The sequence below is a fragment of the Fictibacillus marinisediminis genome (genome assembly GCF_023149135.1).
Taxonomy (GTDB): domain Bacteria; phylum Bacillota; class Bacilli; order Bacillales; family Fictibacillaceae; genus Fictibacillus_C; species Fictibacillus_C marinisediminis.
In genome coordinates, this window is the sequence record NZ_JAIWJX010000002.1 from 3,446,758 (window position 1) to 3,503,250 (window position 56,493).

Here is a 56,493-nt window from a genome sequence, read left to right on the forward strand (position 1 = left end):
AACGATAATCACTTCAGACAGGTTTAAGTTTTCCCTTAACTTCATTTCTAAAACGCGAAGTCCAGCGAGTTCATTCATCAAAACTTCCAGCCGTTCAAGGACATCTAATCCATCGGGAGTAAGCGACATACCGCCAGGCAGGATGGAAAGCAGCCCCTGGTCTTTCAAAAAGCTGACCTCTGCACGGAGAACCCTTTCCGTCATATTGAGGTTAATGGCAAGGCTTCGTCTGCCGATGGGTTCATGAAAGCGAACAATTTTAAGTATGCTGTATCGTTTTCTCATTACCTCCAGAAGATCAGGCAAAAGCTTCTTCTGTATTTCTATCAAATCGTTCATCATGCATTCCCCTTGTCTTTTTGTACGGCAGAACATAAGAGGAGTCCAATACTTCTAGGGACATTCACCGTCCCTGTTAGCCATTTTACGTCCCAATGATGCTATAAAAAAATGACTATGTTTAAGTCTCCTTCATTCTAACAAAACATGTGACAACATTTCAACAAAAATTACTTATTAATTGTAAGTAAACGCTTTCTTAATGATTCCTTATGAATCTGCCCGTACTGAATCTCTTCATCCGCTACCGTAATCACTGGGATCATCAGCCCATATTTTTCGATAAGTTCATCTGACCGGTAAATATCAACTTTTTGGATCTTCATCGGAATTTCCTCTTGAAGCTCCTCTAATATAGTATGCGCTTTGTCGCAGAGAGGACAATGGTGTTTTGTATAAAATGTGATCGAAAGTGGACTCATACTCAACATTCCCTTTTCATCTTTTTTTATTCGTACTCTTGTTATCATTATATATTAAAAACAAAGCACCTGGCTTAGTAAGAAAAGCGCAGGTGCCCGATTAGGTCCGACAAGCGCTGGAACTATTGCCCCGAAACACTTTTTTTGTGTTGAAGGGTAAGAGTGGAGCATCGCTTCTGCGGTCGTATGTCAGGAATATCTTTTCCGCTTGGAAGAGGAAGCGATGTTCAGCTCCTCTCTGTACTTGGCGACCGTACGCCTTGAGATGCTCAAGCCTTTTTCGCTGGCAAGCATTTCGGCAATCGCCTGATCAGACAGCGGCTTTGCTTTATCCTCTGCTTCAATTACTTTTCTTATGGCAAGCTTGGCGGTTTGGGCAGAAGCGTTCTCTCCATTTACCGTTTCAATTTTTGCTGTAAAAAAATATTTCAGTTCAAATGCGCCTTTCGGTGTTTGAATGACCTTGTTTTTAACGGCCCGGCTGACTGTTGATTCGTGCATGCCGATCCGTTCAGCTACTTCCCTTAAGGTAATCGGAACGAGATGTTCAGGGCCCCTTTTTAAAAAGTTCTGCTGAACTGAGACGATCTCTTTGGCGATCATGATGAGCGTGTTCTTTCTTTGTTCAAGGCTCTTCTGCAGCCATTGAAGCTTTTGATAATGTTCCTGCAAGTACTGTGCAGCACCGCTGGCCTTTGATTTTAATAAATGAGCATAGCTTTCATTCAGCTGCACTTTGGGCGTGAAATGATCGTTGATGGCGAGTTTGTACGTTCCATTATCTTCAATGACGGAAAGGTCTGGATACAGGTATCCCAGTTCACTGTGGCTGGACAATTTTTGCCCCGGCTTCGGATCAAGAGTCAGAATAAAGTCGGCAGCCTGTTCGACAGCCTGTACATTCGTTCCAAGGGCAGCAGCAATCTGCTTAATTTTTCGGTCTGCGAGCTGATCAAGGTGAGTATCAGCGATAAGGTAGGACAGATCATCCTCCATGCCAAGCGATTTCAATTGCAGTAGAAGACATTCCCTAAGGTTACGGGCTCCAATGCCTGCCGGCTCCAGCTGATGAAGCCAATCTATGGCTTCTTCATATCTTTCAGTGCTGATTCCGAAACGCTGTTTAATTTCATCTTCCGTTATATCCAGATATCCGGCCTGGTCTATATTTAAGATGAGATAGCGGACAACAGCTGCAATCTCATCTGATGCAGGTATGGCTAACGCTTGATGAAGCAGGCGGTCGTGCATGGTTTCTTCAGCAGGCTGCATCATCCCGATCACATCCGCATCTTGCATTGTTTTACTTTTTTGAAGCGCTTTCTTTTTATCGTTATTAAAAAAGGCTGGCGAATCCGCCAACTCAATGAGAGGATTTTCTACCGCTTGTTCTTGTAAAAATTGAGAAAGTTCATAGCAAGGATATTGCAGGATGGCAATGGCCTGGCGAAGCTCTGCAGTCATGACAAGACTTAAATTTTGTTGTTGAAATAATCCCAGCTCCATTATAAATCCCTCCTGTTACTATGATACTATAGAATGTCAGCAGGCAACACTGAAAAAGATTTGAAGTTCCTTCCATCAGGTTAACACTGCTGGAGTTTGCGATTTTTGGGCACAAAAAAAAAGGACCATTACTGGCCCTTTTATCACGCTATTAAAGTTTAGTAACGTTAGCAGCTTGAGGTCCGCGAGCACCATCAACGATTTCAAAAGATACTTCTTGACCTTCGTCTAAAGATTTGAAACCTTCAGATTGGATAGCAGAAAAGTGTACGAATACATCGTCTCCACCTTCAACTTCGATGAAACCGAATCCTTTTTCTGCGTTGAACCATTTTACTTTCCCGTTTTGCATGGGTATATCCTCCTGTCGGCGCGTTAAAGCGCTTTAAAAATTGGAACCATGTGACAATGCTACAAAAACTAAAAGAAAACACATATTGTTTACATCCAGTCATAATAACACGTATATGGTCAGCACAACTATATCATGGTAATTTCCAATTGTCAAAACAAGGCGCTTAATTTATTTGGTGCCAATCACCAAGAATAATTTTCTGTTTTGGTGCCTGGCACCGGAATCTGATACTATATAAACAGTTGAAACGAAGGAGTGCTGCAACCATGGCTGAACAATTTTCAGTGGCTTTTTTTGAAGAAAATTTCAAACAATACATCGAACGGAACAAGGATGTGTTTACGAAATCGCACGCAATGAATGCCTATTACCGATCCATTGTCGGAACCCTCATCAATGACCATCTCAACAAAAACGCAGAAATCGTCCGCCGGATCCGAAATCTCGAAACAGCTTATACAAATGTAAAGAATAGCTAATCCTCTTTAACTATAAAACTTTTGACGTGCCCTACGTTTAAAACCTGGTGACGCGGGAATGATGATGATAGTCTAAACATATTGTTAAATAAAGGATTGTGAAGCCTCTACATAGAATTATCAACAAAGAAGCTTTTCGTTTGACCTTTTTTGACCTTTTTTGTATGATGTCAGTAACACACGAAAAACACACCATAAAAGGAGGATTATTCATGAATTTAATTCCTACAGTTATTGAACAAACGAACCGTGGTGAACGTGCATATGATATTTACTCTCGTCTGTTAAAAGACCGTATTATCATGCTTGGAAGCGGAATTGATGACAATGTATCCAACTCTATCGTAGCTCAGCTGCTCTTTCTTGCTGCCGAGGACCCTGAAAAGGATATCTCCCTATACATAAACAGTCCTGGCGGATCCATCACAGCAGGTATGGCGATTTATGATACGATGAACTTCATCAAGCCTAACGTTTCCACGATCTGCATCGGTATGGCGGCTTCCATGGGAGCATTCTTGCTTGCAGCCGGTGAAAAAGGAAAACGCTATGTACTTCCAAACTCTGAGGTTATGATTCACCAGCCTCTAGGCGGAACACGCGGACAGGCAACAGACATTGAAATTCATGCTCGCCGTATCATTCAAATGCGCGAACAGCTTAACAAAATTCTTTCTGAAAAAACAGGCCAGCCTCTTGAAGTGATCGAGCGCGATACAGACCGTGACAACTTCATGCTAGCTGAGGATGCTGTAAAATACGGACTTGTTGACCGTGTCATCTCTTCCGTAGAAGATCCTAAAAACATTTAATGAAATGAAAACAAGAAAGCCGCTCATCTTTTTACGAGCGGCTTTTATTTTGGGGAGATGATCATGAACCTATATAATATCCTCGTTTCCATCGGAGTCATCGTCATCGTAATTTTAATATTGGCGATGTTCGCCCGGACAAAACGGTAAAGCTTCTTCGGTCCGGGCTTTCAAGCAGAGGGATATAGTTTAAAAAATATGAGTTTGGCTAGTATTTCTTATATTTCGGCCAGTAAATCCGAGTTTTGGATTGTAAATATCATTTCCAGCCAGTATTTCTCCGTTTTGGCCAGTAACCGGCAATCTGCGAACCCGACATGCGGTAAAACACCCCATAACAAAAAAAACAGGGCAAAAGCTCTTCGATGATGATAGTATCATATCGAACCCGCTTTTGCCCTTTTACTTCTTCTATTTTCTTCAAGAAACCTAGTTCTGCTCCGTAATGAAGGCTTCAAGCCCCTTGATCGCTTCTTCTTCATCATGTCCGCTTACAGAAATGGTAATATCGACGCCAGATCCGATGGCTAGGCTCATGATTCCCATAATACTTTTTGCGTTGACTCTTTTTCCGTCTTTTTCTACAAATACTTCAGAGTTGTAACGGTTCGCTTCCTGCACAAATAAGGCAGCCGGACGAGCTTGCAATCCGGTTTTCAACTGAACAGTTACCTTCTTCTCGATCATTGCTGTTCCTCCTTTTAAAGATTAGTGTGTAATTATGTTTTATTTCGAAATGGGTTGTCCTAACCGAATTTTGTTAGCGATTTCATCAATTTTCCGAAGCCTGTGGTTGACGCCCGATTTGCTTACTGCGCCTGAAGAAACCATCTCACCTAGCTCTTTAAGCGTAATTTCCTGATGGGCAACGCGGAGTTCAGCGATCTCGCGGAGTTTGTCAGGAAGAACTTCGAGACCAACCTGGTTTTCAATAAATTTGATATTCTCGACCTGCCTCATTGCTGCACCCACTGTTTTGTTCAAATTGGCGGTTTCGCAGTTTACGAGGCGGTTGACGGAGTTTCTCATATCCTTCAAGATCCTGACGTCCTCAAAATAGAGCATAGCGTTGTGCGCTCCAATTAAAGTAAGGAACTCAGATATCTTTTCCCCGTCTTTCAAATAAATAATGTATCCTTTTTTGCGTTCGAGCATTTTTGCCTTTAGATCAAAGGTGTTCATCAGCTCGCACAGGGCTGCTGTATGTTCCTCATACATTGAAAAAATCTCAAGATGGTAACTCGTTTCCGGATGATTGATAGATCCTCCGGCAAGAAAAGCACCTCGCATGTATGATCGGCGGCAGCAGGAATTCTTTTGAATGTTTTCTGCGATCCCCCGGTTGAACGTGAAGGTTTCATCTATGATATTTAAATCCTCCAGAAGAGCTCTTGCTTCCTGAGTGAGCCTGACGATGTACACGTTGTTTTTCTTCAGCCTCATTTTTTTCCGGACCAGGAGTTCCACATGAAAGGAATACACTCTCTTGATCAATGTATAGATAAGCCGGGCAATGGCGGCATTCTCAGTTGGAATATCCAGCACGATCTGGCGGTTCGAAAAAGAGATGGAACCATTCATTCGGATCAGCGCTGCCAATTCCGCCTTTGCACAGCAATCTTTCATCTCCAGTTGGGTCAGTTCTTTTTTTGTTTCTGCCGCAAAAGACATCTTTTTCACCCCTCTTCTATCCACTACGGTAACGTGAGGGTTGGATAGCTGTTATTCAGCCTTCAATTTCTGAAAAAACTACTCCTTTATCACAGTAATGAAAGAAGCAGTTCAGATACACGTTTCGCATCATGGCGCACTAAAGTGCCATATTGAATTATATTATCACTAATGATCTTAAAACCAAAAGATTTTAAACGATCCATATCCCAGGTAACCTGTTCGGCTCCCTCTTCGCGATAGAGTTCCAAAAATTCTTCAGGAATAATTTCATTGTTAACGATCACGACATCAACGATTTTATCGCCCACGTGATCAATCAGTGCCTGAACATGGTCACTTGCTGAAAAGTGGTTCGTTTCCCCTTTTTGAGTCATGGCGTTACAAACATAAACTCTAGGCACCGTTGACTTGAGAACAGCGTCCCGAATACCGCCAACCAATAAATTGGGCAGGATGCTCGTATAGAGACTTCCGGGTCCCACAACAATCAGGTCAGCCTCATTGATCGCGTTTACGCTGGCCTCTAATGGTTCGATATGGTCAGGCGTAAGAAACACACGCTTAATTCGTTTATTGCGGAGAGGAATTTTGGACTCCCCGGTAATAAATGAACCATCTTCATATTCTGCGTTTAAGATGACGCTTTTATTAGCCGCAGGCAGCACTTGCCCTCGGACATTCAGCACCTTGCTCAATTCCCTGATCCCCATGACAAAATCCCCGGTGATGTCATGCATGGCAGCCAGCAGCAAATTCCCCAGGGAATGGCCGGTAATCCCGTCACCTGTCGTAAAACGGTGCTGAAAAAGCCGTTCCACCAGAGGTTCAACCTCAGAGAGTGCAGCAAGGACGTTGCGCACGTCTCCCGGTGGTGGCATATCGTAATCTTTTCGGAGGCGGCCAGAGCTGCCTCCATCATCAGCAACGGTAACGATCGCCGTAATGTCTACGGGAAAGCTCTTTAAGCCTCTGAGAAGAACGGAAAGCCCGGTGCCTCCTCCCAGAACGACTATTTTAGATATAGGTTTCATTTAAGACTTATCCTTTCCCATGTCACGATGGCTGCTCAATGTAACAAACTCTTTGGACAAAGCATTCTTAATGTACTCTGCTAGAGCAACCGAGCGGTGTTTTCCGCCTGTGCAGCCAATTCCGATAATCAGCTGGCTTTTCCCTTCCCGCTTATATTGTGGAATCATAAAATTTAATAGATCGATAAGCTTTTCAAGAAAAGTCTTTGTTTCAGGCCACCGCAATACATATTCTGAAATATCCGGTTCTAGTCCAGTCCTTGGCCGCATGTGGTCAATGTAATGCGGGTTCGGCAAAAATCGCACATCAAATACGAGATCGGCATCGATCGGCATCCCGTATTTAAAACCAAATGACATGACATTTACGGTAAATGGATGGGACTTTTCCGATGAAAATCGCTCAATAATCTTTTCACGGAGCTGAATCGGTTTAAGGTCCGTTGTATCGATTACTTGCTGAGCACGGCCTTTTAGCTCTTCCAGCATTTCACGTTCCTGCATGATTCCCTGAAGAGGGTTTCCGCTTTTCGCCAGGGGATGTGACCGTCTTGTTTCTTTGTATCTGCGGACGAGCGCTGCATCCTTGCTTTCAAGGTAAATAATCTGCGGCTGAATGTGAGAGTGGACAGGCAGCTGATCAAGCGTTGAAAAAAGCTGGTCAAAAAACTCTCGTCCCCTTAAGTCCATGACAAGTGCCACTTTATTCAGCTTTCCATGTGACTCCTCCATAAGCTCAACAAACTTTGGCAATAATGCGGGAGGAAGATTATCAACACAAAAGAAGCCCAGGTCTTCAAAACTCTGCATCGCTACTGTTTTTCCTGCCCCAGACATCCCAGTTATAATTACCATTTGAACGTCCTGCTGTTCCATAACCGTTCCCCCCCTCTTATTCTAAAAATCGTTAAAATATCGTTGATGTATTGTATGTGTTTGATCCTGTCGCCGTGTAAACTGCCTATCAAGCGGGATCGAGGCGATAGGACAGCAGTTCAAAATCCGGTGTATACGTGAACGTTCCAAAAATCATTCCCGTCCCGGTGAGAACATAATCCAAAATATGATGATCTCCAGGCGCCATCGGCAATGAACGTATTTCAGATGCTGGCTTCCAGGCCAGAATTCCTTCATCAGACTCTTCAAGCGCCTCTCCTTCAGCTTCGGTTGCCAAGAAGGTGAACATCATCCATTCAGAAATAATCTTGTCTTTTTCTTTGATAATAAAATTAAATACACCCTTCAGCTGAGGGTTTTTAATATAAACCCCTGTTTCTTCACGATATTCCCGAATGACAGAATCCCTGATGGATTCCTCTGACTCCATCTTGCCGCCAGGGGCTACCCACCAGCCTCTTCTTGGTTTCTGCAAGAGAAGCACTTCGTTTTCTTTGACTAAAACACAGTTTGTTACTCTTTGCACAATGTTCACCTCAATCACCTGTTACATTAACTTTAGTATACTAAAAAATGCCACTCCTCACAATGAACACGTATCTCTATTATTAAGGGATAGAACTAGTATTCCACAAAAAAAGGGCGCGGAATGCTTCCGCGCCAAAAGTCTTGCAATTTATAAAAAGGGGGTCAATTTCTTATTATTTATAGTACCCCATTTTTATTTCACCACTGTTACAGTCTGATTAAAACAGAATTACGAATTTTACGCTTTTATTCTTTCCTTTAATTCCTCAACAAAATGCTGTGCCGATTGGGCTGCAATGCTTCCGTCTCCTGTTGCCGTAACGATTTGGCGAAGCGTTTTTTCCCTTACATCGCCTGCAGCAAAAATGCCGGGAATCCGTGTTTCCATAAGCTGATTCGTTTCAACATAACCCGCTTCGTTTGTAATCCCCAAATTGACGAAAGCGCCATTCAAGGGAAGCATACCAACGTAGATGAATACACCGTCTGCAGAAAACTCACGCTCTTCACCAGTCTCGGTGCTGACAAGCGTTAATTTGCTGACCTTATTGTTCTCACCATGGATTTCTTTGACGGTATGGTTATATAAGAAATCGACTTTCTCATTATCGAAAGCACGCTGCTGAAGAATCTGCTGGGCACGCAATTTATCACGGCGATGCACGATAGTTACTTTGCTCGCAAAACGTGTAAGGTAGACACCTTCTTCAACCGCAGAGTCTCCCCCGCCGACAACAACGAGCTCTTTATTTTTAAAGAACGCTCCGTCACATACCGCACAATAGGAAACGCCGCGTCCGCCAAGTTCTTTTTCACCTGGCACTCCAAGCTTTTTATATTCTGCGCCCGTTCCTATAATGATCGATCTTGCTTTAAATTCTTTCCTTCCGGATACGACCGTTTTGTATTCCTCGCCGTCGATGATCTCTTTCACATCACCGTAAGCATACTCCGCACCGAATTTTTTCGCATGTTCAAACATTTTATTGGACAGTTCTGGCCCCAAGATCGTTTCAAACCCTGGATAGTTCTCTACATCTTCTGTATTGGCCATCTGTCCGCCCGGGATCCCGCGCTCAAGCATCAATGTGCTGAGGTTTGCCCTGGACGTATAGACAGCCGCAGTCATGCCCGCAGGACCTGCGCCGATGATTATAACGTCATAAATTTTTTCTTCACTCATCATGATCCACTCCTTTGATCCTTCCCCAGAACATCTGTCTGCAAATCTTTATATTGTAGTTACATGGTATCGGCCAAAGGCTTTTTCGTCCATAGATTTGCTCAATCTACCCGTTCAAGGCCTCTTTTGATAAATTGAATGCGCGAGGAGAGCATGGAAACCGTTATTCCATACAGCTCGGCGATCTGGCGCTGGGTTGCGCCGTCTTTTCGTTTTCTTGACACATAATCAATAGCCGCAGCTATCGCCTTATCATTTCTGAGCAGCGAGCTGTCAGAACGAGCCAGAATCATCGTTTCCAGCCATAAGAACGTCACATCGTCATCAATGGAAGCTCCATTTTCCTTCAGGATAGAAAGGATGCTCAGCCCACTTGCAATGGTCGCAGAAACATTCTCTATGATCTGCTCTCCATCTTCTCCTTGTATGGAAACCTTTGTACCCGGACTCATCTCTACTAAAAGACTGGCCGCTACTTCTTTAAGGACGGTATGTTCATCATCCCTTGTGCAAAATTCCTGTAGGGTTTCAATGTTTTCTTCGCTATTATTCCCACGCAGTAAGGTTAAATGCACCAATTTACTTTTTTGCAGACCGCGTGCCACGTTATTAAAGCGCTGCATGAAATCCCTTTTTTGGGCATTCTCCTGTTTCACAAACGAAGGCACTCGGTATTGATAATCAGCACCTGTGACCGTCAGCTCGCCATTTTGCGCTTTCTCAAGATAATAAGAAGCGACCTGGCTTTTCGGATCAAGTTCCTGTGCCTTTGACCAGCAGTTTATTGCCCGCTCGGTCCGGCCAAGCGCATGGAATGAAACAGCCAGTAAATGAAGATAGGAAGGATCACTGTAGTAGTAATGTTTGTTGATGGATGCCAGCCAGCGGTTAGCCCAGTCATGCTCATTAAAGATGCCGAACGTGCTGCCAAGTTTATAGCGATGGTCAGGATGAATTGGATAGACCTTTTTCATCCCCTCAACCATTTCAGCAGCCTCTTCTTTTTTCCCCAATTGCTCGTAAAAAATAGCAAGATTACAGAGGGCATTCAAATTGCCCGGATTTTTATCCAGGATGGACGTGAGCACGTTCAATGCTTCCTCAAATTCATTTAAATAAAAATGAGTAAGAGCAAGATTGTTATACGCAGCCCAAAACGTAGGATGCTTGCTGATGAGTTCGGCCAGCTGTTTTTTCGCTTCCTTCAAGTCGCCTTTTTCAATACTGTGCCGGGCCTCTTCATGGCCGATGATCAATTCCTCTTCCTCTGTTAAAGCTTCACTTCCGGTCTCAAAATTGATCAAATCGATCAGTTCAAGTGCATCATCAAAAAATTCACCGTCAGGATCTTTTTTCATATAAAGCGAGGCATAGGTTTCGGCTTCTGAAAACATTCCCAAATGCGCATAGTTGTTCGCCATAAAAAAGTAACACTCACTAATATCCTGTCCCATTGTTTCAAGCACCTGCACTAAATACAGGTTAGATTTATCATATTCACCCAGCTCGGCCAATGTGGATGCGAGCTGGCAATAAAATGCAGGTTCTTCGGGCTGCAGATACACAGCTCGTTCAAATAATTTTCTTGCTTTATCTAAATCCTTCTTCTGGTAAGCTTTAATACCCCGGTGGAAATAATATTCTCCATCCTGCATGAAAGGAAGTATGCGCATGTCACTTTCCGCGTGATTTTCCTTTTTCATTCTTTCCTCCAATTTCTATGTAAAAAGCATATTACATAGCCTTTATTTCTAGCCGTTCGTTTTCAACCCAAAAAAGTATACCATACACCAAAAGCGTCTTACATACCCTTTTTAAACTTTGTCAATGAAACTTTCGACAAAGGTTTTATTAAGATTTCATTTTAATCTATGGATCTTTAAAAAACAGCAAGCAAATTGAAAAAATATTGCTGTTTTTGTCCTGAAGCTTCTTAAGACAGAAAACCACCGTTTCCTGAAGTGGAAAACGGTGGCCTCAATTTATACAGTTAATTTAACAAACTTTCTTTTTCCTACTTGAACGATTGTATCATCTTTTATCTCAATCTCAAGTTTTACGTCTGACACCTTTTCTCCATTAAGCTTCACCCCGCCGTTCTGAATCATTTTACGGGCTTCACTCTTGGAACTTAACAACTGCAGTTCAACAAGAAGTTCAACGACAGCAACATTTTGATCGCCATTCCACTTCACTTTCGGGATGTCCTCAGGCAATGCTCCTTTTTGGAAAACACGCAGAAAATGATGTTCTGCTTTTTCTGCTGCTTCCTTTCCGTGAAACATCCGGACAAAAGTCTTGCCTAGCTGGATTTTCGCGTCACGAGGGTGGAGGATTCCTTCTTTTAGATCCTCTTTCAGCTTGTTCTTTTCTTCCACCGTGTAGTCTGTGGCCAAATCAATGTACTTCGGCATCAGTTTATCAGGAATGGACATCGTCTTTCCGAACATCTCATTCGGCTCTTCATTGATTCCGATGTAGTTGCCTTTTGATTTTGACATCTTTTCAACACCGTCAAGACCTTCAAGTAAAGGCAGCAGCATCACGGCCTGTTTCTCTTTTTTATAGTGTTCCTGCAGGTGCCTCCCCATCAGCACGTTAAAATGCTGATCAGTTCCCCCGAGTTCAAGATCACTTTCCAGAACAACAGAATCGTAGCCTTGCATAAGCGGGTAAAAGAATTCATGAAGAGAGATCGCCTTGCCCGTAGAGATCCGCTCTGTAAAATCATTTCGTTCCAGCAAACGAGCAACGGTTATTTTGCCTGCCAACTGGATGACATCCTCAAAGTTCAATTTGGAAAGCCAGTCGGCATTATAATGAAGCTCCACCTTTTCCATATCCAGCACTTTGCCGAACTGCTCAAAATAGGTTTGCGCATTGTGTTTCACTTCTTCATCTGTCAGCTGCTTCCGTACAGCGGATTTTCCAGTAGGATCCCCGATCTTGCCCGTAAAATCTCCAATGATGAGCTGGATAATGTGCCCGTTTTGCTGAAACTGCTTCAGCTTCTGCAGAACGACCGTGTGTCCGATATGAACGTCCGGAGCAGAGGGATCCAAACCAAGTTTTACTTTTAGAGGCTTATTCTCAAGCAAGGACTTTGCAATCTTCTGTTTAAACTCTTCAGCAGGAATGATCTCCTGTACACCATTGGCATACAGCGCATATTGACGCTCCAGCTCGCTCGTTTGGTCAGCTGACAATCGTTGAATAAAATCTTTCATCCTAATCATTCCTCCTTAAAAATATAAAAAACCACATCCCTAAAAAAGGGACGTGGTTTTTGCACGCGGTACCACCCTTGTTGAAGCTTAAAGCTTCCACTCAAGCGAATTAACGGTTCAGGCCGTTCTCTGCTACTGATCTGAAATGAACAACCGGTTCACAAAGAAAGTTCGAGGAGGTAATTCATACTTATCTGTGTACCGGTTCACACCACCCACCGGTTCTCTGAAACAGGGAGATAACTACTACTGATTCCTCTCATTACTTTTTTCTCAATTGGTTTCTCACTAGTTTAGTGTATTCAGTGGGGGAATTCAAGTTTATTCCAGGGATTTGGTTTGGAGGCGTTTGTTGTGGTGGTGAAGAAGTCTGATTAGTTAGATTGGATCAATTAAGTGCTTGTTTGGCTCAATTAATTTGAGTTAGACTCCAATTATTCTCCAGTTGGCTCAATTATCCCTGATTTACGCTCAATTCATCATTTCATCGCACAAAAAGGCCGCCGAACATCCCGGCGGCCCCACAATTGCTTTTTATTTTCGATCCTTGGAAGTATGTCGCTCTTCTAATACGCCCAAAACTTCAGCAAACGGAAGCTTTTGTTCCTGCAAAAGGACAAGAAGGTGATAAATCAAGTCGGCTGCTTCCCATTTCAGTTCTTCTTTGTCGCGATTCTTTGCGGCAATGATCACCTCTGAAGCTTCTTCTCCGACCTTTTTCAATATCTTGTCCACACCTTTATCAAAAAGATAGGTAGTGTATGCTCCCTCAGGCATCTGCCGCTCTCGCTCGGCAATCAGCCCCTGCAGCACATTAAGTATTTCAGGAGATTTACTTCCTCCTGCTTTGCCCGGAACAACATCCCCGTACGATGTTTTCCCTTCAGTGGCTGATCCATCGGTGACTGACACGTCGGTGGCTGGCACGTCGGTGACTGGCACCGAACTTATGGTGCCTGTAACCGAACCTCGTAGAAGCTCTTGATCAACCGAACCTCGCAGTGATGCTTCCCCAGAAAAACAACTCTCAGCCCCGGTATGGCACGCAGGGCCCTTCGGATCGACAAACACGACGAGCGCATCCTGGTCGCAGTCCATGCGGATGTCCACAACTTTTTGCGTGTTGCCGGACGTTTCACCCTTGTGCCAGAGCTCCTGGCGGGAACGGCTGTAGAATACCGTTTCACCAATCTCGAGTGTTTTTTTCAGTGATTCTTCATTCATATAGGCAAGGGTAAGCACCGTTTTCGTTCGGGCGTCCTGAACGATGGCCGGCACCAGCCCTTTTTCATCAAACTTTACGGAAGACACATTCATCGGATCACCACTCCTTTTTCTTTTAGCTCTTTCTTTACTTCTCTAACCGACGTTTCCTTATAATGAAAGATGCTGGCAGCAAGACCTGCATCTGCTTTTCCTTCTGTAAAAGCTTCATGGAAGTGCTGTGCATTCCCCGCTCCGCCGGATGCGATGACCGGAACCGTAACTGCTTCACTTACTGCTTTCGTCAGTGCCAGATTAAAACCGCTCTTTTCTCCGTCCTGATCCATGCTCGTCAGCAAAATTTCGCCTGCACCCCGCTTGACCGCCTCTTTCGCCCATGCCGTTACTTCCCACTCGGTCGGTTTTCTGCCCCCATGAGTATAGACACGCCAAGAACCAAGAGATTCATCATACTTGGCATCGATCGCTGTGACAATACATTGGGAACCGAAGTAATCAGCTCCTTCTGTAATGAGCTCAGGGCGCAAAAGTGCAGCTGTATTAACAGAAACTTTATCGGCGCCTGCTCGCAGCACACGTTTCATGTCTTCCAGTGAATTGATGCCTCCACCTACGGTAAACGGGATGGCAAGCTGACTCGCCACCCGGTCCACGACATCGATCATCGTCTGCCGGCCTTCATGAGAAGCGGAAATATCAAGAAAGACAAGCTCATCCGCACCTTCCCGGTCATAAAAAGCTGCAAGCTCGACCGGATCACCAGCGTCAATGAGGTTGACGAACTGTATGCCTTTTACAACTCTGCCTTCTTTGACATCAAGACAGGGAATGATTCGTTTTGTCAGCATTTATTTCACCTTCTCCAGCGCTTCCTCTAGTGTAAATCTGCCTGTGTACAGTGCTTTCCCGATAATCGCACCGCCAATGCCGCGGTGGTCTTTTTTCAGCGTTTCAAGATCAGCCAGAGAGCTGATGCCTCCTGATGCGATCACGTTTTTACCCGTTAGACCGGCTAGCTGGCCGATCGCTTCGGTGTTCGGCCCTTGCAGGGTACCGTCCTTCGAGATATCTGTAAAAATAAACGTCTCTGCTCCTTCATTCGACAGCCGCTCAGCAAGATCAGCCGCTTTGATCTCCGACGTGTTCAGCCATCCTTCAGTCGCCACATAGCCGTCTCGAGCATCAATTCCAATTGCAATCCGTGCTCCGTAAGTACGAAGCATTTTTAGTACAAACTCCGGATTGGAAATCGCCGCGCTTCCCAGGATCACACGGTTCACTCCCTCTTCCAGATAGAAGGCCACATCCTCTTCCGTGCGTATTCCGCCTCCTATCTGTACAGAAACCTGAAGTTCTTTGGCGACTCGGACAGCATGCTGGTGATTGACCCTCTCCCCCGACTTTGCACCATCAAGATCAACCATATGAATCCATTTTGCACCCGCTTCCGCGAATTGCTTGGCCATGTCAAAAGGGGAATCTCCATAAACGGTTTCCTGATTATAATCTCCCTGCAGCAGCCTTACGCATTTCCCGCCGCGCATATCAATGGCTGGATACAATAAAAATTCACTCATGCCTTCGCCTCCTCTGCCAGATTGCAAAAATTGCTTAAAATCGTCATGCCGACTTCTGAACTTTTTTCCGGATGAAATTGTGTACCGAAAATATTGTTCTGTCCGACTACCGCGGGCACGCTTTGGCCACCGTATTGCGCCTGGGCAATCAAACAATCGCTGTCACCCGTTTGGACCGCATAGGAATGAACAAAATAAACATAGCCTTCATCCAGGTTTTCAATCAACGGAGAAGTTCGGTTGTACTCAAGCTTATTCCATCCCATATGCGGTACTTTGTACGTCTCACCGCTGCTCGTTTTTCCTGAGAAACGTTCGACTGTTCCGGGAAGCAGACCTAACCCTTTGGTGATGCCATTTTCCTCGCTTTCTTCAAAAAGAATCTGCATGCCGAGGCAGATACCGAGCAGCGGCTTTCCTGCAGTTGCTTCTTCTTTAATAAAATCTGCCAGTCCTGTTCCGTTTAAAATGGCCATGGCGTCCTTAAACGACCCTACACCCGGCAGGAGAAGCTTATCTGCTTTTGCCAGCTCTTCTATTTGATCAGAAAGAAAGTAAGGCTGATCAAGGCGTTCGAGGGCGGAACTTACGGAGTGCAGGTTCCCCATCCCGTAATCGATAATGCCGATCATTTATAACATCCCCTTTGTTGAAGGAACACCCTTCACACGGGGATCGATAAGGGTCGCTTCATCTAACGCTTTCGCGAAGGCCTTAAATACGGCTTCAATCATATGATGGGTGTTTGTTCCGTAATGCACAATTACATGAAGATTCATTCGTGCTTCCAGTGCAAGCTTCCAGAAAAACTCGTGCACAAGCTCTGTATCAAATGTCCCTACCTTTTGAGAAGGGAATTCTGCGCGAAACTCAAGATGAGGACGGTTGCTTAAGTCGATGGCCACTTGGGCAAGGGTTTCATCCATCGGCACAAAAGCGTTCCCATAGCGCTTAATCCCCTTTTTATCGCCAAGAGCTTCCTTGATTGCTGTTCCAAGACAGATTCCAACATCCTCTGTCGTGTGGTGATCATCAATCTCCGTATCTCCAGTGGCTTTCACCGATAGATTAAATAAGCCATGCCGGGTAAACCCGTCCAGCATGTGGTTTAAGAAAGGAACAGGTGTGTCGATGTCCGATTGTCCTTCGCCATCAATGGAAAACTCCAGGGCGATCTGCGTTTCTTTTGTATTTCTTTCTATTGAATAGGTTCGGTTACTCATGTTCAGTTTCCCCCAATCGCTTCTCTACTGCCCGTGCGTGTGCTTCCAGACCTTCGAGCCGGGCAAATGCGGCTATCTTTTTAGCGTTATCCTTAATGGCTGTTTCACTGTACATGATGACACTTGATTTTTTCGTAAAATCGTCCACATTGAGCGGCGATGAAAAACGTGCGGTTCCACTGGTCGGCAAAACATGGTTGCTGCCGGCAAAGTAATCACCAACTGGCTCTGAGCTGTTCGGGCCAAGAAAAATTGCACCCGCATGTTTAATTTGCCCCAGCAGTTCCATCGGGCTTTCCGTCATCACTTCCAAATGCTCCGGTGCGATTTCATTGATTAGATGGATGCCGTCTTTCAAATTGTCCACGAGATAGATGGCCCCATAATTCCGTACCGCTTCTCCTGCGATCTCTCTGCGTGGAAGCGTCTGCAGCTGCTTGTCCACTTCTTCTGCCACTTGTTCTGCCAGGACTTCTGATGTTGTTACCAAAACAGCCGCTGATCTCGGATCATGCTCCGCCTGTGAAAGCAAGTCAGCAGCAATGTAGGAAGGATTGGCAGTCTGATCAGCCAATACAGCGATTTCACTCGGACCTGCAATCATATCAATATCGACCGTTCCAAATACTTCACGTTTCGCGAGTGCCACATAAAGGTTTCCGGGTCCAACAATTTTATCTACGTTCTGGATCGTTTCTGTTCCGTAAGCAAGAGCCCCAATGGCCTGTGCTCCGCCGCTTTTATAGATCTCAGCCACGCCGCTTTCATTGGCGGCTACCAGGACACCAGCCGGGAGCTTCCCGTTTTTGTCAGGCGGGGAAATCAGCACGATCCGCTCTACGCCAGCCACCTTTGCTGGTGTTACACCCATAAGCACGGACGAAGGATAAGCTGCTGTACCACCGGGAACATACACGCCTACGGAATCAAGCGGTGTAATTTTCTGGCCAAGCAGTGTACCATCCTGTCTAGTAAAAAACCATGATTGCTTTTTTTGCTGAACATGGTATTCCTCTATGTTCCTGGCGGCTTCTTTTATGATTTCAACCATTTCATCGTCGATTTCCTCGTATGCCTGCCGAATTTCTTCTGGTGACACCTGCAGTTCCTTCAGCTGCACTCCGTCAAACTTCTCTGTCAGCTCAAAAAGTGCGGCATCTCCCTGTTCTTTTACCTGGTTTAAGATACTTTTGACAGAAGAAAGCTGAGCTTCAGAGTCCTGATCGATGCCTCGCTGTAAACTTTTTAGGTCTATCGCTCTCTCAATCTTCACAGTACTTCCTCCTTGCTCTCTACCACTTTGCTAAGACGTTCGACCAGCTCATCAATAACCCCTGCTTTCATGCGGTAGCTCGCTGGATTGACGATGATTCTGGACGTAATTCCCCGGATTTTTTCCATTTCTACAAGGCCGTTCTCCTTCAATGTTCTTCCGCTAGAAACGATATCGACAATGCGGTCCGCCAATCCGATCAGCGGAGCGAGCTCAATGGATCCATTCAATTTGATGATCTCCACCTGTTCTCCCTGCTCCCGGAAATACTGTGCCGCCACATTCGGATATTTCGTCGCAATCTTAGGTGCCACCGAGTTTTCTCTTTGTCCGGGAAGGCCGGCCACAGCCAGATAACAGCCGCTGATTTTCAGGTCCAGGACTTCATATACATCCCGTTCTTCTTCAAGCATTACGTCTTTTCCAGCGATCCCTACATCTGCAACGCCGTGCTCCACATAAGTGGGAACGTCCATCGGCTTGGCCAGGATAAAACGCATCCCTGCTTCTTCTATTTCAATAATGAGTTTTCTCGAATCTTCAAATTCGGGAGGCAGCGGATAACCCGCCTGGCGCAAAAGCTCTACTGCTTCCTGAAAAATCCGCCCTTTTGGCATTGCTACCGTTAATAAGCTGCTCATTGTACCTCCCCTTTCTCCGGTTTGCCGATATAATAAATGACTTCTTGAAAACGGCCGCTGTATTCATCAACGCTGCCGACCCCTGAAATATCCTGAACAACAGCAGATAGCCCTTTTTCGCGAAGTTCTCTTGATTTTTCGATGGCTTCTTTTCTGCGGTCCGGACTAAAAACGATGCATGTTCGAGGGTTAAGTGGCTCTTTCACGTTCAATGCCTCGATCAAGTAATCAAGCCGGATACCGAAACCGATCGCCTGCGCACTCCTGCCGAATTCACCGAGCAGCTGATCATATCTGCCTCCGCTGCATAGCGGAAAGCCAAGCTCATTGGTATATCCTTCGAAAACGATGCCCGTGTAATAGCTCATATGGCTGAAGAGCGTAAAATCAAGGACGACTTTATCTTTTACTCCGTACAAATCTAAAATTGAAAAAAGCTCCTGTAAATCAGCAACTGCTTTTTTCCCTCCAGGTGCTGACATATCTTTGGCCTCATCCAGGATCTCTTCTCCTCCCCGCAGGTGAAGCAGTTCCAGCAATCGTTTTTTATCAATGGACGACAGTGCCAGGTTTTTCACATGACTGGCATAGCCTACATAATTTTTTTCATATAAATATCGCAAAAGTTCTTCTGCTCGCTCAGCGTTTCCGAGCACTTCAAGAAAAAGTTCATTAAGGAATCCAATATGCCCCACGGCCACTTTAAACTCTTGCAGTCCTGCCTTTGAGAGGGCTGACACCATGAGCGCGATAACCTCCGCATCCGCACTTGAAGTTCCATCGCCAATCAGTTCGACGCCTACTTGTTCAAATTCTGCAGGGCGGCCTCCTTCCCGCTGCTGTGAACGGAATACAGCCGAATCATATGCCAGACGAATGGGATACGAAACATCTTTCATGCTCGAAGAAACCACTCGGGCGATCGGCGCTGTCATGTCTGGCCTGAGGACGAGCGTTTTTCCTTCTGAATCCATTAGTTTAAAGAGCTGCTGATCCAGGATCGCAGATGCTTCGCCTACTGTATCGTAATATTCTAAAGTAGGGGTTTGAATGAACTGATAGCCCCATCCTTTGATCTCCTGTTCCATCACCTTACGAACCTGCTGTTTTACTTGATATAACACGGGAAGAGTATCTCTCATCCCCATTGGTTTTTCGAAAACAAACGGCTTTGACATTGACTCACACCTTCACTTCGCTTTAGTTCGCTAATATACTACCGAGATAAAATATACGTTGTAGTCTACACCTCTTTTTGTCATTCGTCAACCGAAAGAGCGGGAATGCAACACTTGCAGCCTTGACCCTTTTATCGATAAAATACGTTACAGACGGATGAAAAAGGGAATACTTGATGGGAGCTAAAAACATAGGATTCACTTCAGTTAATTTAGTATTTCACAAAAAAACTCTACTATAAAGGAGCATACATATTGATTAATCGCATTTTTTTCATCGGAATTATACTAGGAATTCCTTTATCTGTTGTCGCCAGCCTGATGCATTGGCCAGCAGTTGCTTCATTTATTATTTATTGCATCACGATTGTTGCCCTGGCTTCATTTATGGGAAGAGCGACCGAGAGCCTTGCCATTACAGTCGGCCCCAGGGTCGGAGGGCTGCTTAACGCCACTTTCGGCAATGCCGTAGAACTGATCATTTCTATTTTTGCCTTAAAAGCCGGATTAGTTTCAGTCGTGCTCGCATCTTTGACAGGTTCAGTATTGGGGAACCTTTTGCTTGTCGGGGGACTTTCGTTCTTTATCGGCGGCCTGAAGTTTAAACGGCAAAAGTTTAATGTGCATGATGCCCAGCACAACGCGGGATTAATGATTTTTGCCATTGTTGTAGCTTTTGTTTTCCCTGAAGTATTCTCATTGACACTTGATAATCACGAATCTTTTACATTGAGCATTTGGGTTTCTGCGATCATGATCGTCCTTTACTTGGCTGCCCTCTACTTTAAGCTTGTGACTCATCGCGGCGTTTATGCCTATGACGAGGAAAGCGGAGAGCATGATGAAGAAGAAGCGGCAGAGTGGACGAAGAAGAAATCCATCACTGTTCTATTCCTCGCAACCTTGGCTGTTGCGTACATTTCAGAAAACCTCGTGCATACGTTTGAAGAAGTAGGCAGAGCACTTGGCTGGAGCGAAGTATTCATCGGTATTATCATCGTCGCAATCGTTGGTAATGCAGCTGAACATGCTTCTGCTGTATTGATGGCCTACAAAAACAAAGTTGGAGTAACTGTTGAAATCGCCGTCGGTTCAACACTCCAAATCGCCATGTTTGTTGCTCCTGTTCTTGTTCTTGCTTCCATGTTCTTTGAGAAGCAGATGTCACTAGTCTTCTCACTGCCTGAACTCGTTTCGATGGTCTTGGCTGTGTTCCTGACCATCTCCATTACGAATGATGGGGATACCAACTGGTTTGAAGGCTTGACCCTTCTCGCAGCCTACCTGATTATGGGTGTTGGATTCTATCTTTTGTAACAAAAGACATATTGTTTATCCAAGATGATGTTTAGGGTATGTTGGGATTGAAGAGTCTTATAAAAAATGACTTGAGGGCCTCTCTCAAGCATCAGTATGAGAGGTTTGACATGAATGTAAATCCATACCATATGTTCTATAAAATTTTTAGTAAAAAAGCTTCAGCAGCGAGAACATGATGTTCCGCTGTCTGAAGCTTTTTTCATCCGAAGAAGATGTCCATGATCGTCCCGAGCTGCCCTTTCTTCCCTTCCAGAATGGACGGATTGTAAACCTCCACACATCCGCAGTTCTCACACGATACAAACAAATAATGGTTATGCTGGATATCGAGAAGCTTGCTTAAGCCTGATCCTGTCATGGCAAGTTCCTTCGTTTGGCATCGGTCATGCTGGCATTTCACACATTTAAATCTTGAACGTATTTCATCCGTTACACGGCTCATTATTCATCACCCTTTTCATGATTTTCTCTATCATACTTGTCCCTTACCGTGGATAAGGTAATAGTAATAGTAATAATATGTTTTTAAGGAAGGCGGTTATGATCGATGCCAGAAGTTATTCAGCTGGGGACCTTACACTTGAACACTCAGCTTTTGCTCCTATTGTTATCTGGAATGTTTGCTTATGGAGTGGTGCATTTTAAAGCCAAAAAGGAAACCAAAGGGTATTCAGAAATCAATCTAGTCTGGAATGCCGCAGCCCTTATCCTGTTCATATGGAAAATAAGCTATTTTTTCCTACACCCGTTATTGGCGATTAAGCACCCCAGTTACCTTCTCTATTTTTCAGGAGGCACACCGGGGCTGGTTTTGGGGACGATCGCTGCTGGTTTGTATGTTTTAATTGCTCTGAGCAGAACGCATGCATCAGCATCCTCTTTATTATTCACTGGCACACTCTCCGGAACTGCCTTCTTCATGTTTTACGAGGGTGTTCATGCTTTCTATGAAAAAAGCATCGTGTCCGCTGCTTTTTCCACCGTATCATGCGGAATATTTTTTGTTCTTCTTTTCATGAAAAACAAACGTGTTCACAGACTCAGCTCGCTTGTACTAGCAGCTCTTGTTTTGCTTTCTTTAGCCGGAACCGCCACTATCGAGAATAAAAAGCTTCCAGCCGCTGAAGCAGGAGCATCAGGCTTGAAAAGAGGCAACACCCCGCCTGATTTCAGACTAAACTCTATGGACGGGAAAACGATCTCACTTTCCCAATATAAAGGAAAAACAGTGTTTCTGAACTTTTGGGCCAGCTGGTGCCCTCCGTGCCAGGCTGAGATGCCGGAGATGCAGCGTTTTTATAAAGAACATGGAAGCAAAGATGTGGTCATTCTCGCCGTGAATCTTACATCTGAAGATTCACGTGAAGCGGCCAAAACATTTGCCAAAAAGCATCACGTCACCTTCCCTGTTTTATATGATGAAAAGGGGAAAGTGGGTGGAAAGTATCATGCGTTTACCTTACCAACGACGTATGTCATAGACAAAAGCGGCACGATCGCCCAGCTTCATATTGGTCCCCTGAGCGCAGACATGATGGAATCACTCATTCAATAGATCATTCACAGCTTTTTTTCCAGGATGATCTTTGGCTCTCCCTTGCTGTCGGTATACGTCCCAATGATGTCAAAACCACATTTGATATTGAGGATCAGCATACTTCTCCATTTATTCTTGGTCTTCGTCTGAACCGAATGATAGCCTTCTCTTTTTAGCCATTCGTGCTGCCTCTTCATTAATTCTGATGCCAGTCCTTGCTTTCGATATTCTGCTTTAATTCCTCCTAACCAGCTATAATATCGGCCGTTTTTCTGTTCATATCCCATCTTAAATCCAGCCAGCTCTCCATTCCGTGAAACGGCAAGGATGGAGAGCTTTTTCTTGCCCTTAAGCTCTGCGAACAATATTTTTCGGTCCTGTCCAAAAATATCTTCATAGAGCTGATGCAGTTCTTCATGATGGACCGCTTCAGATTCCGATATAAAATGATAGGTATCTTTCATTCGTCAGCTTCTTCCTACAGCGTTTTTCGAAAAGAATAGCAGTATCGTTCATAGCCCATCCTGTCTTCGTAGAAGCGATGAGCATCTTTCCGCTGAACTCCCGATTCCAAAGAGGCAAATTCACAGCCCTCTTCTTTAGCCCATTGGTGCACATGATCCAGCAATTTTTCTCCGTATCCTTTTGATCGGTGATCCGGATGAGTAACAAGATCATAAACAAAAACGTGTTTTTTATTATAAAAATTGGTCCGTACGATAATTCCCGCAACAGCCGCTGCAACTCCCTCCTGCTCAAGAGCAAAAAGGCGATATCCCTCCTTTGACATGATTTGCATGAGCTCCAAGTACTCCTGCTGAGACAGTTCCGTTCTCAGCTCTTTCATCACAGTAAACCCTTTGAGCCACTCGGAATCGCCAATCAGTTCTTTTACAGTTCCAGTCATCATTTCCATGTTAAACCCTCCATTTCAGCTGTCTTATTACTTCTCTAAATGATGCTGAATTCCTTGAGGGACCTTTTTTAAACAAAATAAAAAAACCAATGCATGTATCCGCATTGGTTTTTCTCAGCAAAATTTAATGTTTTCTGCGCAGCCTTTTAACTTTTACAAATTGAGATACGAATTTTTCCACTTCTAAATCCCGGCATAATAAATAAAACCGGTGATGGTGTCCGTCCTTCATTTCAGACAGATGGCAATCCAGGTGTTCGTCCAATTCGTCCCGTGAAACGCTGACTGTATATTTTTTACCATGGTTCGGAATTTCGATGTTTACATGATTAAGGAAATGGAGTTCTTTCAGCAAATAAACCGTGGAATCAAGGAGTAGTTGGTACACTGCTTCTTCAGTGCCTAAGTAGTGTAAGTAGTCTTCCTTCCCGAGTGCGGAATGAGGTACCAGCCTGCGAAAGGAGGCATAATCACCATAATAATAGATACTGGCTTTATCATCATGCAGCTCATAGTGCTTTACAAATGCACTTCCTTTTAACCGGGAAACCGTAGTGCGAAAACGGTAAGCGTCTCTTGTTGCAAGAAGTTCTGTGTTGCTGCTGGCTTGGGATGCAGAATGTTGACCCATGGTGCTATCGTCCATGAGATGGCCTACTTTGAATGTATCTCTTACAAAAAATACAGAAAAAGATTTTCGATTCAAGTTTCTTCCCTCCTGCTTACCGAGTTGTCTTGTTTCTAGTATACTCCTTACGCAATAAAAACCCAAGAGCCGAAAGCACGACAAAATTCAACTTTTTTCCCGCTCCCGTCCTTCCATTTCTTCTTTCGTATATATGATTTGCATGGGATTTCCACCGACAAAGGCCCCTGCGGGTACATCTTTATGAACGAGTGTGCCTGCAGAAACAACTGCACCATGTCCAATCGTGACCCCTGGAAGAATCGTGCTATTTGCACCGATCATCACTTCATCCCCGATGATCACATCACCAAGCCGGTACTCCCGGATCAAGTATTCATGTGCGAGAATCGTCGTGTTATAACCGATGACCGTATTTCGGCCAATCGAAATCCGCTCGGGAAACATGACATCCATCATCACCATCAGGGCGACCGCTGTATCTTCTCCTACCTTCATACCGAGAAATGTCCGGTAGATCCAGTTTTTCACGGGCAGAAAGGGAGTATAGCGCGATACCTGGATGGCAGCAAAATTCTTTGCCACCTTCCAAAAAGGCACCGTGGCATAGACCTGGTAAAGCGAATTTTTGCCTTGAACAGGGTACCGTTCCGTTTTTCTCACTTTATTTCTCTCCTAAAATGGCCAGCAGGTCCGTCATTTCACCCAGCATATAATCTGGTGAAAACTCCTCAAGATACTCACGGCCCCGAATGGTCCAGGCCACTCCTGCTGTTTTTGTCCCCGCATTTTTTCCTGACAGAATATCATACTTGCTGTCACCGATCATGATGGCTTCCTCGGGTTTGGCATTCAGTAGAGCCAGTGCTTTTTCCACAGGTTCCGCATCTGGCTTGGCCCGCTCCACATCATCGAGCGTAACGATCGTATCAAAATAGCGGTCAAGACCCTCAAGTTTAAGCCCCAGGTTAACGGAACGCCTCATCTTGGTAGTCACGATGCCAAGTTTGTAGCCGTTTTTATGCAGCGTCTCGATCGTTTCAATCACCCCTTCAAACTCTGTAACGAGTTCCTCATGGTGAGAAAGGTTATGGTCTTTGTACGTTTCAATGAGTTCTTTGACTTGGTTCTTGTCAAAGTGCTCCATCGTTTCAGTCAGCGGCATCCCCATCAGAGGAATAATATGTTCGCGATTGTATTGTTCAGGGAAAAACTTATCAAGCGTATGAAGATAAGAAGCAATGATCAGTTCGTTCGTGTTGATAAGCGTTCCGTCTAAATCAAATAAAGCCGTATTGATTTTCATAGCATGAGAGTCCTTTCGTGTTGTTCTGTCTGGCTTTTACTTAAAGGGCAGCCGAGAGGGCTTACCCTTCCAGGTAGCGCTTCTCAGACAGTCCCGCTTTGCGGCGATAGATGATTAAAATGATTGACACGGCGATCAGTACGAGAGAGATCACTTGAGCGATCCTTAATGTTGATGTGAGCATCAAGCTGTCCGTCCGCAATCCTTCAACAAAAAATCGTCCGATCGAATACCAGATGACATAGCTGAAAAACAGCTCACCCCGTTTGAGATTAGCTTTTCTTAACAACATCAGGATTACAAATCCCGCCAAGTCCCAAAGTGATTCATATAAGAAAGTAGGGTGATAGTACGTTCCATTAATGTACATTTGATTCACGATAAAGTCGGGCAGGTGCAGGGTGTTTTCCAAAAAGCTGCGGCTGACAGGGCCTCCGTGTGCTTCCTGATTCATAAAATTTCCCCAGCGTCCGATTCCCTGGCCGAGTATGATACTGGGAGCCGCGATGTCCGCCAGTTTCCAGAACGAAATCCCGCGGATTTTCGAAAAAATAAAAGCGGTTAAAAAAGAACCGATGAGCGCACCATGGATGGCGATGCCGCCTTCCCAGATGGCAATAATTTTTTCGGGATGCTTACTGTAGAAATCCCATTCAAACGCAACATAATATATCCGTGCACAGATAATGGCGATTGGCACCGCCCACATGACAACGTCCACGAAGGTGTCTTTGCCAAGCCCGCGCCGTTCAGACTCCCTGACGGCAATCCAAAGCCCCAGCAAGGCCCCAAGCCCGATAATAACCCCATACCAATAGACGGTAATGGGGCCAAGTTCAAATGCAACCCGGTCGATCGGATGAATATTAGCGTCCACAATTCCACTTCCTTTTACCTGTCTTTTCTATGATTTAGGCTGTTTTCGTAAAATTTGTTGTCCTTGGGAGTAGTTGATTTCCGTTTCAGGATGCTCGCTTTCCGCGGGGCGGGCGGTGAGCCTTACCGGCGCATGCGTCTGTGGGTTTCACCTGTCCCGCTAGTCCCACAGGACAAGGAAGGCTTCGGCAGCGTTATATCGCACGAAGAAAATGTGAAATTTATTTTCGAGGAGTCTCGCACCTTGCACTCCAATCAACTTGTCAATGAAGATTCTTTACTAAATCGTCCCAAAGCAAAAATCATTTAGAAACGAGCCATGATTTATAAATCTTCTTCGTCTCCTGACGCGATCGCATCCGTCAGTCTGTCGTTAAACTGCTTGGCAGCATTCATGCCCATCCGTTTTAGGCGGAAGTTCATGGCAGCTACTTCTATAATAACGGCAAGGTTACGTCCAGGACGTACCGGTACCGTTAAAATCGGCACTTCAGTATCCAGTATCGGCATCGTCTCTTCTTCAAGACCCAGACGATCGTATACCTTTTTGGAATCCCAGGTTTCCAGGTGGATAATGAGGGAGATCTTTTTGTAGTTTCGAATGGCTCCGGCACCAAACAGCGTCATGACGTTGATGATACCAAGACCTCGGATCTCCAGCAGATGCTGGATCAGCTCAGGCGCACTTCCGACAAGAGTCTCTTCATCTTCCTGGCGGATTTCTACAGAATCATCCGCAACCAGACGATGTCCCCGTTTCACTAGCTCGAGCGCAGTTTCACTTTTTCCTACCCCGCTGTCTCCTTTAATGAGCACTCCGATTCCATATATATCAACCAATACTCCATGAACAGCAGTCATTGGTGCTAGGCGGCTTTCCAAATAATTGGTCAGTCTGCTCGACAGACGGGTAGTGGTCATTTTCGTCCGCATGATCGGCACGCCTGTTCCATGAGAGGCAATCAGCAGCTCTTTAGGCACTTCCATTTCCCGAGAGATAATAATGCCCGGTGTTTCATCCGTACACAGCTGTTCCATCCGCTCTCTGCGAATTTGAGAAGGCAGCTCGCTGATAAAAGAAAGTTCTGTTTTTCCAAGAAGCTGAAGCCGTTCAGCAGGATAATAAGTAAAATACCCCGCCATCTCAAGGCCCGGACGGGAAATATCACTGGTCGTAATGGTGCGGTGCACGCCTTCTTCCCCGCTGACCAGTTCAAGCTGAAATTTATCGATCAACTCTTTTGTATGTACTTTCGCCATGGTCTCCTCCTATTGTTCTTCCATTCAACTATTATTGTACACTAAGGGCAATAAGGTAACAAAATTCATTTTTCAAAAATATTTCATATCCTTGTCATTTTGTAGCCCTAGTGTCTGCTATTCTCCTGAAGCATAAACACGAGTACGGCTTCCGTTAAAGAACACCGTTTTTTCATAGGCCATGCCGATTTTTTTTGCCACAGCGATGGACGCCGTATTCTTGGGATGAATGAGAGAGATCATCCTTCCATACTTCAGCTGAATCTTTCCGTAGGACATGAAAAAGGCAGCTGCTTCTGATGCAAACCCTTTCCCCCAAAAAGGTTTTGCGAGCCAATAGCCGATCTCCGTCTCTTTTCTCCCCTCCACAATCTGGCGGACCAGGCCAGCGTGCCCGATAGGCTCCCCTGTCTCTTTAAGCAGGATGACATAAAGTCCCAAACCATAATTATAGCCTGGAAGAATCCAATTCTCTAAACTTTTCGTGGCTTCCTTTTTTGTTTTTGTCAATCCTTTTCCTATGTATTGAACAACATCAGAATGTCCCCATAGAGAAGCATAAAACTCCAAATCCTCCATCGAATACTCCCTGAACTGCAGCCTCTGAGATTCCATTTTTCGCCTCCTTCTTTTTGCTGTAAGCAAACTTGGTGCCTTGGTGCCTTGGTGCCTTGGTGCCTTGGTGCCTTGGTGCCTTGGTGCCTGGCACCTAACAAAAAAAGTTCCCCCCTTGCAAAGGTGCCTGGAACCAAACCTCTTTGCCCTTCTATGCCTTGAACCAAACCGTGGTGACTGGCACCGCAGAATTTATCTCCCCAACTCATAAGGTGCCTTGAACCACACCTCCACGATTTAACTACCAAAAAAGCGCCCCTATCTGGAACGCTTCTTTTTTTGCATAGGTTCAATTATAAAATTTTGAATCAACAGGTTTAATACTGAGATAATGATTGCTGCCAAAAAGGCGGCGCCAAATCCGTCAATATTAAACTGATCTCCCATGACTTTCGCTGTCAGCATAAGCAGAATGGCGTTGATCACGATAAGAAACAGACCGAAAGACAATACGGTGACGGGAAGCGTCAGCAGGATCAGTATGGGCTTGATGAATAAGTTGAAAATGGAAAGGATGATGCTGGCTAAAAAAGCAGCACCGACCCCTTCCAGGTGAAAAGGCGGATAATAGCCTGCAACCACCATAAGAACTACAGTGTTCACAAGTAAAGAGATTAACCAGTTAAACATTTAGTGCACTTCACTTTCTTCAGGAATGATAAATATGGCAATCAAATATCCGATAACAACAGGTGCTACAGCTGTGGCGATAAGGGCAACAATGACGATTAGACGAACAATTACAGGGTCAATGGCGAAATAGTCCGCAATGCCGCCGCAGACACCAGCTAATTTCCGGTCACTAGAACGAACAAGTCTTTTCATGATGTCACTCCTTATTTAACCTTGAGGATGGCAATGGATCCTGTTTTGGCTTCCGCTTCCATACGGTAAGCCGGTTCGTTTCCTTTATTAGCAATAAAACGAAGAAACTTCTTGGTTACTTCCTTTTTTTGCTCCAAGACTTCCATTCCGTCAAAATCACTGACAAGACCGCCAACATAGGTCTTTAAACTAGCCTCTACTTCCAGTGATTCAGGTAATTCTGCTTCTATTTTACCCGTGACAGTTTTTAATGATGCATACCCTGTCGCCGGAGTGTCCAAACGATAATAAATGGAGCCGTTGATCGTCTCGATTCGAATGTCATCCACTTGCCCGTTCAGCCGCACGGGACCGTTCATCGTCTCGGCGATCAGCTCTTTCCATTGGCTTTCCTTTAAGGTGATGCTGCCGTTTGACGCCTCGGCCTTCAGCTTATCTCCACTGCAATTATTGACTAAAAGTGAGCCAATCGTGGTCTTTAAGGCCATCAGCCGGCCTTCACAATCACCGATCTTAATTCCGCCGTTGAACGTGACGAGCTTTACCTCCTGATAGTTTTTCCTCGGTACCGAGATGACCGCATTCACTTTCTGATGTTTATTTCTTGCATAAAAGCGAAGACGAGTCGCATCACAATCATAAAACGTTTCGTTGCGAAACTTTGTTTTTGCTGCTGTCCCTTCCGGAATCTTGTAAACTTCCGCCTCACATTCAATCTGGACGTCATTCCTGTCCCATGGAACAATCGTAATAGATCCATTATAAATCTCGATATCTATGGCCTCAAACATGACATGCCGGTCTTCAAAAATGTAGTGAACGTCCTCATGCGGGCCAAAATTCAGATCAAAATCAACCGTCCTGATCCGCTTAACGACCCTGTTGAAGAATTTGCCCATTTTAAAGCCTTTAGAAGGATCCTTTTTTGTATCCTTTGGTTTTTTAGTCAAAGTCCCGGATGGCAGCGCAAACGCTTTTTTATGGTTAACAGCAAGCAATAGCTTTTCAGCTTCCTCTGCTGAAATCTTGCCTTCATTAAGCATGTTTAAAATCATTTTTCGCTCTTCCATGTGAAATTGACGCCCCCTTCAATGTTTTAAAAACCGGCGCCGGCTGATTCTAGGCTGCTGTCTTCTGTTCCGGTCAATGGATGCTGTACTGCATCTATCGGGTAAAAACTTTAATTCCCTGAATAATATTCCACACCATCACGGCAAACGAAGTAAGGCCGAATAGAATAACACTGATAATGATCGCCGTCATGTTGAATTCCGTTTCAGCTGAAATGATAATCCCGAGCGGAATAGCGATGAGTGGAAAAAGGTGCGATAAAAATGAACGTTTGGCATGGCAGGTAACACCCCGGTCCTGCACAGCGAAATAAATCACTGCCGGGAAAAGAAAAGGTGCAAAAAACAGACTGAAATAACAAAAGGCCGATAAAATACGCTTTACTTTTGGGTTCATGCTGTGTTTCCTCCTGAACTATAGAACAATGAAAAGGACTACTTCTTGTAATTCTACTTAAGAAATAGACATCCTTTAAAAATTCACTTGTGGATTTGTTTTTTTCCCTTATTATAGGCTATCTTAGATGAGGATACTTCTTTTTTGGCATCCAGACCTTCCCTAGCCATACTTGTGAGGGAAATCATATTGGAGGATAACATGTTTTCAACCCAAAAAGCGATAAAATCTTTCTTTACTTTTTTAACGATCCTTATGCTGGCCGGAATCATATTTGGAGCCCTGGGCGATTCCAGCGCCGATTATTCTGCAGGAGGAAGGCTCATCGCGGCTATTGTAGGTAGTCTGATCGTCCTGTTAATAAACTTTCTTATATACAAGCTATTACTTTTCCTGAAGAAATAGAAGAGCTCTGCGATTTATTTTATCGCAGGCTCTTAATTTTAAAGTGCCAGGCACCACCATTACACACTTGTGTAATCGTGGTGCCTGGCACTCGCTGTGAAAGGATTTATTTAGCCACTGATTCTTTTTGTTTCAGAATAGCGTCCATGCGCTTCTTATCGCGTTTGATGATCGGAGCAAGATAGCGGCCAGTATGTGATTCGGGTATGTCAGCCAGTTTCTCGGGCGTACCTGCACCGACGAGTGTTCCGCCTTTGTCTCCGCCTTCAGGGCCAAGGTCGATCAAATAGTCACACTGCTTGATTACATCAAGATTGTGTTCAATGACTACGACTGAATCCCCGTTATCAACGAGGCGCTGAAGCACCTTCAACAGACGGGAGATATCATCAACATGAAGCCCTGTTGTCGGTTCATCCAGAATGTAGATCGTCTTACCGGTTGAACGCTTATGGAGCTGAGAGGCAAGCTTCACCCGCTGCGCTTCTCCGCCAGATAGGGTCGTAGCTGACTGTCCAAGTTTAATATAACCTAAACCAACGTCTAGAATAGTAGCCAGCTTACGGTTAATCTTAGGAATGTTGGCAAAGAAATCTACGCTTTCCTCAACTGTCATATCTAAAATATCCGCAATGTTCTTCCCTTTATATTTCACTTCCAGTGTTTCACGGTTGTACCGTTTTCCGTGGCATACTTCGCAAGGCACGTACACATCAGGTAGGAAATGCATTTCGATCTTGATGATCCCGTCTCCACGGCATGCTTCACAGCGGCCGCCTTTTACATTAAAGCTGAAACGGCCTTTTTTGTAACCGCGAACCTTCGCTTCGTTGGTGGAAGCAAAGACATCCCGGATATCGTCAAAAACACCTGTATAGGTAGCCGGATTGGAACGAGGTGTCCTTCCGATCGGCGACTGATCGATGTCGATCACTTTGTCCACATGCTCCAAGCCTTTAATTTCTTTATGAGCTCCTGGTTTATCCTTGGCTTTATGAAGCTTTTGAGCCAATGCTTTATGCAGGATTTCATTAACGAGCGTACTTTTTCCGGAACCGGAAACACCTGTTACCCCTGTAAATAGTCCAAGAGGAATCTTTACCTTTACATTTTTCAGGTTGTTTTCAGAAGCTCCGATGACTTCAATGTTCCGGCCGTCCGGCTTCCTTCTCGCCTTTGGAAGCGGGATGAACTTTTTACCGGAAAGATACTGCCCGGTAAGAGAGTTGGGATCATCCATGATTTCATTCGGAGAGCCTTGGGCAGTAATGACGCCTCCATGAGCTCCAGCACCAGGGCCGATATCAATAATATAATCAGCGGCCAGCATCGTGTCCTCATCGTGTTCAACGACGATCAGTGTATTACCAAGGCTGCGCATCTCTTCAAGCGTGCGGATCAGCCGGTCGTTGTCCCGCTGATGAAGTCCGATAGAAGGCTCGTCCAGAATATACAGAACACCCATAAGCCGTGAACCGACCTGTGTTGCCAGACGGATACGCTGAGCTTCTCCTCCAGATAACGTTCCAGCTGCACGGTTTAGTGACAAATAATCAAGGCCGACGTTAACCAGGAACCCGATCCGGTCAACGATCTCACGTAAAATCAAGCGTGCGATCGCCTGCTCTTTTTCCGTCAGATCAAGGTTTTCAAAGAATTCTTTCGCTTCGGTCACGGAAAGAGCCGTGGCTTCACCGATATGCTGGCCGTTAATGAGAACAGCCAGCGATTCTTTTTTCAGACGGTAGCCTTTGCAGGCAGGGCAGGCTTTCTGGCCCATATACCCTTCCATCTGTTCCCGGATGTAATCAGAACCGGTTTCTTTATAGCGGCGTTCAACATTAGCCAGAACGCCTTCAAAATAAATATCATTCGTTTTAACTTGTCCAAAATCATTTTTATAACGGAAACGGATTCTCTCCGTGTCACTGCCATAAAGTACTTTATCCAGCTGCTCTTTAGGCAGGTCTTTAACAGGAGCGTCCATATCGATTCCAAAATGAGTGCAAACACTTTTCAGGAGCTGCGGGTAGTATTGGGAGCTCACAGGTGTCCATGGAGCAATCGCGTTCTCATTTAAGGACAGGCTCCAATCAGGGATGACGAGCTCCGGATCCACTTCAAGCTTCATTCCAAGGCCGTCACATGAAGGACATGCCCCGAACGGGCTGTTAAAAGAAAACAGTCGCGGTTCAAGCTCGCCAATTGAAAATCCGCAATACGGGCAGGCATGATTTTGGGAGAATAACAGTTCTTCTTCTCCCATAACATCGACCGTAACCGTCCCACTGGAGAGGTTCAGCGCCGTTTCGAGGGAATCAGCGAGACGGGTGGCGATTCCTTCTTTTACGACAATACGGTCGATGACCACATCAATCGAATGCTTTTTATTCTTTTCAAGCTTGATTTCATCACCGATGTCGCGCAGTTCACCGTCCACTCTGACACGAACATAGCCTTGCTTTTTAATGTCTTCAAGCACTTTAACGTGTTCACCTTTGCGTCCGGAAACCACAGGGGCCAGAACCTGCAGCTTGGTCCGTTCCGGATACTCGAGTATACGGTCGACCATCTGCTCGATCGTCTGGGATGTAATCTCTATTCCGTGATTCGGGCAGACCGGACGACCGATTCGGGCAAAGAGAAGCCGAAGGTAGTCATAAATCTCAGTAACGGTTCCTACAGTCGAACGCGGGTTGCGGCTCGTCGTTTTCTGGTCGATCGAGATCGCAGGAGACAAGCCTTCAATCGAGTCGACATCCGGCTTATCCATTTGGCCAAGAAATTGGCGCGCATAAGCAGACAAAGACTCAACATAGCGCCTTTGCCCTTCTGCATAAATGGTATCAAAAGCAAGTGAGGACTTGCCTGATCCTGATAGACCGGTCAATACGACCAGTTTATCCCTTGGAATGGTAATATCTATATTCTTTAAATTATGGGCGCGTGCACCCTTTACAATAATGTTTTGGTTTGTAGCCAACTACAATCACCTTACCCTTCAGCCTTAAGCTCCAGAATCATATCACGAAGCTCTGCGGCGCGCTCAAACTGCAGATTTCTTGCTGCATCTTTCATTTCAGCTTCAAGGCGTTCAACAAATGCTTCGCGGTCTTTCTTGCTCATTTTTTGTTTTGGTGCTTTAGATGTATACTCCTCGGCTTCTTCAGCCGCTTGAGTGGCACTTATAACATCGTGCACTGCTTTTTTAATCGTTTGCGGCGTGATCCCGTGCTCCTCGTTATACTGCATCTGAACATTTCGGCGCCTCTGTGTTTCTCCGATGGCGATCTCCATGGAATTCGTAATACGGTCGGCATACATGATGACGTGGCCATTGCTGTTACGCGCTGCACGGCCCATCGTCTGGATGAGAGACCTTTCTGAACGAAGGAACCCTTCCTTATCGGCATCCAGGATCGTAACCAAAGATACCTCAGGAATGTCCAAGCCTTCCCGCAGGAGATTGATCCCGACCAGCACGTCAAACACACCGAGCCTGAGATCTCTGATGATCTGAATCCGCTCCAGCGTTTTGATCTCGGAATGGAGGTATCTTACCTTTATACCCATTTCCTGCAGATAATCTGTCAGATCCTCGGACATTTTTTTCGTGAGCGTTGTTACGAGCACCCGTTCTTTCTTCGCCACACGATCATTGATTTCCCCGAGAAGGTCATCAATCTGCCCTTTGCTTTTCCTCACTTCGATGGTCGGATCAAGCAATCCTGTCGGGCGGATGATCTGCTGGATCGGTTCAGGGGCATGCTCCGCTTCATAAGGTCCTGGGGTCGCGGAAACGTATATATGCTGAAACTTATCTTTTTCTTCGAACTCCTGGAACGTGAGCGGACGGTTGTCCTTGGCTGACGGCAAACGGAAGCCGTGCTCCACCAGTACATTCTTTCTTGCCTGGTCTCCGTTATACATTCCACGAATCTGCGGCAATGTAACATGGGACTCATCGATGACGATCATTGAATCATCAGGAAAATAATCAAGGAGTGTATACGGTGTAGATCCAATCGGGCGAAGCGTAAGGTGCAGGGAATAGTTTTCAATTCCTGAGCAGAAGCCCATCTCGCTCATCATTTCAATATCGTAGCGCGTACGCTGCTCAAGGCGCTGGGCTTCAAGCAGCTTCCCTGCGTCATTCAGCTCCTTCAGCCTCTCTTCAAGCTCGGCTTCGATCCTCTGAATGGCTAATTTCATTTTTTCTTCACGTGTTACGAAGTGGGATGCCGGGAAAATGGCAACATGGTTCCGTTCACCGACAATTTCTCCAGTGAGGGCGTCCACCTCGGTAATCCGATCAATCTCATCACCAAAGAACTCTACTCTGAGGCAGCGTTCATCACGTGAAGCCGGGAAGATCTCCACAACATCTCCACGCACGCGGAAAGTACCGCGTGTGAAATTGATATCATTTCGGTTGTACTGGATATCTACCAAATCACGCAGAAGCTGGTCCCTGTCTCTTTCCATGCCTGTACGCAAGGAAATAACCAGGCTTTTGTACTCTTCCGGTGAACCCAGGCCATAGATGCAGGAAACACTGGAAACAATGATAACGTCCTTCCGTTCAAATAACGAAGAGGTGGCACTGTGTCTGAGTTTATCAATTTCGTCGTTGATGCTCGCATCTTTTTCAATGAACGTATCGGACTGCGGGATGTAAGCTTCCGGCTGATAGTAATCGTAGTAGCTTACAAAGTATTCAACCGCGTTATTCGGAAAGAATTCCTTGAACTCACTGTACAGCTGTCCAGCCAATGTTTTGTTATGGGCGATAACCAGCGTTGGTTTATTCACCTCTTTTATGACATTTGAAACCGTAAATGTCTTACCTGTACCTGTGGCGCCAAGCAGTGTCATTTTTTGCTTCTTCTCTTTGATTCCCTGAACCAGCTTGCGGATCGCTTTAGGCTGGTCTCCCTGCGGTTCGTAAGAAGAAACGAGCTGAAAAGGCTCACTCATTTCACAACCTCCGTTCCTAAATTTTGCTAATAAGATTATAACACAGCTGACCTGTGAAACTCTAATTTTTACGAACAAATATTCGTGCGTTAAATGCTGGAAAAAACATTTAAGTCTGTAAAATACCTTTTCTTTACTTCTTCTTTTGGTGTACACTTTGAATGTTGCACAGAACGTCAAAAGGAGAATGCATCATGGATTTGCTCTATATTTTCCTGGGTCTTGCTGTTGGGATTATTTCTGGATTTTTCGGACTTGGGGGAGGCTTTATTTTAACCCCTGTTTTAATATTGTTTGGCTATGAGCCAGTTACAGCGATCGCTACCAGTCTCATGTATTCGATCGGGACGAGTGTTTCAGGGGTATTTGCTCATCTTCGCATGAAGAATATCTATTGGAAAACAGCCATTACCCTTGGCTTGTCAGGAGTACTTGCCACACAGGCTGCACACCCTGTTGTCATGTGGCTTAGCGAAAAGGATTGGGATAAAATTGTGATACCGGCCTTATATATCATACTGATGGGGTACTTTGCTGTTCAGCTGCTCAGGAAAAAGAAAAATACAACTACTGCTGAGACGCCGGCGGAAAATGCCTTTTCAATGACGAAAGCGCTGATGATTGGGTTTACTGGCGGTTTTCTTTCGACCACCCTTGGAGTCGGGGGCGGCTTTGTCATGGTTCCACTGATGATTTCCGTATTAAAACTTGAACCAAGAAAAGCAGTTGGGACAAGCCTTGTCAGTGTTTTTGCCATTGTTTCAGCAGGGTTCCTGACATATGCACAATCGATCACTCTGAACTATCACTTCGGCATCTTTTTAATCATCGGCGCATTGATCGGCGCGCAGCTGGGGGCCAGACTAACCTCGCTCTATCAAAATCATCAAATGGAAACGTATCTCGGCGGAATCTATGCCGCAACGATCGTATCCGTCTTTCTGCAGCTTTTACACTTCGGCCATATCGGCCTCGGTGTTGTTTCGGTCTATATTATCATACTGCTCCTTGTTTTTTTAAAGGATTCAGCTCGCTACTGGCGAAAAAAAGCGTCCGCCCCTTCTTGAGGCGAACGCTTTTATTTCATTTTACGCGCTTGTTTTTTATGAATGTTTAAACCGAGCCAATAGCCGGCCAATACAGAACATAGTGCTGTTGCCTGAAGATACACCGGCTGATTCAGGCCATCGAACGCAAACAGCAAAATTAGCAATGTAATCATGACAGGCAGATACTTTGAAAAGAGCACCCGGTTAAAAAGAAGCTGTAAAACAATCGGCAAAAGCGCTGCCAGTAACACCTCAACCATACGTGCATACCCCTATCTGTTCAAATACTTCCTCATTCACTATACCACATCTTTTAAAGCATAAAAAAAACCAAAACCGTTATGGCTCTGGCTTAAAAAAGGGGGGGGTTGCTTCAAAATGCTTTTACCCTTCGAAGAACAAAATCAAACCTAAACCCTTTAAATTTTTTGAAATAGGTTTTAAAGTATAACCATTGCGGGAATTAACAGAATATTCCCTTAAATTATCATTCTAAAACTGAGGAGGTCTGCCTATGAATACTCGCAGGGTTATTGGCATTTACCCATCAGAGAAAAAAGTATTAAACAAGCTTAAACTATTAAAAAAAGACGGAATGGACACGAAGCATATGATGATTGTAGGACCTTACGAAACAAGCAAGCTCCCGCCCTCTGAAAAAAACACCCACCAAAAACTGGTCAAGATTGGTGTATCTGAAAGCGAGGCCAAGTTATACTCGGCTGTCCTTGATCAGGGACAGTACATTTTACTGAACACTGTGATCCAGCAGGAATATCTGGCGTAGAAAAAAAAAGCATAATGCCTCAACTCCTTCATAGATTGATATGAAGAGGGGGCACATAAGAAATGAATGAATCCGATCAGGTTAAAGCACTGAACCAACTGCTTGAAATCATCCATTATAAAGGCAATAAGAGAAGGCTGCCGTTTTTGCTAATGCAGCAAAAGAAGCGGAAACTGCCATACAAAACCCTGCGTCCTTGACGCAGGGTTTTATCATGTGATCAGTTCAATACCGTTAAAATATCCTTGGGATGGAAAACCATAAAATCCGGTTTTTCCTTTTCTGCAGCTTCCCTTGCGTCATAGCCCCAGCCTACCCAAATGATTTTAATGCCGCTTTTTCTGCAGGCGGCAATATCTCTGGCTTCATCACCGACATAGATCACTTCTTCTTTGGCCATTCCGTTCTTTTTAAGATAGCTTTTAATATGGCGATCCTTACCAAAAAGCCGGGTGGAGCAAATGATCTCTTCCATATGGTGGAGGCGGTTTCGGGATAGAAAGGCTTCAACATTCTTTTTCGAATTGGAAGATATAATGGCCGACTTGAATCCCCTCCTGTTTACTTCTGATAACAGTTCAGCCATGCCAGGGACCAATGTCACATCCCCTAATGCTTGATTATAAAGCTCGTAAAACTCAGCGCTCGATGCTGGTATTTTGTGCATTGGGAAATTCAGATGTTTGATCCTTTCCATCATCGAAAGCTTCCTCAAAAACTCCATCTCTTCAACATCTACTTTCCGAAAACCATGTTTTGCTGCCAGCTGATTAAACACCGATAAGAACACGAGCCTTGAGTCAGCGAGCGTGCCATCAAAATCAAAAATAACAGACTTTATCATAAATAAGGGTTCTCCTTATCGTACGGCTTATTGTGTATTATAGAGGAGAGACATCCTGTTTGTTATTTTTCCCATAAAAAAAGGCAAAATTTAACCGCCGACTCCCTTTGTCTTCACAGGAATTCGGCGGCTATTTCATCATTTTTTCACTGCACCATTTAATGGCCGTGATTTCAGTACCCAAATTAAGAGTCGATTGAACATTGATGATATCCATTAATTTTTGGACCCCCGGCAAACCGGCTCCCAATCCTCCTGAACTCGTATATCCTGCTTGAAGCGCCATTTTAATGTCTTGAATACCTGGACCTTGATCAATGGCCGATACCCTGATCCCTGCCCGTTTTTCTTCCTCAATCGCTTCGACAATGATTTTACCCTCTCCTGCATAAAGGTAAATGTTTCTGGCAAGCTCGGATATCACAGTTTTGATCCGGACTTGATTAACGGAATTAAAACCGATGATTCTAGCAAGTTCTTTCCCTTCTTGACGGGCAATTGAGATATCCAATTCATTTTTTATTTCAACCGTAACCTGATGATAGTTCATGGTAAGCACCTCTATTCCTGTTTTATTGGTAGTGCTTACTTTCTATGGGCATACGGATTTTGTTTTATGGAATTTCAGTGAACAGATACTGGATTACTTACCCTTCATACATTTCAACAATTTAAGTATTTTTCCTTTTTATTTCAACAAAATCCTTTCCTTTTGAGGACATCTTACTAGAGCAGACTTACATAAACGCCCGTAATACTAATTTCTACATCACGTAATTATCTCCTTTAAAGAGCTAAAGGATTCCAACAAATTTCTATCTTATTTTACGTTCCTGATACCTGAAAAAAACGAAAAAGACCCTGTCCTGGGACAAGGTCTAAAGAACAATGGTTATTTTTTCCGGAATATTCATATCCGGACAGCTGCTCAGCTGGGGTTTACTGCCCGCCTGCGGAAGTGTTGTGATCCGGGATAATTGTCGTCCGTTTTCCGGAAGCATCATGCTAGGCTTTGTTTGACTGTGAACTGGCTGAGTTATCTTCATCTTCTGTACCAAAATCTCCAATCGAAACGACTTTCAGCCCCAAATCACTTAAATTATCATTTAATTTCCCGCGAAGATCTTTATCAAACGTTTCAGGAGCTTCTTCCGTATACTCAAGCAGAACATGAATAGATTTCATTTAATCTTTCCTCCTTTTAAAGGATTTGTTTATGCAACCTATTCCCGATTTTTCTTGTGATAAACAAAAAACACCCAGGCAGGGTGTCAATTTTTGTCAGGAAAATACGGATTAATATGAATAAATACCTCAGATATATCCGGAAATCTTTTTTGTATCTCGTCTCTTAAATCTCTTGCAATATCATGGCCTTCTTTAATGCTCAGATCATAATTGAGCGAAATTCTTAAGTCCAGAATGATGTAGTGGCCATGTGTCCTCGCTCTCATGCGGTCAATCCGCTTCACTTCTTTAAATTCCATGACAACTTTTCGGTACTGCGTCAGCAGCGGTTTTTCAATATTCTTATCCATCAATACATCAACGGATGAACCGAGCAGTTTCAGTGAGATTTTCAGGATAAGGAAAGCGACGATCAGACTGGCCGCAGCATCGCCGTATAAGAGATAAGGCAAGTTGAATTTATCCCCGATAATGGATAGTATGACACCAAAAAAAGCAGCGAGGGAGGCTACAATGTCAGCTTTGTGGTCAAACGCGATCGCTATTATGGCTTTGCTGTTGTATTTTTCACCCAGCTTCATGGAGTTATGGTAAAGCAGGTGCTTTGCAATATAAGAAAATAGAGCGGCGAACAAGGCAATGTACTCAGGTGCTTTCGGTGTTCCGATTAAGCCCAGGATGCCTTCAATAACAATATATATAGAAACAAGAAATAAAATAATACCTACAAAGCCTTCACTAAGCACTTCAGCTTTACCATGTCCGAATGGATGGTCCTCATCAGGCGGCTTGTTGGAGATTCCTACCACGGCCAGTACAGCAATAGAAGCTACAATGTCTGCAGCGGAGTGTATACCGTCCGCAAAGACCGATTCACTTCCTGCAATCAGCCCGACCGCAACCTTTCCAATGGTTAATATACAGTTGCTGATCAGAGCCAGCCAGGCCACTTTTTTACCTATTCTTTCTCTTTCATGTACAATCTCCATGTTCCCCTCCTAAAATAATGTTTCCCAAAGGAAAAAAAAACCCTAAGCCGAAGGCGGCTCAGGGCAGGTATGTGATTTTGATTTTTGGGTTTTTCATATCCATCATCCTTATAATTTACGGCAAAAGTCCAGTTCATTAATCATACTCTTTTCATAAGAGAAAATCAATGAAACATAAAATTTTGGAAAATAAAACAAAACAGAACATAACTATTGAGTAGACCAAATGCTACAGGAGGAGATTCTTATGAACAACAAAGTGGGAAAGGATGATTTTGTCCAAGGATTTGTTCCCAACCACAATCATGGTTCCGTTGATTATACTTCCATGGCTGGAGACCACGTCCATCAATGCCTTGATGTCACTTCTCCGCCCATTCCTACACAGGACGGAGGCCACATCCATTTTACGGAAGGATACGTAATGTTTGAAAATGGCCATAACCACCATTACCGAGCCTATTCTGGTCCGCCTATTCCAGTAGGCAACGGCATGCATGTTCACTATTACGACTTTTATACAAGTGTAGACGATGGCCATCAGCATCATGTAAAAGGGGTAGATCATCCCGCACCCGGAACAAAGTAAAGAACTGTTAGTTTATTACTCCCGCGTCATAGTGCCCGCCTTACCAGAGCTGCTGCTCTCCGTAAACACGAAGCGTTTTTGTCCGGCATAATTCAGAACCGTATACAGTCCTGTTCCTATCAAAACAGCGGCATCTTTGGCAAAGTGTTTTGGCAGAGGAAGGATTGCTGAGAAGGCCCAGTCTGCGATCCGAATTCCGGCATAATAGGCGATAAAATAGCAGAGAAAAATGACGATAGCAAACCGCACCATACTTCCCGCTACTGGTGAGGAGCTTCTAAACGTGAACATCCGGTTTAGCACATAGCTCACACATGCGCCTACTGCGTTTCCTGAAAAGGTTGCCAGCCAATATGATACATCTGCTGCATGAAGCAGCAGATAGATCACCGATAATCCGACCAATGTATTGATTACACCAACTATCAAAAATCGTACAAATGAATGTTTCATTTCTCATCAGCCAACTCTTCCGGCTACTCCTTTTGCCATTTTTAGTCCATTTTTTCAGCACGATACAAATAAATCCTCCAGGCTGATTCTTTGTGAGAAAATGCTTTTACAAAATGCAGGTGATTTTCTTCTGCATTATCAATCGGAAGCGCAGAAAAGATATACCGGCCTCCCATTTGAGTAAAGACTTTCGTGTTCAGCTGGAGATGCTGAATGCGTTTCTTTGAATGTTTCGTGTAATGGTACTTCTTTCCCAGCTCATCTGCAAAAAGATAGCACCGGTTTCCCCATTGATCAAAGTAATTTTTTAGCATCCGGTCTTTATCAAGTTCTTTGGCAATGATTCTGCGGAACTCATGCTTATAAGACAGCGGATAATAATTGTTGTATGTATCAAGGGTGTAAAAGCCGTTATACTGGGCGATGGCAGGATGGATCCCGATGCTCGCCACACGATAGGAAGACTGCGGCTTTCCGATATAGTGTTCCATCTCCTCGAATTGTTTGACGGCATAAAACTCCTTGAAGGACGGCGCATGGACAACACGATAATAAATTTCCTCATGAGCACAGCATAAAATAAAAATCTGAAGAGCCAAACCGGCCTTTATCCATGTCCGCCAGCCTTCTATTTTCCATAGAATCCAGCTTCCTAAAGCAAACAAAACATAAATAACGAGCGGGCGCAAAAAATGAAAACGTGCAAAATTGAACGTCGCAAGAAAAGAAACCTTCTCCTTTACAGGCGTCCAGCCCTTGTAAAACCAAAAGGCATACCAGACAGACAGCAAGAAGTTAAGCAAGAATAAGAGAAGGAACGATTTTTTAATCTCGCCACTGCTTCTATCTTTCCAAATCTTCCAAAGCGCAGCAAACATAATGGGTATAATGACCGCTGAATGTAAAGTGAGGACATGCGTGTGGCCCAGAAAATAGTTTTTGAAAACAAGCCGTATTGTATGCCAGAACGAAAGCTTCGAGCTCATGAATTCATTCCGGCTTGTCGGTGCTTCAGGCACTACCAGCGAGTATACGAGTCTATATTCAATCAGCAAATAAAGGACCGTCATCAATACAATGCTGAATAAAAAGCGCATGTTCCACCGCTTTTTTGTAACTGCATCATAAAGCCAGATCACACCCACTGCAGTGAGAAAAAAGAAAAATCCAAGCACAAAACTGGAGTATAGGGGCAGGAGTAAAAGCGTAAGCCATTCCCTCCAGGTTTCTTTGTGCTTTCTAATATTTAAAAATGCCCATAAAGCAAGGGGCTGCCCTAGCGTACTGAGCATTCCCGACGGCCAAAAGGGAGTCAGTGCAAAGGCCAGTGAAACCCACACGGTTATGGGATAAGCCTTTTCATCTTTCATAAAATGCTTCGACAGCAGCAAATACATCCCGATGAACGCAAAAATCCGGGTAATCCCCTGGCTTATGGCATAAGCTGTCATAGGCGGAAACCAGTGATGAAGCCATTGGATCAGACTGAACTCAGTTCCGAAAGCATTCCTGGGAAGGCCGTTGATAATTTGCGGAATGACGGTGTCCATCGGACCGAACAGCTGCCCGCTTTCTTTTAACACCTTGTACCACGCAATGTTGGAATCCATATTGTCATGTACTCGGATATGAGAATGCTCACCGAGAATAAACGGAGGGGCCATGAACAAAACCAGCAGCACCCATGCCAATGTCAGATGTTTATTTTCCGGACTCAAGGCTGACCAGTATTTCACAATCATGGAACCCCTTCTATTTAGGATACGCCCTTAAATCGGCAATGGCTTACAGTTTTGGATCAGCCTGCACGTTCATCAGCTTTTCTTTTAAATAATGCATAAGAGGCTCGTTAAGCTCTTTGTTCTTCAATGCAAATTCAATCGTGGTTGTTATAAAACCAAGTTTGTCCCCTACATCATACCGATCACCCTCAAACTCATAAGCATATACGTTCTGTTCCTGGTTCAGCCTATGAATGGCATCGGTAAGCTGAATCTCCCCTCCGGCCCCGATTTCCTGGTTATCGAGAATGGAAAAGATCTCGGGAGTAAGAACGTAGCGCCCCATGATCGCCAGGTTGGAAGGAGCTTCGCCTTTTGAAGGTTTTTCTACAAAATTGGAGACCTCATACAGGCGTCCTACTTGTTTTTTCGTTTCAATGATCCCGTACCGGTCTGTTTCTTCTTCTGGAACAGGCTTTACCCCGATAACAGATGATCCTGTTTTCTCATACTGCTGGATCAGCTGGCGAATGCACGGTGTTTCCGATTGGACAATATCATCACCAAGCAGAACAGCGAACGGCTCGTCTCCAATAAATTTCCTTGCACTCCATACAGCATGCCCAAGCCCCTTCGGCTGCTTCTGGCGGATGTAATGAATATCTGCCATTTCTGACGAGCGCTGAACTTCCTGAAGCAGTTTCACCTTTCCTTTGCTGAACAGACTCTGCTCCAGATCAAATGAATAATCAAAATGATCCTCGATCGCACGTTTTCCTTTACCTGTTACGATCAGAATATCTTCTATCCCGGAATTAATCGCTTCTTCCACAATGTATTGAATGGTTGGTTTGTCTACGATAGGCAGCATTTCTTTCGGCATTGCTTTCGTGGCCGGCAGAAATCTCGTCCCAAGACCTGCTGCCGGAATAATGGCTTTCTTCACTTTTTTCGTCATGTCTTCCACTCCTCATTGCCTAATAGTTTCCCTATCTATGTAAATAAAAGGATCGTCACCTTTAGTGTGACCAATGCACTCTCATCCAAACCCCCATTTTCATATGGTACGTACTATTTCATTCTCACAGCCTATCTAAACAAGAACTGCCCAGAAAAAACTCTGAGCAGTTCAAATCGTTTATTTTCGGTCGCTTGGATAGACAACACCAATCTGGCTGCGGACTTCATCCATAATCTCCATGACTGTAAGAGAATTTTCGTGAGAGTTGATGTCTGATTCCAGTTTTCCTTGCTTAATCAGAGAGATGAATTCTTTTGCTTCATAATACATCGGTTCATGTTGGGCTGTTTGAGAGACATCTTCCACCGATCCGTCTCGATGGCGGATCTCAACCTTTTCCGGTGTATGAATCCGGTCAATGATGATGCTCCCTTTCTCCCCCTGAATTTCAGAAGGAAGGAACGAATCCGTAATCTTTGAATACGTAATGACAGCCTCCATCGACTCATACGTCAAAAGGACGCTGCCTTCCCCATCCACACCGGATTCCAGCATAACCCCGCTCGCCTTTACGCTGATCGGCTTGCCGAACAGAACTACAAGCGGATAGATGCAGTACGTTCCCAAGTCCATGAGCGCTCCATTTGAAAACTGAGGCTTAAACGCATTCAAAATGTTTCCTTCTTTATAGGCATCATAGCGGGAAGAATACTGGCAGTAGTTTCCCACGTATCTTCTTATGGTCTCGATCTTGGGCAAGCTTTCTTGAATTGCTTTGAATCCCGGAAGCATGGTTGATTTTAGCGCCTCCATCAGAACAATCTTGTTTGCTTTTGCCGCTTCGATCATTTCTTTGACTTCCTCTGCGTTGGAAGCAAGCGGCTTTTCACAGAGCACATGCTTGCCATGGTTCATCAGCGTGATGGCATGCTTCGAGTGAAAAGAGTTCGGGCTGGCAACATAAACCGCATCGATCACATCGGATTTTGCCATCTCTTCCACATTGGTAAAAACCGTATGTACCCCATGCTTGCCCGCGAACTCTCTCCCTTTCTCCTCCGTTCTTGAATAGACGGCACCCAGCTTAAAGTCTTCCAAGTCACCTGCTGCTTTCAAGAAAGCATCGGTAATCCAGTTTGTTCCGATTACTCCAAAACGTATCACGATATATCCTCCTTCAACTTACACTCTTATCATCATGAATTAATGTAGCATGTTTTATACGATTTTGCTGAATAGGAGATTGTGTGGTTCGTGGTGTTGCCGGGTAACTTTTGCATTTCCGCGCATATTTGTCCCAAAACGGCGGGTAAACCTCCGCCACTGAATCCAGCTTGCCAAACGGACCTAGATGCTGACGGTTTGCAGCACTTCCTGCTGAAAAGAAACTCGAATTTCCTCAATCGGCATGTTATAGCCAATTAAAATGAGGCATGTCCTGCAATCTTGATCTTCCATCCGCTCCATTTCTACTTCTTTCGATGCAAATTGGAATTGATAGAGTCCGGAGGGGGACGCCAGTGATACCATTCCTTTTCCTCGCAGAACACTTTCCGGCAGTTTTTTCAGCCATTTTTCAAACCGGATCCGTTCAACCGCCGGGAAATCTTCTATTTTAAATGCCTTAAATGGATGCTCATGATGGTGGTGATCTTCATGTTCATGATGAGAATGCCCAGCATTTCCTGTTCCCTTGCTTAGCGATACCGCGACCGTGCTCATCCGTTTCTTCAGCAGCTCGTCAAGTTCCACCTCGCCATATACTGTCTCGAGGATCTCTACTTCCGCTTTTAATTGCTTTCTAAGCTTTTTATAGATTTTATCTTTCGTTTTCTCGTTAACAAGATCCATCTTGTTTAAAAGAATAAGTGTAGCGCTCGTTATTTGTTCATTGAGCATCTCGCGTATCTCTCTTGAACTGGAGAATATGCTTTGATACTCAAGAAACTTACTTGCATCGGCCAGACTGATGATCGATTGGGTTTCAAAACCGTCACGAAGCCGCGGATCCGTCAGTGCTTCAAGAATTTCCTTCGGGTTTGCAACTCCTGTACCTTCAATCAGCAATACATCGACAGCGTTCTCTTCCTGTAAAAAGAACTGCAGTTCCTCGCGAAGGTCGTCCTGGATCGTACAGCAAATACAGCCATCCAGCATCTCCAGCATTTTTTCGCCTTTGAACATATGCCCTTCTACATTCACTTGTCCGAGTTCATTCAGAACGATGCCCGGCTTGAGCCCCCTGCTTTTAAAATCCGACAGCATCTTCAGCAGCACGGTCGTTTTCCCGCTCCCTAAAAAGCCGCTTAATATATAGGTTGGTATCTTTGGTTGAGACATAACAGGATCCTCCTTAAACAAAATAAAACGTAATCATTATGTTTTATCATACCATGGTTAAAATACGGACTGCAGAAAATCAAACAATTTACATAAAAATCAAAAGACCCTATCCCGCTTTTGTGAGATAAGGTCTTTTCAGACAAAAGGTCACCCTTCATTCCTCTTGTCCGGATAAATTTTATGCCAGATGAAGAGTCCGATAACCCAAAGCAAGGTCAATAGACTCCAATAGAACGTAAACATGCGCTTCCTCCCCTGTTTTTTTACAAATTAAAATGACACTTTTCTTAATGATTGTTGCTTTGGTTGGGAGCATTTTTGTAAAGAAACCTTCATTGCTAAGTTGATTGGAGTGCAAGGTGCGAGACTCCTCGAAAATGAATTTCACATTTTCTTCGTGCGATATAACGCTGCCGAAGCCTTCCTTGTCCTGCGGGACGAGCGTGACAGGTGAAACCCGCAGGCGCAAGCGCCGAGGGGTTCAGCGCACGCCCCGCGGAAAGCGAGCATCCTGGAACGGAAATCAACCACTCCCAGGAGCAACAAAGGTTACGAAAACAGCCAATTAAAAAGACCCGCTTAAACAGGTCGATTCCTGTTTAAACGAGCCTCTAGATGTCTAGTCAGCTCTTACTGTATGTAATTAAAAATAGATTCTTGTCTGAAATTGGCACCGCCTATTTGCGGGTTGCCGGGCTTCATAGGGCCAGTCCCTCAGCCGCTCAGGATAAGCATTTATTTTTTAGTATAGTACCTTAATTTTCGGATGAATGTCAAGGTTTTCCGGGTGAAATAGTATGAATAATAAAGTAGGATCCATTATTTGGAGTTAGGCTCAATTATTCCTGAGTTTGGCTCAATACCCACAAAGACAGAAGCCGAACCGCAAAAAACTCATCAGCGACCCGGCATCCCCTTATATATTCGACATCAGCCGCTTCAAAATCCGCTGATAATCATCCTGATCAATGCCCGGAGCAAACTCTTCAGGCAGCTCCTCAAAATCAGGAACCTTTGCTCCTTCCGGCATGCCGTCAATGACCGTTAACTGCTGTCCCGTCTCAGGATTTTTTCCTTTCCAGATTTTACTGATATCCCGGTACTCCGGCTCCCCCCATGTATATAAAACATTGGAAAGCCCTTTATCTATAAATGGCTTAGCATAATCAAACTTGTTGTTATCCAGGCTCGGCACGGGCAGCATCTTACCAACTTCAACCCCTGTTGCCACTTCCAGTGCTTTGGCATAAGCGATGATATGAGTGCCGCCGCGGACGAGCAAATAACCGATCATCGTTCTTGCGGTTGGGTGATCGGTCATCTCATAACAGCGCATTTTATGGGATCTTGCCCCGATTTCGAGCAAATAGTTATGAAGCAAATCACCCACAAGATTTCCGGAGTTGGTGACAAAGTCTCCATTCCACGGCCGGCCCATTCCGTCCCCCGGGTAAGCAGCCTGTGCCGTTGTCGTAAAGTGGAGGGAATAACGCGCATCTTTTCCATTCTGAAGAGGCGTACTGTCAGGGTTGCCTGGAAACGTATTTCCGAACGACATCAGATTAATTGTGTTGGCGACGAGCTCGACGTGGCCGAACTCTTCTGCCGTAATACTCGCAACGAGGTCATAAAAGGGTTTAAACTTCTTTTTCCCCGAAAATTAAACGATTGATACATATAGTTATTTAACGTGGACATTTCACCAAACTTGCCGCCCAATAGTTCCTGAACCGCCGCGGCTCCGTTCATGTCACCATGTTCCGGCCTAGGAAGCTCTATCGCTATTTTGTTCACACGCTTCATCATCGTGCCTCACCCCCGCTGTGATCCGTTCTACCTCAATGCTTATGCGTGGCGAAGGTTGTATTATTCGGGAACCAATTGCGGATTTGGCACGACCCAAATGATCTGCTGAGTTCTGATATAAAAGGAGTTTCCCGCTGATTCTACGACGATGTGATCAGGAACAACCTGTTTAAGCGTTCCTCGAACCGAGCCACGTTCCGTCTGGACGACAACCGGCTTGCTTACAACCGACTGCAGCGCTTGATACACATATGGATCACTCACAACCCAGTTAATGTTATTCATGCTGACCTCTCCCTTACGTACAATTTGCAGTATTCCCTATATGTTTATTAGGAGAATTTGGCCATTAGTCTACCTAAAAAAAGAGAACAGCTTTCAGGAAGCTGTCCTCAAGAAGATCAAATTATTTTTTTAAATCTTCGATGGAATCGATCGGCATATATTTTGGAACGGTCAGACCTAATTTTGTACCTTTTAGGTTTGGACCAAGATCTTCAAATTTGCCTTTATACTTGTTGTAATAATCCTTATGCGTTGTCGGCAGCCATGCCGCAACCATAGCGTCAGCACTTCCATCAGCCACACCGGCGAACATCGGTCCGGCTTCAACTTGCTGAAGTTTTACTTTATAGCCTTGCTGTTCAAGAACTTTGGCTACTACGTTCGTACTTGCAATTTCGGATTCCCAGGCCACATAGACAAGCTTGACTTCTTTTCCGTTGCCTTTTTGTGCGCCTTTCGTCCATTTGCCTACTTCTTGTTTATGAGATTTCACCCATTTCGCTGCAGCTTTTTCAGGCTGTGCTCCATCTTGAACATCCACCATGACTTCTTCCATGTCAGAAGGTTTCCAGAAGAAATGATCCAGGATTTTGTTAGCACCTGGATTTTCCTGTTTGAACCCTTTTTTCGTTAAGGTGTGAATGGATTCACCTTTACCATATGACCCTTTAGGATCTTTCAGGTATTTAAGATCGTACTTACTGAACATCCAGTGCGGCGTCCAGCCAGTAACGATGATCGGTTCTTTCTTTTCATACGCTTTTTTCAATTCAGCGGTCATCGCTGCGGCTGAACCTTCTTTCAGTGTCCAGTCTTTCTTCAGACCGTAGTCTTTCATTGCTTTTTCTGTTGATTTCATCAATCCGGCACCAGGATCGATACCCGTTATTTCATAGTTTACCTGGTCACCAACATTTTTAGAGCTGGTTTCACTTGGTTTTGCCTGGCTGATCGCTACTGCCGCGTAAGCTACGATTAGCAGACCTGCCAATACAGAATAAACGATTTTTTTATTGATGATATTGCCGAAAAGCGGTTTTCGCAAGTTCTGAGAGATACGGTCCAGAATGATCGCGATGATAACGATCGAAATTCCCGCTTCAAAACCTTCACCGACTTTAATTTGAGTAACAGCACGGTAAACTTCTGCTCCAAGTCCAGGTGCACCAACAAGTGAAGCGATAACGACCATGGACAGGGCAAGCATGATGCTCTGGTTCACACCAGCAAGGATAGTTGGTGCAGCAAGAGGAAGCTGAACTTTAAACAGCTTTTGCCCTGTTGTTGAACCAAAGGCCTCTGTGGCTTCAATTAAATCTTTCGGTACTTCACGGATTCCGAGATTCGTAAGACGGATCGTCGGAGGCACCGCGAAAATAACGGAAGCCAGGATACCCGGTACAACACCGATTCCGAAAAACAGAATAGATGGTATTAGGTAAACAAAGGCTGGCATAGTTTGCATGAAGTCCAGAATCGGTGTGATAATCCGTTTGGCCGTATCATTTTGTGAAGCCCAAATTCCAAACGGTATTCCGATCACGATGGTCAGGACAACTGACGACAATACGAGTGCGATCGTATCGACGGTCGCATCCCAATATCCAAGATTGTCGATTAACAATAATCCAACCAATGTAAAAATGGCAACTCCCCATCTGCTCGTATAAAGAGCAAAAAGGGTAATAATTAAAATTAACAAGATAGAAGGACCTATCCCAAGAAGAGTAACAAGGTTGTCAAGAAGCCCTTCAATAAATCCAGTAATAGCATTAAAGACAGGATCAAACGTATTTGTGATCCAGTCTACTAGATGGTCAACCCATTGTGCTAAAGGGATTTTCGGAAAATTCATTCGTCATCCTCCTTTCCGTTCAGCCCATCGCGGTTTCCAGCAAGCGCGCCAATGACAGCGCCCCGGATGATAACTCCTTTTAACCGTTTTTCTTCATCAATTACGGCAAGAGGAATATTAGTATTCGCCATCGGTTCAAGCAAATCTGAAAGAAGTGTATCTTCACTTGCAGTCAGCACATCTTTATTCATGACTTCCTCGATCGTCTTGTTTTCCTTTATGGCCATAGAGGCATCATCCGCTGTTACGGCCCCAAGCAATCTTTGCTTGCGGTCAACGATAAAGATGCTTGAATATCCTTGATCTTTCATAATCTGCAGCGCGACCCTCGGGCCTCTGTCAGGAGAAATCTTTTCTGCCCGTTTCATAACGTGAGAAGCGGTAAGAACGCGTGATATATCCACATCTTCTACAAATCGCTCAACGTATTCATTGGCAGGATTCATCATAATTTCTTCAGGTGTTCCGATCTGAATGATGCTTCCGTCTTTCATAAGGGCGATGCGGTCGCCGATACGTAAAGCTTCATCCAGATCATGTGTAATGAAAATGATCGTTTTTTTCATGGATTCCTGAATTTCAAGAAGTTCGTCCTGCATGTCTTTCCGGATCAGCGGGTCAAGGGCACTGAATGCTTCATCCATCAAAAGGATATCAGTATCGCTTGCCAGTGCTCTTGCAAGGCCTACACGCTGCTGCATCCCGCCGCTCAGCTGGGACGGCATCTGATTTTCATACCCCTTTAATCCGACGATTTCAAGGGATTTCATTGCTTTCTCCTTGCGTTCCGATGGGGAGACATTTTGTATTTCCAGACCGTACTCCGTGTTTTCTAACACGGTTTTATGAGGAAATAATGCGAAGTTTTGAAACACCATGCTGATCGTCTTGCGTCTCACTTCTCTAAGTTGAGAGGTAGGCATTTTCACGATGTCTTCATTATCGATAAGTATTTCGCCGCTTGAAGGATCGATCAGCCGGTTGATCATTCGAATCAATGTGGATTTTCCGCTTCCGGATAACCCCATGACCACGAAGATCTCACCTGGATAGATATCAAACGATGCGTTATTTACACCGACCGTGCTGCCCGTTTCTTTTAATATGTCTTTCTTGGAGTAACCCTTTTTCAGTAATTGAACGGCAGCTTTCGGAGATTTGCCAAATACTTTGGTTACATTTCTAATACTCACTTTTGCTTCCATTAACATCACCTCTAGTTTCACGACATTTTTCGACAACGATTAACCGCAACTTTTTAATTGTATAGAAGTTTCTTAGCTGCACCAAATTATGTATCCTTTGATATAAGGGTGTGTGACAGTTACTATTAGGAATCCCAACAGTTAGCCATAATATACTTACATATAAGAAGATATCCTCTTATATCCTCCCATATGCTTTCTTTCGCAATAGTCATTAGGAGATAAATGGTACTATGATACGTTTTATTTATGGTTATGGAAAAAAATCAATCCGGTCATACTGCTTGTTATTTGAAGAACTGGGAATATACAAGGAGAGTATGGTATGTTATACATCTACCGTACTCTTGCTTGTTAAGGAGAATTTATGCATATTTTTTCTATATTACTTATGCTTGTTACCATTTTGAATATATTGCTTGCGGCCGTCATCGTATTTCGGGAACGCCGTGATGCCAGTTCCACCTGGGCATGGCTCCTTGTCTTAGTGTTCATTCCTTTAGGTGGCTTTTTTCTTTATTTATTGTTCGGGCGAAACTTAAGCAGACACCGGCTATTTCAATGGGATGACCGAAAAAAGCTTGGTTTGGAGAAAACCTTAAAAAGCCAGATGAAGCATCTTCGGGACGGGTCCTTTGAGTTTTGCAACGAACCCGAGAGAGCAAGCCAGGACTTGATCTACATGCAGCTCGTCAATAACGAGGCTCCCTTTTCACGGGATAACTCCGTTGAAATTTTTACTGATGGAGGGAAAAAGTTCGAGAATCTGATTCAAGATATCGAACGGGCAGAACATCACATACACCTGCAATATTACATTATTAAAAAAGATAATCTTGGCAGAAAGATAAGGGATGTCTTGGTCGAAAAAGCAAAACAAGGGGTTAAGGTCAGGGTCTTATATGATGAATTGGGATCACGAAGACTCACCAAGCGCTTTTTCTCCGAGCTCCGAAAGGCCGGGGGAGAGGTTGAAGTCTTTTTCCCCACAAGGTTTGCCTTTATTAATTTTCGGATGAACTACCGAAATCACCGGAAGATCGTTATTATCGACGGCAAGATCGGTTATGTCGGCGGTTTTAACGTAGGGGATGAATACCTGGGGCTTAACCCGAGGTTTGGGTTTTGGCGTGATACACACTTAAAGATTCAGGGCACAGCCGTCCACTCCATGCAAACCCGTTTTATACTAGACTGGAACCAAGCCTCATATGGACATGATATTGATTATGATCCTGTCCTTTTTCCTGAGGAAATCGGCAAAGGCGCTATCGGCATGCAGATTGTTACGAGCGGGCCAGAATCGGAGTGGCCGCAGATCAAAGACGGCTACATCAAGATGATCTCCCTTGCCAAACATTCGATCACCATTCAAACCCCGTACTTTATTCCTGATGCCAGTCTGCTGGATACACTGCGGATCGCCTGCCATTCGGGGGTAGACGTAAAGATCATGATACCGAATAAACCCGATCATCTTTTCGTATACTGGGCTTCGTTATCCAATATCGGAGACTTGCTGAAGGCAGGTGCAAAAGTCTACATTTACGACAACGGCTTTATCCACGCTAAATCCATCGTCGTCGATGATGAGATTTCATCTGTCGGAACGGCTAATTTTGATATTCGAAGCTTGAAGCTGAACTTTGAGATCAATGCATTTATATACAACAAAACAATAGCCAAAAAGCTGATGGACGCTTTTCACGAGGATGTAAAGCTTTCCCGTAAATTAACGTGGGAACAATATCAGGAGCGTTCGAAGTGGATCCGCTTCAGAGAATCCATCTCCCGCCTGCTCTCTCCCCTCTTATAAAACACAAAAACCGCCTAAAAAAGGCGGTTTTTGTCATGATTATTGATAATCTCTCAAAAACATCTCGTTTACTGATGCTAAAAAAGCCAGTGAGTTTGTAAAACAAACGAATTTCCCTATTGGTGTTCTTCCTTGAGCCACTCCGCCACAAGCCTCGCGTCTCCGCCAGTCAATATACCAGCCGGCATGCCGTTTCGCCCTTTTAAAATAATGCTCATGATTTCTTTTTCCGAATATTTGCTGCCGATATGTTTTAGTGAAGGCCCTGCTGCTCCTTCAAGATTGTTTCCGTGGCAGCTGGCACAGTTTTGCTTGAACACGCTGTCAGCTGCTTCGAGATTTTGCTTTTCATGCTTCTTCTGCTCGTCCTGTCCGTTATTGGATGAACATGCAGCCAAAAGCAGCATCGCCATACTGATCATGGCCATTTTCTTTTTCATGGGTTTCTCTCCTTTTTTTAAATTCTATGGTTGGAAACAAAGGAAAGGAATTCTCTTTGTTTGGAGTGATCGTATTTTGTGAGTGCATAGGTATTGGCTTCAGGCAGCTGAATAGAATGGCAGTCCACTTCCAGCATCCTTCCCTCCAGCAGTTCTCGCCTGACTGTAGAGGCAGGCAGAAAGGATACCCCAAGCCCTTCTATAATGAATCTTTTCGTAATATGCACTTGTGACACTTTCATCATTCGCACACCAGGATATTTAGCTTTAATCGTTTTAATCAAGCCTCCCCAGTAACCTGGGTGATTATGAGTCAATAGATAATTGGATTGGAATACTTCTGCTTCTTCCAGAGGCGGTGCGGATTCTGAATCCCGACCATCGTGTGTACAAACAAAGATCACCTTGTCTCTGTATAGGAGATTACAGATTAAATTGGAATTGGCTGTAGGAAGACATGATAGACCAATATCCACTTCATCGTTCAATACCGCTTGTTCGATGTATTCTGATTCTATGATTTTCACCGATATTTCCGTTTCAGGATGCTTATTTAAGTATCGCTTCAGCACAAAGGGAAGAATCGTGTCAGCGATCAGCGGTGAGATGGCAAGGACCAGCTTGCTCGTATAGCCCTGGCTGAAGGAAGCAAGATCTTCAAGACCGTTTTCATAAACGGCAATCAGCGTTTTGGCATGATCCAAGTACCGTTTTCCATCTTCCGTCAGTTTAACTTTCTTTCCTTCACGATGAAAGAGAAATACCCCGATTTCTTTTTCAAGCTGCTTAATATGAACTGTTACGGAAGGCTGTGATATGTAAAGAATCTCTGCTGTTTTTCTAAAATTCCCCGTTTCCGCCGCCGTTAAAAAGGTATATAGCCAATTAAACTCCATTATTATCTCCTTATTAATGATCCTAATCAAGTTCTTTAAAAAGATTTAATTTTCTTAATTATATATATTCTATACAATGTTACCAAAGAAGAAAAGGAGAGATGATTGATGGAAAAAGGTCTTAAAGGTGTTGTGGCAGCACAGACATCCATCAGCCATGTGGATGGCCTGAATGGAAAATTGCTGTACAGAGGGTTAGATATCGGCGAAGTGACAAAACGCTATTCCTTCGAAGAAACAGCCTACTTTCTATGGCATGGAAAATTTCCAAATGAAGATGAACTGAACGATCTGAAGAATGAGTTAAAAAGAAACAGGAAGCTTTCAAGTTCGATCAAAGAGATTATTGATCACCTTCCAAAGAACATGGATTTGATGAGTGTGATTCGAACCGCCATCTCTTCAGAAGGCTCTGAAGAATATGGCTGGAAGCCTACGATTGCTCAAGCGATTAGACTGACAGCGCTCGTTCCGAGTATCATAGCCTACCGCACACGCAGCATGGAAGGAAAGCCTTTTGTTTCTCCTCGCGAAGATTTAGATCATGTTGAAAACTATCTTTATATAATCAATGGTACAACACCATTAAAAGCACATGCTGAAGCGCTGGAAACGTATATGATCTTGACGCTGGAGCATGGGATGAATGCTTCAACCTTTTCAGCAAGGGTAACAGCTTCCACAGAATCGGATCTCGTTTCTGCTGCAACATCAGCCATTGGGACGATGAAAGGCCCCCTTCACGGAGGTGCCCCTTCCGGTGTGATCGCACTGCTGGATGAAGTGGCGGAAGCAGGCAATCCCGAAAGAGTAATTCGAGAGAAGCTAGTTCGTGGTGAGAAGCTGATGGGATTTGGCCATCGCGTATATAAAACGCTTGATCCGAGAGCGGCCGCTTTAAAGGAGCGTCTCTTAAACATGACAGGAAAAGACCAATGGCTTGATCTGGCTCTTGAGACAGAACGCACGGCTGTTGCTCTATTGCACGAATTTAAACCAGGACGATCACTTTATACGAACGTAGAATTTTATGCTGCAGCGATTATGAAGGCCATTCAAATGGATGACGAGCTGTTCACGCCCACCTTTACGGCCAGCCGAATGGTAGGCTGGACCGCCCATGTTCTTGAACAGTCAGAAGACAACACGATATTCAGGCCCGAATCGGTTTATATAGGGCCGGCACACACCAAGGAGGATGTGAAGAACTGAATTCGATTCCAAAAAACACAAAGCACTTCCCCAAAGGAGAAGTGCTTTTACTTATTCCGAAATTCACTGGGTGAACAATCCAAGACCGTACGAAAGACTTTATAAAAATTGGACGGACTTTGAAACCCTGCTTCATAGCAGATTTCGAGATTTGTAAGGCTTGTATTTTTAAGAAGATGGGCGGCCTTGTCTACCCGTATCTTCTCCAAATATTCCCTTGGCGTTTCTGAGGTCGCCTGTTTAAATTGCCGTTCCAGATAAAACGGACTGACACCGGCAAAATCGGCAATGTCCTGAAGAACGAGCGGTTCTTTATAATGCTGAACAAGAAATGA

The 56,493-nt window shown here is 44.5% G+C and carries 62 protein-coding genes, 1 pseudogene, 1 riboswitch and 1 other annotated feature (2 of these 65 cut by a window edge); of the genes and pseudogenes, 11 read left to right on the top strand and 52 right to left on the bottom strand.

Translation table 11 applies throughout. The annotated features are described in order from the left end of the window. The 4 genes from LCY76_RS18385 to cspD all read right to left on the bottom strand — a co-directional run. Positions 1–339: the start of a sugar-binding transcriptional regulator gene (locus LCY76_RS18385; RefSeq protein ID WP_053357092.1), read on the bottom strand. The gene continues 684 nt to the left of window position 1, outside the view; only the first 339 of its 1,023 coding nucleotides appear in the window; the start codon lies at positions 337–339; its stop codon lies off the left edge, out of view. A 170-nt stretch (positions 340–509) separates the two neighbouring features. After that, positions 510–809, bottom strand: a complete 300-nt coding sequence (locus tag LCY76_RS18390; RefSeq protein WP_336606266.1) for a glutaredoxin family protein — start codon at positions 807–809, stop codon at positions 510–512. 141 nt (positions 810–950) lie between these two features. Beyond that, positions 951–2,267, bottom strand: coding sequence for an RNA polymerase factor sigma-54 (gene rpoN, locus LCY76_RS18395; protein ID WP_248253830.1), 1,317 nt, complete (start codon positions 2,265–2,267; stop codon positions 951–953). Positions 2,268–2,418: 151 nt separating this feature from the next. Further along, the gene (gene cspD, locus LCY76_RS18400; RefSeq protein WP_053357089.1) at positions 2,419–2,619 is read right to left on the bottom strand and encodes a cold-shock protein CspD; all 201 of its coding nucleotides are present in this window, start codon (positions 2,617–2,619) and stop codon (positions 2,419–2,421) included. 269 nt (positions 2,620–2,888) lie between these two features. Here cspD and yvfG point away from each other — a divergent pair, with 269 nt between their 5' ends. Together yvfG and clpP are read left to right on the top strand one after the other, a co-directional pair. Beyond that, positions 2,889–3,101 (top strand): protein YvfG, encoded by a 213-nt coding sequence (yvfG, locus tag LCY76_RS18405; protein WP_053357088.1) that lies wholly within the window; start codon positions 2,889–2,891, stop codon positions 3,099–3,101. A gap of 212 nt (positions 3,102–3,313) precedes the next feature. Beyond that, entirely contained in the window at positions 3,314–3,913 is a 600-nt protein-coding gene (clpP, locus tag LCY76_RS18410; protein ID WP_053357087.1) for an ATP-dependent Clp endopeptidase proteolytic subunit ClpP, read from the top strand. A 429-nt stretch (positions 3,914–4,342) separates the two neighbouring features. On the opposite strand, the gene LCY76_RS18415 is transcribed toward clpP, so the two are convergent. From LCY76_RS18415 to LCY76_RS18490, 16 genes are all read right to left on the bottom strand, one after another. After that, on the bottom strand, positions 4,343–4,600 hold the full coding sequence (locus LCY76_RS18415; protein ID WP_053357086.1) for an HPr family phosphocarrier protein: 258 nt from the start codon (positions 4,598–4,600) through the stop codon (positions 4,343–4,345). Positions 4,601–4,639: 39 nt separating this feature from the next. Beyond that, positions 4,640–5,584: a DNA-binding protein WhiA gene (whiA, locus tag LCY76_RS18420; protein ID WP_248253831.1), complete on the bottom strand. Its 945-nt coding sequence runs from the start codon at positions 5,582–5,584 to the stop codon at positions 4,640–4,642. A gap of 89 nt (positions 5,585–5,673) precedes the next feature. Further along, a complete protein-coding gene (locus LCY76_RS18425) occupies positions 5,674–6,618 on the bottom strand; it encodes a gluconeogenesis factor YvcK family protein (protein WP_248253832.1) in 945 nt (314 codons plus the stop codon). Continuing rightward, positions 6,619–7,494, bottom strand: coding sequence for an RNase adapter RapZ (gene rapZ / locus LCY76_RS18430; RefSeq protein ID WP_053357083.1), 876 nt, complete (start codon positions 7,492–7,494; stop codon positions 6,619–6,621). Positions 7,495–7,582: 88 nt separating this feature from the next. After that, positions 7,583–8,041 (bottom strand): NUDIX hydrolase, encoded by a 459-nt coding sequence (locus LCY76_RS18435; RefSeq protein ID WP_248254718.1) that lies wholly within the window; start codon positions 8,039–8,041, stop codon positions 7,583–7,585. 240 nt (positions 8,042–8,281) lie between these two features. After that, positions 8,282–9,226, bottom strand: a complete 945-nt coding sequence (gene trxB / locus LCY76_RS18440) for a thioredoxin-disulfide reductase (RefSeq protein WP_248253833.1) — start codon at positions 9,224–9,226, stop codon at positions 8,282–8,284. Positions 9,227–9,327: 101 nt separating this feature from the next. After that, positions 9,328–10,929, bottom strand: a complete 1,602-nt coding sequence (locus LCY76_RS18445) for a tetratricopeptide repeat protein (protein WP_248253834.1) — start codon at positions 10,927–10,929, stop codon at positions 9,328–9,330. A gap of 279 nt (positions 10,930–11,208) precedes the next feature. Continuing rightward, positions 11,209–12,453, bottom strand: a complete 1,245-nt coding sequence (tyrS, locus tag LCY76_RS18450) for a tyrosine--tRNA ligase (protein WP_248253835.1) — start codon at positions 12,451–12,453, stop codon at positions 11,209–11,211. A gap of 43 nt (positions 12,454–12,496) precedes the next feature. After that, positions 12,497–12,725: a binding site (T-box leader), on the bottom strand. Between the two features lie 262 nt (positions 12,726–12,987). Then, a complete protein-coding gene (hisI, locus tag LCY76_RS18455; RefSeq protein ID WP_248253836.1) occupies positions 12,988–13,770 on the bottom strand; it encodes a phosphoribosyl-AMP cyclohydrolase in 783 nt (260 codons plus the stop codon). Then, entirely contained in the window at positions 13,767–14,525 is a 759-nt protein-coding gene (gene hisF, locus LCY76_RS18460; RefSeq protein ID WP_248253837.1) for an imidazole glycerol phosphate synthase subunit HisF, read from the bottom strand. The genes hisI and hisF overlap by 4 nt, the downstream gene beginning before the upstream one ends. Continuing rightward, positions 14,526–15,254: a 1-(5-phosphoribosyl)-5-[(5-phosphoribosylamino)methylideneamino]imidazole-4-carboxamide isomerase gene (gene hisA, locus LCY76_RS18465; RefSeq protein WP_248253838.1), complete on the bottom strand. Its 729-nt coding sequence runs from the start codon at positions 15,252–15,254 to the stop codon at positions 14,526–14,528. Next, positions 15,251–15,886 (bottom strand): imidazole glycerol phosphate synthase subunit HisH, encoded by a 636-nt coding sequence (gene hisH / locus LCY76_RS18470; RefSeq protein WP_248253839.1) that lies wholly within the window; start codon positions 15,884–15,886, stop codon positions 15,251–15,253. The genes hisA and hisH overlap by 4 nt, the downstream gene beginning before the upstream one ends. Further along, entirely contained in the window at positions 15,887–16,477 is a 591-nt protein-coding gene (gene hisB / locus LCY76_RS18475) for an imidazoleglycerol-phosphate dehydratase HisB (protein ID WP_062237961.1), read from the bottom strand. Then, positions 16,470–17,750 (bottom strand): histidinol dehydrogenase, encoded by a 1,281-nt coding sequence (hisD, locus tag LCY76_RS18480; protein WP_248253840.1) that lies wholly within the window; start codon positions 17,748–17,750, stop codon positions 16,470–16,472. Before hisD ends, hisB begins: the two co-directional genes overlap by 8 nt. Further along, the gene (hisG, locus tag LCY76_RS18485) at positions 17,747–18,391 is read right to left on the bottom strand and encodes an ATP phosphoribosyltransferase (RefSeq protein WP_248253841.1); all 645 of its coding nucleotides are present in this window, start codon (positions 18,389–18,391) and stop codon (positions 17,747–17,749) included. Before hisG ends, hisD begins: the two co-directional genes overlap by 4 nt. Then, on the bottom strand, positions 18,388–19,569 hold the full coding sequence (locus LCY76_RS18490; protein ID WP_248253842.1) for an ATP phosphoribosyltransferase regulatory subunit: 1,182 nt from the start codon (positions 19,567–19,569) through the stop codon (positions 18,388–18,390). Before LCY76_RS18490 ends, hisG begins: the two co-directional genes overlap by 4 nt. Before the next feature lie 252 nt (positions 19,570–19,821). Here LCY76_RS18490 and cax point away from each other — a divergent pair, with 252 nt between their 5' ends. After that, positions 19,822–20,886 carry a calcium/proton exchanger gene (gene cax / locus LCY76_RS18495; RefSeq protein ID WP_336606287.1) on the top strand — a complete coding sequence of 355 codons (1,065 nt, stop codon included), beginning with the start codon at positions 19,822–19,824 and terminating at the stop codon, positions 20,884–20,886. A gap of 202 nt (positions 20,887–21,088) precedes the next feature. Here cax and LCY76_RS18500 read toward each other — a convergent pair whose 3' ends face one another. Continuing rightward, complete coding sequence (locus LCY76_RS18500; RefSeq protein ID WP_248253843.1) at positions 21,089–21,331, bottom strand: zinc ribbon domain-containing protein; 243 nt, start codon at positions 21,329–21,331, stop codon at positions 21,089–21,091. 105 nt (positions 21,332–21,436) lie between these two features. Here LCY76_RS18500 and LCY76_RS18505 point away from each other — a divergent pair, with 105 nt between their 5' ends. After that, complete coding sequence (locus LCY76_RS18505; protein WP_248253844.1) at positions 21,437–22,444, top strand: peroxiredoxin family protein; 1,008 nt, start codon at positions 21,437–21,439, stop codon at positions 22,442–22,444. Between the two features lie 5 nt (positions 22,445–22,449). Here the strand turns inward: LCY76_RS18505 and LCY76_RS18510 are convergent, their stop codons facing one another. The 12 genes from LCY76_RS18510 to LCY76_RS18565 form a co-directional block, all read right to left on the bottom strand. Then, the gene (locus LCY76_RS18510) at positions 22,450–22,890 is read right to left on the bottom strand and encodes a GNAT family N-acetyltransferase (RefSeq protein ID WP_248253845.1); all 441 of its coding nucleotides are present in this window, start codon (positions 22,888–22,890) and stop codon (positions 22,450–22,452) included. A gap of 14 nt (positions 22,891–22,904) precedes the next feature. After that, positions 22,905–23,342 (bottom strand): GNAT family N-acetyltransferase, encoded by a 438-nt coding sequence (locus tag LCY76_RS18515; RefSeq protein ID WP_248253846.1) that lies wholly within the window; start codon positions 23,340–23,342, stop codon positions 22,905–22,907. Positions 23,343–23,466: 124 nt separating this feature from the next. Next, positions 23,467–24,048 (bottom strand): hypothetical protein, encoded by a 582-nt coding sequence (locus LCY76_RS18520; RefSeq protein ID WP_248253847.1) that lies wholly within the window; start codon positions 24,046–24,048, stop codon positions 23,467–23,469. An 87-nt stretch (positions 24,049–24,135) separates the two neighbouring features. After that, a complete protein-coding gene (locus LCY76_RS18525; protein WP_248253848.1) occupies positions 24,136–24,651 on the bottom strand; it encodes an acyltransferase in 516 nt (171 codons plus the stop codon). A 1-nt stretch (position 24,652) separates the two neighbouring features. Further along, on the bottom strand, positions 24,653–25,294 hold the full coding sequence (gene ppaX / locus LCY76_RS18530; protein WP_248253849.1) for a pyrophosphatase PpaX: 642 nt from the start codon (positions 25,292–25,294) through the stop codon (positions 24,653–24,655). Positions 25,295–25,355: 61 nt separating this feature from the next. Beyond that, positions 25,356–26,171 (bottom strand): prolipoprotein diacylglyceryl transferase, encoded by an 816-nt coding sequence (gene lgt / locus LCY76_RS18535; protein WP_248253850.1) that lies wholly within the window; start codon positions 26,169–26,171, stop codon positions 25,356–25,358. Positions 26,172–26,494: 323 nt separating this feature from the next. Further along, positions 26,495–27,430, bottom strand: coding sequence for an HPr(Ser) kinase/phosphatase (hprK, locus tag LCY76_RS18540; protein ID WP_248253851.1), 936 nt, complete (start codon positions 27,428–27,430; stop codon positions 26,495–26,497). 117 nt (positions 27,431–27,547) lie between these two features. Further along, a complete protein-coding gene (locus LCY76_RS18545) occupies positions 27,548–28,045 on the bottom strand; it encodes a GNAT family N-acetyltransferase (RefSeq protein ID WP_248253852.1) in 498 nt (165 codons plus the stop codon). A 258-nt stretch (positions 28,046–28,303) separates the two neighbouring features. Next, positions 28,304–28,675, bottom strand: coding sequence for a phage holin family protein (locus LCY76_RS18550; protein WP_053357062.1), 372 nt, complete (start codon positions 28,673–28,675; stop codon positions 28,304–28,306). Continuing rightward, positions 28,676–28,870 carry a PspC domain-containing protein gene (locus LCY76_RS18555; RefSeq protein ID WP_175501768.1) on the bottom strand — a complete coding sequence of 65 codons (195 nt, stop codon included), beginning with the start codon at positions 28,868–28,870 and terminating at the stop codon, positions 28,676–28,678. It abuts the gene before it with no gap. An 11-nt stretch (positions 28,871–28,881) separates the two neighbouring features. Continuing rightward, the gene (locus LCY76_RS18560) at positions 28,882–29,940 is read right to left on the bottom strand and encodes a DUF4097 family beta strand repeat-containing protein (protein ID WP_248253853.1); all 1,059 of its coding nucleotides are present in this window, start codon (positions 29,938–29,940) and stop codon (positions 28,882–28,884) included. 94 nt (positions 29,941–30,034) lie between these two features. Further along, positions 30,035–30,337 (bottom strand): hypothetical protein, encoded by a 303-nt coding sequence (locus tag LCY76_RS18565; protein ID WP_248253854.1) that lies wholly within the window; start codon positions 30,335–30,337, stop codon positions 30,035–30,037. A 201-nt stretch (positions 30,338–30,538) separates the two neighbouring features. On the opposite strand from LCY76_RS18565, the gene LCY76_RS18570 reads away from it, so the two are divergent. Continuing rightward, positions 30,539–30,742, top strand: coding sequence for a hypothetical protein (locus LCY76_RS18570; protein ID WP_248253855.1), 204 nt, complete (start codon positions 30,539–30,541; stop codon positions 30,740–30,742). Positions 30,743–30,848: 106 nt separating this feature from the next. On the opposite strand, the gene uvrA is transcribed toward LCY76_RS18570, so the two are convergent. Continuing rightward, positions 30,849–33,725: an excinuclease ABC subunit UvrA gene (gene uvrA, locus LCY76_RS18575; RefSeq protein ID WP_272885637.1), complete on the bottom strand. Its 2,877-nt coding sequence runs from the start codon at positions 33,723–33,725 to the stop codon at positions 30,849–30,851. An 11-nt stretch (positions 33,726–33,736) separates the two neighbouring features. Next, positions 33,737–35,719, bottom strand: a complete 1,983-nt coding sequence (uvrB, locus tag LCY76_RS18580) for an excinuclease ABC subunit UvrB (protein ID WP_248253856.1) — start codon at positions 35,717–35,719, stop codon at positions 33,737–33,739. Positions 35,720–35,913: 194 nt separating this feature from the next. Here uvrB and LCY76_RS18585 point away from each other — a divergent pair, with 194 nt between their 5' ends. After that, positions 35,914–36,786, top strand: a complete 873-nt coding sequence (locus LCY76_RS18585) for a sulfite exporter TauE/SafE family protein (RefSeq protein ID WP_248253857.1) — start codon at positions 35,914–35,916, stop codon at positions 36,784–36,786. A gap of 11 nt (positions 36,787–36,797) precedes the next feature. Here LCY76_RS18585 and LCY76_RS18590 read toward each other — a convergent pair whose 3' ends face one another. Beyond that, positions 36,798–37,028, bottom strand: coding sequence for a DUF2198 family protein (locus LCY76_RS18590; RefSeq protein ID WP_053357054.1), 231 nt, complete (start codon positions 37,026–37,028; stop codon positions 36,798–36,800). Between the two features lie 254 nt (positions 37,029–37,282). Between LCY76_RS18590 and LCY76_RS18595 the strand changes: the two genes are divergently transcribed. Both LCY76_RS18595 and LCY76_RS18600 read left to right on the top strand, forming a co-directional pair. After that, on the top strand, positions 37,283–37,555 hold the full coding sequence (locus tag LCY76_RS18595) for a hypothetical protein (protein ID WP_248253858.1): 273 nt from the start codon (positions 37,283–37,285) through the stop codon (positions 37,553–37,555). A gap of 62 nt (positions 37,556–37,617) precedes the next feature. Next, complete coding sequence (locus LCY76_RS18600; RefSeq protein ID WP_156419044.1) at positions 37,618–37,755, top strand: hypothetical protein; 138 nt, start codon at positions 37,618–37,620, stop codon at positions 37,753–37,755. Between the two features lie 20 nt (positions 37,756–37,775). Here LCY76_RS18600 and LCY76_RS18605 read toward each other — a convergent pair whose 3' ends face one another. The 4 genes from LCY76_RS18605 to LCY76_RS18620 form a co-directional block, all read right to left on the bottom strand. Then, on the bottom strand, positions 37,776–38,399 hold the full coding sequence (locus LCY76_RS18605) for an HAD-IA family hydrolase (protein ID WP_248253859.1): 624 nt from the start codon (positions 38,397–38,399) through the stop codon (positions 37,776–37,778). Between the two features lie 130 nt (positions 38,400–38,529). Beyond that, complete coding sequence (locus LCY76_RS18610; RefSeq protein WP_248253860.1) at positions 38,530–38,949, bottom strand: anti-sigma regulatory factor; 420 nt, start codon at positions 38,947–38,949, stop codon at positions 38,530–38,532. A 455-nt stretch (positions 38,950–39,404) separates the two neighbouring features. Further along, entirely contained in the window at positions 39,405–39,584 is a 180-nt protein-coding gene (locus LCY76_RS18615) for a hypothetical protein (RefSeq protein WP_248253861.1), read from the bottom strand. An 86-nt stretch (positions 39,585–39,670) separates the two neighbouring features. Further along, positions 39,671–40,570, bottom strand: coding sequence for a cation diffusion facilitator family transporter (locus LCY76_RS18620; protein ID WP_175501840.1), 900 nt, complete (start codon positions 40,568–40,570; stop codon positions 39,671–39,673). Positions 40,571–40,823: 253 nt separating this feature from the next. Between LCY76_RS18620 and LCY76_RS18625 the strand changes: the two genes are divergently transcribed. After that, complete coding sequence (locus LCY76_RS18625) at positions 40,824–41,165, top strand: YmaF family protein (RefSeq protein ID WP_248253862.1); 342 nt, start codon at positions 40,824–40,826, stop codon at positions 41,163–41,165. A gap of 15 nt (positions 41,166–41,180) precedes the next feature. Here the strand turns inward: LCY76_RS18625 and LCY76_RS18630 are convergent, their stop codons facing one another. The 9 genes and pseudogenes from LCY76_RS18630 to LCY76_RS18675 form a co-directional block, all read right to left on the bottom strand. Further along, positions 41,181–41,618 carry a GtrA family protein gene (locus LCY76_RS18630; protein WP_248253863.1) on the bottom strand — a complete coding sequence of 146 codons (438 nt, stop codon included), beginning with the start codon at positions 41,616–41,618 and terminating at the stop codon, positions 41,181–41,183. 41 nt (positions 41,619–41,659) lie between these two features. Then, positions 41,660–43,360: a DUF6044 family protein gene (locus tag LCY76_RS18635; protein ID WP_248253864.1), complete on the bottom strand. Its 1,701-nt coding sequence runs from the start codon at positions 43,358–43,360 to the stop codon at positions 41,660–41,662. A 43-nt stretch (positions 43,361–43,403) separates the two neighbouring features. Further along, positions 43,404–44,297: a UTP--glucose-1-phosphate uridylyltransferase GalU gene (gene galU, locus LCY76_RS18640; RefSeq protein ID WP_248253865.1), complete on the bottom strand. Its 894-nt coding sequence runs from the start codon at positions 44,295–44,297 to the stop codon at positions 43,404–43,406. Positions 44,298–44,477: 180 nt separating this feature from the next. Further along, positions 44,478–45,464, bottom strand: a complete 987-nt coding sequence (locus LCY76_RS18645; RefSeq protein WP_248253866.1) for a Gfo/Idh/MocA family protein — start codon at positions 45,462–45,464, stop codon at positions 44,478–44,480. A gap of 183 nt (positions 45,465–45,647) precedes the next feature. Then, complete coding sequence (locus LCY76_RS18650) at positions 45,648–46,640, bottom strand: CobW family GTP-binding protein (protein WP_248253867.1); 993 nt, start codon at positions 46,638–46,640, stop codon at positions 45,648–45,650. 657 nt (positions 46,641–47,297) lie between these two features. After that, positions 47,298–47,377, bottom strand: a riboswitch (SAM riboswitch). A gap of 182 nt (positions 47,378–47,559) precedes the next feature. Continuing rightward, positions 47,560–48,449, bottom strand: a pseudogene (locus LCY76_RS18655) (manganese catalase family protein). Between the two features lie 60 nt (positions 48,450–48,509). After that, positions 48,510–48,734 (bottom strand): YuzF family protein, encoded by a 225-nt coding sequence (locus LCY76_RS18660; protein ID WP_053357041.1) that lies wholly within the window; start codon positions 48,732–48,734, stop codon positions 48,510–48,512. A 121-nt stretch (positions 48,735–48,855) separates the two neighbouring features. Then, positions 48,856–50,589, bottom strand: a complete 1,734-nt coding sequence (locus LCY76_RS23935; protein ID WP_272885638.1) for a glycine betaine ABC transporter substrate-binding protein — start codon at positions 50,587–50,589, stop codon at positions 48,856–48,858. Continuing rightward, positions 50,586–51,794 carry a quaternary amine ABC transporter ATP-binding protein gene (locus LCY76_RS18675; protein ID WP_248253868.1) on the bottom strand — a complete coding sequence of 403 codons (1,209 nt, stop codon included), beginning with the start codon at positions 51,792–51,794 and terminating at the stop codon, positions 50,586–50,588. The genes LCY76_RS23935 and LCY76_RS18675 overlap by 4 nt, the downstream gene beginning before the upstream one ends. Before the next feature lie 367 nt (positions 51,795–52,161). On the opposite strand from LCY76_RS18675, the gene cls reads away from it, so the two are divergent. After that, on the top strand, positions 52,162–53,610 hold the full coding sequence (cls, locus tag LCY76_RS18680; RefSeq protein WP_053357038.1) for a cardiolipin synthase: 1,449 nt from the start codon (positions 52,162–52,164) through the stop codon (positions 53,608–53,610). A gap of 116 nt (positions 53,611–53,726) precedes the next feature. Here the strand turns inward: cls and cccB are convergent, their stop codons facing one another. Together cccB and LCY76_RS18690 are read right to left on the bottom strand one after the other, a co-directional pair. Beyond that, the gene (gene cccB / locus LCY76_RS18685) at positions 53,727–54,050 is read right to left on the bottom strand and encodes a cytochrome c551 (RefSeq protein ID WP_248253869.1); all 324 of its coding nucleotides are present in this window, start codon (positions 54,048–54,050) and stop codon (positions 53,727–53,729) included. Between the two features lie 17 nt (positions 54,051–54,067). Further along, positions 54,068–54,946: a LysR family transcriptional regulator gene (locus LCY76_RS18690; RefSeq protein WP_248253870.1), complete on the bottom strand. Its 879-nt coding sequence runs from the start codon at positions 54,944–54,946 to the stop codon at positions 54,068–54,070. A 105-nt stretch (positions 54,947–55,051) separates the two neighbouring features. On the opposite strand from LCY76_RS18690, the gene LCY76_RS18695 reads away from it, so the two are divergent. Beyond that, a complete protein-coding gene (locus LCY76_RS18695) occupies positions 55,052–56,158 on the top strand; it encodes a citrate synthase/methylcitrate synthase (protein WP_248253871.1) in 1,107 nt (368 codons plus the stop codon). A 47-nt stretch (positions 56,159–56,205) separates the two neighbouring features. On the opposite strand, the gene LCY76_RS18700 is transcribed toward LCY76_RS18695, so the two are convergent. Then, on the bottom strand, positions 56,206–56,493 hold the 3' portion of the coding sequence (locus LCY76_RS18700; RefSeq protein ID WP_248253872.1) for a bifunctional transcriptional activator/DNA repair enzyme AdaA. The gene runs 258 nt beyond the window's last position; the window shows 288 of its 546 coding nt (coding positions 259–546); the start codon falls outside the window, past its right edge; the stop codon is at positions 56,206–56,208.

What these genes read in the sequence shown, in the direction of transcription:
- LCY76_RS18595 (WP_248253858.1), top strand. Translation starts at nt 37,283, where the DNA reads ATGAATACTCGCAGGGTTATTGGCATTTACCCATCAGAGAAAAAAGTA.
- LCY76_RS18545 (WP_248253852.1), bottom strand. Translation starts at nt 28,045, where the DNA reads ATGGAATCTCAGAGGCTGCAGTTCAGGGAGTATTCGATGGAGGATTTG.
- cccB (WP_248253869.1), bottom strand. Translation starts at nt 54,050, where the DNA reads ATGAAAAAGAAAATGGCCATGATCAGTATGGCGATGCTGCTTTTGGCT.
- LCY76_RS18600 (WP_156419044.1), top strand. Translation starts at nt 37,618, where the DNA reads ATGAATGAATCCGATCAGGTTAAAGCACTGAACCAACTGCTTGAAATC.
- LCY76_RS18635 (WP_248253864.1), bottom strand. Translation starts at nt 43,360, where the DNA reads ATGATTGTGAAATACTGGTCAGCCTTGAGTCCGGAAAATAAACATCTG.
- hisB (WP_062237961.1), bottom strand. Translation starts at nt 16,477, where the DNA reads ATGAGTAACCGAACCTATTCAATAGAAAGAAATACAAAAGAAACGCAG.
- LCY76_RS18565 (WP_248253854.1), bottom strand. Translation starts at nt 30,337, where the DNA reads ATGAACCCAAAAGTAAAGCGTATTTTATCGGCCTTTTGTTATTTCAGT.
- LCY76_RS18615 (WP_248253861.1), bottom strand. Translation starts at nt 39,584, where the DNA reads ATGAAATCTATTCATGTTCTGCTTGAGTATACGGAAGAAGCTCCTGAA.
- clpP (WP_053357087.1), top strand. Translation starts at nt 3,314, where the DNA reads ATGAATTTAATTCCTACAGTTATTGAACAAACGAACCGTGGTGAACGT.
- LCY76_RS18555 (WP_175501768.1), bottom strand. Translation starts at nt 28,870, where the DNA reads ATGAAAAGACTTGTTCGTTCTAGTGACCGGAAATTAGCTGGTGTCTGC.
- uvrB (WP_248253856.1), bottom strand. Translation starts at nt 35,719, where the DNA reads ATGAGTGAGCCTTTTCAGCTCGTTTCTTCTTACGAACCGCAGGGAGAC.
- hisF (WP_248253837.1), bottom strand. Translation starts at nt 14,525, where the DNA reads ATGCTGACAAAACGAATCATTCCCTGTCTTGATGTCAAAGAAGGCAGA.
- LCY76_RS18625 (WP_248253862.1), top strand. Translation starts at nt 40,824, where the DNA reads ATGAACAACAAAGTGGGAAAGGATGATTTTGTCCAAGGATTTGTTCCC.
- LCY76_RS18445 (WP_248253834.1), bottom strand. Translation starts at nt 10,929, where the DNA reads ATGAAAAAGGAAAATCACGCGGAAAGTGACATGCGCATACTTCCTTTC.
- LCY76_RS18510 (WP_248253845.1), bottom strand. Translation starts at nt 22,890, where the DNA reads ATGAAAGATACCTATCATTTTATATCGGAATCTGAAGCGGTCCATCAT.
- hisH (WP_248253839.1), bottom strand. Translation starts at nt 15,886, where the DNA reads ATGATCGGCATTATCGATTACGGGATGGGGAACCTGCACTCCGTAAGT.
- cspD (WP_053357089.1), bottom strand. Translation starts at nt 2,619, where the DNA reads ATGCAAAACGGGAAAGTAAAATGGTTCAACGCAGAAAAAGGATTCGGT.
- whiA (WP_248253831.1), bottom strand. Translation starts at nt 5,584, where the DNA reads ATGTCTTTTGCGGCAGAAACAAAAAAAGAACTGACCCAACTGGAGATG.
- rpoN (WP_248253830.1), bottom strand. Translation starts at nt 2,267, where the DNA reads ATGGAGCTGGGATTATTTCAACAACAAAATTTAAGTCTTGTCATGACT.
- LCY76_RS18390 (WP_336606266.1), bottom strand. Translation starts at nt 809, where the DNA reads ATGATAACAAGAGTACGAATAAAAAAAGATGAAAAGGGAATGTTGAGT.
- LCY76_RS18500 (WP_248253843.1), bottom strand. Translation starts at nt 21,331, where the DNA reads ATGAGCCGTGTAACGGATGAAATACGTTCAAGATTTAAATGTGTGAAA.
- hisI (WP_248253836.1), bottom strand. Translation starts at nt 13,770, where the DNA reads ATGAATGTGTCTTCCGTAAAGTTTGATGAAAAAGGGCTGGTGCCGGCC.
- hisA (WP_248253838.1), bottom strand. Translation starts at nt 15,254, where the DNA reads ATGAGTGAATTTTTATTGTATCCAGCCATTGATATGCGCGGCGGGAAA.
- galU (WP_248253865.1), bottom strand. Translation starts at nt 44,297, where the DNA reads ATGACGAAAAAAGTGAAGAAAGCCATTATTCCGGCAGCAGGTCTTGGG.
- LCY76_RS18550 (WP_053357062.1), bottom strand. Translation starts at nt 28,675, where the DNA reads ATGTTTAACTGGTTAATCTCTTTACTTGTGAACACTGTAGTTCTTATG.
- LCY76_RS18605 (WP_248253859.1), bottom strand. Translation starts at nt 38,399, where the DNA reads ATGATAAAGTCTGTTATTTTTGATTTTGATGGCACGCTCGCTGACTCA.
- LCY76_RS18630 (WP_248253863.1), bottom strand. Translation starts at nt 41,618, where the DNA reads ATGAAACATTCATTTGTACGATTTTTGATAGTTGGTGTAATCAATACA.
- rapZ (WP_053357083.1), bottom strand. Translation starts at nt 7,494, where the DNA reads ATGGAACAGCAGGACGTTCAAATGGTAATTATAACTGGGATGTCTGGG.
- trxB (WP_248253833.1), bottom strand. Translation starts at nt 9,226, where the DNA reads ATGAGTGAAGAAAAAATTTATGACGTTATAATCATCGGCGCAGGTCCT.
- LCY76_RS18515 (WP_248253846.1), bottom strand. Translation starts at nt 23,342, where the DNA reads ATGGAAATGATGACTGGAACTGTAAAAGAACTGATTGGCGATTCCGAG.
- yvfG (WP_053357088.1), top strand. Translation starts at nt 2,889, where the DNA reads ATGGCTGAACAATTTTCAGTGGCTTTTTTTGAAGAAAATTTCAAACAA.
- LCY76_RS18675 (WP_248253868.1), bottom strand. Translation starts at nt 51,794, where the DNA reads ATGGAAGCAAAAGTGAGTATTAGAAATGTAACCAAAGTATTTGGCAAA.
- LCY76_RS18415 (WP_053357086.1), bottom strand. Translation starts at nt 4,600, where the DNA reads ATGATCGAGAAGAAGGTAACTGTTCAGTTGAAAACCGGATTGCAAGCT.
- cls (WP_053357038.1), top strand. Translation starts at nt 52,162, where the DNA reads ATGCATATTTTTTCTATATTACTTATGCTTGTTACCATTTTGAATATA.
- LCY76_RS18610 (WP_248253860.1), bottom strand. Translation starts at nt 38,949, where the DNA reads ATGAACTATCATCAGGTTACGGTTGAAATAAAAAATGAATTGGATATC.
- LCY76_RS18650 (WP_248253867.1), bottom strand. Translation starts at nt 46,640, where the DNA reads ATGTCTCAACCAAAGATACCAACCTATATATTAAGCGGCTTTTTAGGG.
- hprK (WP_248253851.1), bottom strand. Translation starts at nt 27,430, where the DNA reads ATGGCGAAAGTACATACAAAAGAGTTGATCGATAAATTTCAGCTTGAA.
- LCY76_RS18425 (WP_248253832.1), bottom strand. Translation starts at nt 6,618, where the DNA reads ATGAAACCTATATCTAAAATAGTCGTTCTGGGAGGAGGCACCGGGCTT.
- LCY76_RS18585 (WP_248253857.1), top strand. Translation starts at nt 35,914, where the DNA reads ATGGATTTGCTCTATATTTTCCTGGGTCTTGCTGTTGGGATTATTTCT.
- LCY76_RS23935 (WP_272885638.1), bottom strand. Translation starts at nt 50,589, where the DNA reads ATGAATTTTCCGAAAATCCCTTTAGCACAATGGGTTGACCATCTAGTA.
- hisG (WP_248253841.1), bottom strand. Translation starts at nt 18,391, where the DNA reads ATGAGCAGCTTATTAACGGTAGCAATGCCAAAAGGGCGGATTTTTCAG.
- LCY76_RS18690 (WP_248253870.1), bottom strand. Translation starts at nt 54,946, where the DNA reads ATGGAGTTTAATTGGCTATATACCTTTTTAACGGCGGCGGAAACGGGG.
- LCY76_RS18660 (WP_053357041.1), bottom strand. Translation starts at nt 48,734, where the DNA reads ATGAATAACATTAACTGGGTTGTGAGTGATCCATATGTGTATCAAGCG.
- LCY76_RS18490 (WP_248253842.1), bottom strand. Translation starts at nt 19,569, where the DNA reads ATGTCAAAGCCGTTTGTTTTCGAAAAACCAATGGGGATGAGAGATACT.
- LCY76_RS18590 (WP_053357054.1), bottom strand. Translation starts at nt 37,028, where the DNA reads ATGGTTGAGGTGTTACTGGCAGCGCTTTTGCCGATTGTTTTACAGCTT.
- LCY76_RS18570 (WP_248253855.1), top strand. Translation starts at nt 30,539, where the DNA reads ATGTTTTCAACCCAAAAAGCGATAAAATCTTTCTTTACTTTTTTAACG.
- LCY76_RS18560 (WP_248253853.1), bottom strand. Translation starts at nt 29,940, where the DNA reads ATGGAAGAGCGAAAAATGATTTTAAACATGCTTAATGAAGGCAAGATT.
- ppaX (WP_248253849.1), bottom strand. Translation starts at nt 25,294, where the DNA reads ATGAAAATCAATACGGCTTTATTTGATTTAGACGGAACGCTTATCAAC.
- tyrS (WP_248253835.1), bottom strand. Translation starts at nt 12,453, where the DNA reads ATGAAAGATTTTATTCAACGATTGTCAGCTGACCAAACGAGCGAGCTG.
- LCY76_RS18505 (WP_248253844.1), top strand. Translation starts at nt 21,437, where the DNA reads ATGCCAGAAGTTATTCAGCTGGGGACCTTACACTTGAACACTCAGCTT.